A 57,138-nucleotide genomic window follows, 5' to 3' on the forward strand; every position below is an offset into this window, starting at 1 on the left:
CATCAATATCCGCGTTCGCGTCCTGTGCCTGTGTTTCAGTCACAGCACCTGTTGCAACGGCACCGCTCAGGCCATCGGCCACGCGGCGCACTTCGCTCATGATCAGGCCACGATCCGATCCTTCAGGAATCGCCTGATCGGGGATGAGACCGGATACGGTGCTATTGACGATCATCGGCTGCACCAGAAGCCAGACAATCAGAACGCCCAAAGCCGGAACAAGCGCCGTCATGGCAACGTTGTAGCCGTAGTAAGAGGGCAAAGAGTGCAATTCGCGGGCGTCACCTCCCGCGCTTGCCAAGGCACGGGACCGACCCGTGAAATATCCGATCACTGCCAGCGCAAGCAGGATAAGCAATAGCCAGGATAACGCCATGAGAACTCCGTGGGGATGGCAGAGATGGAGTCAAAAAGAACCGGGGCGCGCATAAAACGCCCCGGTTCCGTTCACAAGGGTGATTAGGAGCCGCCGCCCAGAACGGTTTCGCTGGAAACAGCTTCCTGAACTTTTGCCAGTTCCGGATCGGACACCAGACCGTACTCGGCCAGCGGGCCGTCGGGGCCTGCGATCTCGTCAGCGACGAAGAACTCAGCATATTCTTTCAGGCCGGGGATCACGCCGATATGGGCTTTCTTCACGTAGAAGAACAGCGGGCGCGAAACGGGGTATTCACCCGAAGCGATCGTCTCGGTCGAAGGCACGATGCCGGACATGGTCGCGACCTGCAGCTTGTCGGTGTTGTTCTCGTAGAACGCCAGACCAAAGACGCCGATGCCGTCCTTGTTGCTGTCGATGCGGGCCAGGGTCTCGGTGTAATCGCCGTCGATGTCGACCGAAACGCCGTCGGTACGCAGAGCGATACAGGCTTTTTCAGCAGCTTTCTTGTCGTCGCCGTTGGCAGCTTTGTAGACGTCGAAGTCGCCCAGGTGCTCACAACCAGCCAGGATCACCTTGTCTTCGAACACTTCACGGGTGCCGTGCTTGGTGCCGGGGATGAAGGCTGCGATCGGCTGCGCCGGGAACGCGGGGTTTACGTCGGCCCAGGTTTTGTTTGGGTTGTCGACCAGCTGGCCGTCAACAACGATCTGAGCGGACAGGGCTTTGTACCAGTCTTCCGGCGTGAACTCGAACGAGTTGCCGTTGATGTCGGATGCGAAAACGATGCCGTCATAACCGATCTGAACTTCGATGATGTCGGTAACGCCGTTTTCGGCACATGCTTTGATTTCTTTTTCGCGGATGGCGCGCGATGCGTTTGCAACGTCGATGGTGTTTTCGCCAACACCTTCACAGAAACGCTTCAGGCCCGCCGAGGAACCGCCCGACTCAACAACCGGTGTCGGGAAGTCAAAATTTTCACCGAAGGCTTCTGCAACGATCGAAGCGTAAGGCAGAACGGTCGAGGAACCGGCAACCTGTACCTGATCACGAGCGGCGGCCGCAGTGGCCGAGACAGCAGCGATGGCAAGAGCCGAAGCCGACAGTTTTACAAAGGACATTTCAGTCTCCTTGAGAATGTAGTTGGTGATCACCCCCATGATGATCTTGCAGGCACCTCTACGGACCGTGCGTAAGCCTTTTGTGACAGGTTTGTAACAGCTTTATGACAGTCCACAGAAATTCTTACTGACCTGACGCAAAGCAGACATGCAGCGTTCACATAGGTAAACGAAACCGCTTTGATCACTGTTAAATTAAGGGGTCACCGCGGCAGAATAACGGTGAATGTCGCGCCTTTACCCAGATCGCTTTCGACCCGCAGCCGCCCGCGATGGCGGTTGATGATGTGTTTCACGATGGCAAGGCCCAGCCCCGTCCCGCCCAGTTGCCGGGACCTGTGACTGTCGGCACGATAGAATCGCTCGGTCAGGCGCGGCAGATGGACCGCATCAATGCCCGGCCCCTTGTCGATCACCTGCACCCGAACCGCCGGACCCCGCATTGCAGAATCACGTTCCGATGGCAGTACGCGAATCTCGACACTGCCACCGCTGCCACCGTATTTGATGCCGTTTTCGATCAGGTTGGTGAAGACTTGGCGCAGCTGATCGTTATCCCCTATCAGCGAGACAGGATCATCCGGAGCCATCAGCGTCAACTGTACCTCAGCATCCTCGGCCAGAGGGCGCAGAGAGTTCAGCGTCGACTGCAGCAGGCCCGTCAGCTCAAGCTGTTCCTTCGGCCGCACACGCTCTTCGCTTTCGACGCGGTTCAGGGACAGCAAATCCCCCACCAGCCGGTTCATCCGGTTGGCCTCATCGGTCATGATTTGCAGGAAACGGTCGCGGGCAGCTGCATCTTCGCGGGCCGGACCGCGCAGCGTTTCGATAAACCCCATCAAAGCGGTCAGAGGCGTGCGCAACTCGTGGCTGACATTAGCGACGAAATCGCGGCGCATTTGACTGGCCTGTTCAACATGCGTGACGTCCTGAAAGATCGCCAGCATCGCCCCGCCGGACACCGCGCCGACACCGTTAAGATAGCGGCATTCGACCTCGAACGTGGTGTCTTGCGCGCCGTCATTGGACAAGTGCCGTGTCTTGGCCGGACCTTTGGTTCGCAGCGCCTGTTCAATCGCCTCAATCACCTGTGGCTGCCGCAGGATCGTGGCGAAGTGCCTACCGACGATATTTTGAGCCAGAAAGGTCTTTGCGTCGGTATTGGCCGCGATGATTCGCTCGGTCTGATCGACCATCAGGGCGGGCATCGGAATGGCCGACACAAATTCGGCAAGCAGGTCGTCTGACATTGTCTCGATCTTTCCAGACTAGACCACAGGCTTCATCTCATCACGAAACCGGCGCATGTTCTGCTGATAATGCAACGCGCTGAGGGTGATTTTCTGCGCCGCCGCCTCATCCAGTTGCCGCACGACCTTGCCGGGCGCCCCCATGACAAGTGAATTGTCGGGAATTTCCTTGCACTCGGTGATCAAGGCCCCTGCCCCGATCAGGCAATTTTTGCCGATCTTCGCCCCGTTCAGAACAATGGCTCCCATCCCGATCAGCGTGTTTTCCCCGATCGTGCAGCCATGCAGCATCACCTTATGCCCGATGGTGCAGTTCTTACCGATGGTCAGCGGAAAGCCGGCATCGATATGCATGATGCAGTCTTCCTGCACGTTGCTGCCTTCGCCCACGCGAATCTCTTCATGGTCGGCGCGGATTGTGCAACCGAACCAGACCGAGGCGCCCTGCTCTAACACCACTTTCCCGACCAGATTGGCGTCGGGTGCTACCCATGTATCCTCGTGGATTTTCGGCGCGTGTTCCCCCAAGGCGTAGATGGTCATGACAGCCCCTCGAATTCGTTTTGCAGGGTACGCACGTGGTTTTGCAGTTTTGGCTGCTGGATACGGCGCATCCGTTCGGCGCTGACGATGGTTTTCAGCTTTTCCTCGGTCGCATCCAGATCGTCATTGACCAGCACATAGTCGTAATAGCCCCAGTGGCTGATCTCATCCCAGCTTTTCAGCATCCGTTTGGCGATCACGTCCTCGCTGTCTTGCCCGCGCGTTTCCAAACGACGGCGCAGTTCGGGGATCGAGGGTGGCAGAATGAAGATCGACAACGCGTGTTTACCCAGATCCGAGTTGCGAATCTGAACCTCACCCTGCCAATCGACGTCAAACAGCACATCCCGGCCAGCGTTGATGGAATCCCGAACAGGACCGGCGGGTGAGCCATAGAAATTCCCGAACACGTGCGCGTGCTCCAACATCTGCCCGTCAGCGACCTGCTGTTTGAACTCATCCTCGGACAGGAAGTAATACTCGCGCCCATGTTCCTCACCCGGACGGGCCGCGCGGGTGGTGGCCGAGACCGAAAACTCCAGCCCTTCGTCCCAGGCCATCAGCCGACGGGCCAGAGTGGATTTTCCCGCGCCCGAGGGCGAAGACAGGATGATAAGTAGGCCGCGGCGATCTGCCATTTCAGTCGTTCCCATAATCATTCAACATTTTGCACTTGTTCGCGCATCTGGTCTATTACCGCCTTCAACTCAAGCCCCACCGAGGTCAGATCGGCGCTTTGTGCTTTCGAACACAGCGTATTGGCCTCGCGGTTAAACTCCTGCATCAGGAAGTCCAGCTTGCGTCCGACGGCTACGTCCTGCGACAGCAAATCTCGTGCGGCGGTGACATGGGCTTTGAGGCGGTCGATTTCCTCGGTGATATCCGATTTCACGGCAAGCAGCGCCAGTTCCTGCGCTACCCGGTCCGGATCTGCGCCTTGCGCATTGTCCAGCACACGCGCCAGATTTTCCCGCAGCGCCTCGGCGGTTTTGTCCTTGCGTTGCTCGGCCAGCTCCGCCGCCTGTTCGGTCAGTTGAGCCACCTGCGTCAGTTGCCCGTCCAGAATGTCGGCCAGCGCCTTACCCTCGGTTTGGCGCATGTCGACAAAGGCCGCCAAAAGCGGGGCAAATTCATTCGTCAATTGCTCGACCAGCGGCGCGGGGTCATCGACATCGCTGCCGGCCTCCAACATCCCCTTGATGCCAATCAACTCAGCCGCTGTCGGCGGGGCCAGCGTGACACCGCTGGCCGCAGCCATTTCCTGCGTGCGCGCCAGCGCGGTCAGCGCAGCGGTCATGGCTGTTTCATTCAGCGCAAGATCGGGCGCAGTTTCATCGCGGCTCAGCTTTAGCGACAGGGTGACATTGCCGCGGCTCAACGTTTTTGAGATTTGCGCACGCAAGGCAGCTTCGAGCCCGGTCAGCCAGTCGGGCAAGCGCAGGCGCATATCCAGCCCCTTGCCGTTTACACTGCGCAACTCCCACGTCCAGCTATGAGGTCCAAATGCCCCCTTGCCCGAGGCGAAACCGGTCATGGATCTGATCATCTTAGCTGCCCCTGTCTGCTCGCTTGGTGCACCTAATGCTATCGGCAGGCGCAGGGCAAGAGTTTGCTCACTCTGAGCCGATCTCCAGAAGTTAACCATTCGTTAAAGAATTCCTCCAAAATTGACTTAACCCGTGTCAATCTGACCAAAGCCAGTGGCTGGTCGGGCGCAAATGGTCCCGGTATCTGGCATTTTAGGAAAATGACGGTCAATCGACGCTAGGGTGATGAAAATGAAAACCTTTTTCGGAAATGGCTCCGGTTCAAGTTTTGGAAAGATCGTCGCAATGGATCGTTTTGACAGCGGGCGCAGCCTCTCGCCCATCCGACAGGTCGAAGCGTACTGGACTGCGCTTCTGACAGGTGACGGCGTGCCCAAGCGATCGCAGATCGATCCGCGCGGGCTTGAGAATGTTCTGGAATACACCTTCATTCTGGAGCGCATCGCGCCGGGGCTGGCCCGGTTTCGTCTGGCCGGAAGCCATTTGACCAAACTGGCTGGCATGGAAGTTCGCGGAATGCCCCTGACCGCTTTTTTCGAACCCAACGCCCGTGGGCAGATATCGGATGTGCTCGAACAGGTTTTTGCCCAGCCCGCAATTGCCGAGCTTGGCCTGATGTCGGCTGGCAGACTGGGTCGCACCCAATTGCAGGCCCGCATGATACTGCTGCCGTTAAAAAGCGACCTTGGCGATGTGAGCCGCGTGCTGGGCGTGATGGTCTGTGACGGCGCAATCGGCGCAACACCGCGTCGGTTCATCGTCCCCGACACCCGCGTTCGGGCAGTATCGGACGTACAGGCGCCGCAGCAACAGGTGGAACGCGAACTTGCCGGTTTCGCCGAGGAACAGGATGCGTTCAAACGCCCCGGATCACATCTGCGACTGGTTTCGTCCCGCGACGACTGACCCCAACGAAAAAGGCGGACCAAACGGCCCGCCTTTCTTTTGCAATTTGCCCTAAACTCAGCTGACCGCGCGTTTGTTGCCATTGCGGCGCAGATTGGTCAGCTCCTCAGCAACAAGGAATGCCAGTTCCAACGATTGCGACGCGTTCAGACGCGGATCGCAAGCGGTGTGGTAACGATCCGAGAGATCCTCTTCGGTCACAGCCCGCACGCCGCCAGTGCATTCGGTAACGTCCAGACCGGTCATCTCGAAATGTACGCCACCAGGGATGGTGCCCTCGGCCTGATGCACGCCAAAGAAGTCACGCACCTCGCGCAGCACGGAATCGAACGGACGGGTTTTGTAACCGGTCGCCGATTTGATCGTGTTTCCATGCATCGGGTCGCAGACCCAAGTCACCTTGGCGCCTTCTTCCTTAACGGCCTGAACCAGACGCGGCAGGTGCTCACCTGCTTTACCAGCGCCGAAACGTGCGATCAGGGTCAGACGGCCTTCTTCGTTCTCGGGGTTCAGTTTAGACATCAGAACCTTGAGGTCTTCGGCGGTGGTCGTCGGACCACATTTCAGACCAATCGGGTTCAGCACGCCGCGGCAGAATTCCACATGCGCGCCGTCCGGCTGACGGGTGCGGTCGCCGATCCAGATCATGTGGCCGGAACCGGCCAGCCAGTTGCCAGAGGTCGAATCAAGACGGGTCAGCGCCTCTTCGTATTCCAGCAGCAGGCTTTCATGGCTGGTGTAGAACTCAACCGTCGAGAACTCATGCGTGGTGTCCGCCGTGATCCCGGCGGCGTGCATGAAGTCGATCGTGTCCTGAATGCGGTCGGCAATTTCCGAGTATTTGCTGACATCCTGATCGTCGGTGAAACCAAGCGTCCAGGAATGCACCATGCTCATATCCGCAAAACCACCGGTCGAAAACGCGCGCAGCAGGTTCAGTGTTGCGGCGGCCTGGGTGTAAGCCTTTAGCATCTTGCCGGGATTCGGGATACGTGCTTCGGGCGTGAAGGCCAATTCGTTGATGATGTCACCACGGTAGCTGGGCAGTTCCACACCATCCACAACCTCGGTCGGGGCGCTGCGTGGCTTGGCAAATTGGCCGGCCATACGGCCCACTTTCACCACCGGCACCTTGGCGCCATAGGTCAGCACCATCGCCATTTGCAGCATCACCTTGAAGGTGTCACGGATCGCGTCCGCGCTGAATTGTTCGAAGCTTTCAGCACAATCCCCACCCTGCAGCAGGAAGGCCTCGCCGCGACCGGCGGCACCCAGATGTTGCTTGAGACGCCGCGCCTCACCGGCAAAGACCAGCGGGGGATACTGTGAAAGCTGAGCCTCGACCTTGGCCAAAGCGGCCTCGTCGGTATAGTCTGGCATCTGAACCCGGGGCTTGTTGCGCCAGTTCGTTTTTTGCCATTCGGTCATAGCTTTGATCTCCGCTGAAGTAGTCAGGTCGTCTCTATACAAAATGCATTGAAGACTGACCATATCCGATTTGGGCCTCTTGACGCGGGAAACAAGCTTTGATCATGGTGGCTGCCAAATCTGTCGCCGGACGTAACGTCTCGAAGCGCCGAATCAAGGACACCTCGCCATGCAAGAGCAACGCCAAGTTGTCACGGTGGAAGACACTGCGGCCAACCCGCGTAATTTCGTATTTGTCCTATTGGACAAATTCTCGCTGCTGTCATTCGCTTCGGCGTTGGACAGCCTGCGGATTGCTAACCGTATGGCGGACAAAACGCTGTACACCTGGACCCTGATGGGCGAAGGTGGCGAAACGGTCAATTGTTCGGCCGGGACCACGTTCGAATTGGACTCTGATCTGGTCGAGCTTCAACGCGACGATGTTGTGTTGATCTGTGGCGGCGTCGACGTGCAGGCCGCCACCACCAAGAAGGTGCTTAACTGGGTACGGCGCGAGGCGCGGCGGGGCCTGCGCATCGGCGGCCTGTGCACTGCAGCCTATACGCTCGCCAAAGCCGGGCTGCTGGACGGCAAGCGCGCCACGATCCACTGGGAAAACGCGGACAGTTTCGTTGAGGAATTCGATGAGGTTGAACTGACCAAGTCCGTGTTTATCCTCGATGCAAACCGGATGACGACAGCGGGTGGTACATCATCTATTGACCTGATGCTGAAGATCATCGCTGACGATTATGGCGAAGATCTTGCCAACGCGGTGGCGGATCAGATGATCTATTCCTCGATCCGCACTGATCAGGACACCCAACGCCTGTCGACCCCAACCCGGATTGGCGTGCGCCACCCCAAGCTCAGCCAGGTTATCCTGATGATGGAAAAGAACATCGAAGAGCCGATCTCGCCTTCGATTCTGGCCAAGGATGTCGGCATGTCCACTCGACAGCTTGAACGACTGTTCCGCCGATACCTCAGCCGCTCGCCCAAGCGCTATTACATGGAGTTGCGGCTGCACAAGGCGCGCAACTTGCTGATGCAGACGGATATGAGTGTGATCAACGTGGCGCTGGCCTGTGGGTTTGCCAGCCCATCACATTTTTCAAAATGCTACAGGGCGCATTACAACACTACGCCTTATCGGGAACGCGGTGCGCAGGGCGACCGGCTGTCCGGTTAACCGACACTAAGTGCCCGGCGTCATACGATAGACCGCCCCTTGGCCAACTGAAATGAACCAAATCGATCCGTCCGGAGCCTCAACGATGTCGCGCACGCGTTCCGTCTCGGGGCCTTTGATCTGCTCAACTTCGCGCAACGGTGATCCCGCCAACCGCGCGATGTAGTCGAATTTCAGAGAGCCTACAAAGATGTCCCCTTTCCAGTCCGGCCACAGCTTGCCGGAATAGGCCATCAACCCGGACGGAGCTATGGAAGGGTCCCAATAATGCATTGGCTGCTCCATACCCGGCTTCGCTGCGCCCTCACCGATTTTCTCGCCAGAATAATGCACGCCGTACGAAATCACCGGCCAGCCGTAGTTCCGACCGGGCAGAACCAGATTGACCTCATCCCCGCCTCTGGCGCCATGTTCAGAGACCCATAGCTGACCCCGTGCGTCCAGCCCGGCCCCTTGTGGGTTGCGGTGGCCATAAGACCAGATCTCGGGCCGCACGCCGTTTTCTTGAACAAAAGGATTATCCGCAGGCACCGACCCATCGCGGTTTACCCGGACCACCGTCCCCAAATGGTTTGATCGATCCTGTGCGCTGGGCCGGTCGCCGCGATCGCCGATCGTGACGAATAATGTTCCGTCATTCGACTCAACCACGCGCGAACCGAAGTGGCGACCACCCGATCCGCCCGGAGCAGCTTCGAAGATCACACGTAGATTTGTCAGCCTCTTGCCGTTCTCAGACAAGCGCGCCACCGCCAAAGCTGTTCCGGCGCCGCCCTTTTGCGGTTTCGAGAACGTCAGAAAAACTTCTCGACTGCGGTTGAAATCACGGGCGACGGTCACGTCAAGCAAACCTCCCTGCCCTCTTGTCGCGACTTTGGGTACACCCGATACACGCTGTGTTTTGCCATCCTTGACATACAGAAGTTTACCGTCGCGCTCGGTAACCAGAAAACTGCCATCGGGCATAATGCCGATGGCCCAGGGCGTATCCAACCCACCGACCATCTCAGTGACCTCGACCGGCCCTTGCGAGGTCTGCAACCTGTCCGCCCAAACGGTGCTGGTCCAGGCCAGAACCACAATCACAAATGCCCTGAACATCGCTGTCCTCCGTCCTTTTCTGCGACAATAGCGCCCCAACAGCCATCAAAACAAATAGGGCTCCCGGCCTCAAAAACACTTTTTCGTTAGGACTTTTCTTTTCCGGACAGCTTGCCTAGGGTCGTGCCCAGAAAGAAGACCACTTCAGGGAGTAACCTCATGAAAAAGCTGCTTACTGCAACTGCAGCAACCGCTCTGCTGGCCGGCACCGCCATGGCCGAAGACGTCAAACTGGGCATTATGTTCGGTTTCACCGGCCCGATTGAATCGCTGTCGCCCGCGATGGCCGCTGGCGCCGAACTGGCGATGAAAGAAGTCTCCGACTCCGGCAAGCTGCTGGACGGCTCGACCGTAACTCCGGTACGTGCGGACACAGGCTGCGCCGACAACGCGCTGGCCACTGCTAACGCCGAACGTTTGGTAGCCGAAGGTATCAATGGCCTTGTCGGCGGTGACTGCTCGGGCGTCACCGGCGCGATACTGCAAAACGTCGCGGTGCCGAACGGCATGGTGATGATCTCGCCATCGGCAACCTCGCCCGGCCTGTCGGTGATGGAGGACAATGACCTGTTCTTCCGTACCTCGCCGTCTGACGCACGCGAAGGCGAAATCATGGCCGATATCCTTAAAGAGCGCGGCGTGAATTCGATCGCTCTGACCTATACCAACAACGACTACGGCAAGGGTCTGTCCGAGGCGATCAAGTCGTCGTTCGAGGCGCTGGGCGGCGAAGTGACCATCGTGGCCGCGCATGAAGACGGCAAGGCCGACTACTCGGCCGAAGTTGGCGCGCTGGCATCGGCAGGCGGCGATATTCTGGTCGTGGCAGGTTATCTGGACCAAGGCGGTCTGGGCATCATCCAATCGTCGCTGGACAGCGGCGCGTTTGACACGTTTGGCCTGCCGGGCGGCATGATTGGTGACTCGCTGCCCGAAAACGTCGGCCCGGACCTGAATGGTTCCTACGGTCAGGCACCGGGTTCGAAAAGCGAGGCCGCGGATTCGTTCTTTGCCATGGCCGAGGGCGAGGGCTTTGACGGCTCGTCGATCTTTGTGCCTGAATCCTATGACGCCGCAGCGCTGTTCCTGCTGGCCATGCAGGCCGCTGGTTCCAGCAACCCGGCTGACTATGGCAGCAAGATCATGGACGTCGCCAACGAACCGGGTGAGAAGATCTATCCGGGCGAACTGGCTAAAGGCCTGGAACTGCTCGCCGCCGGTCAGGAGATCGACTATGTCGGCGCCTCGGGCGTTGAGTTGATCGGCCCCGGCGAAAGCGCTGGTGCCTATCGCGAGATCGAGGTTATCGACGGTGAGATGAAGACAGTTAATTACCGTTAATCCAGCGTCAATTCAGACCAAACGGAACAGCCCGGGCCTTGTGTCCGGGCTGTTTCAGTGACAAAAGGCTGCACCTCTGTTTTCGGGGAAAAGACAAGGGAAAACCATGATCGTCGTTGAAGACGTGCACAAGCATTTTAGCGGCTTCCACGCGGTGGATGGCGCTTCGCTGGAGATCGAAAAAGGTTCGATCACTGGCCTGATCGGACCAAACGGCGCCGGCAAAACCACCCTGTTCAACGTGATCGCAGGTGTGCTGCCGCCGACCTCTGGCCGCGTCATCATGGATGGCGAGGATATCACAGGACTGCCCCCGCATGAGCTGTTTCACAAGGGCCTATTGCGCACCTTCCAGATCGCGCATGAGTTTTCCTCGATGTCCTGCCGCGAGAACCTGATGATGGTCCCTGGCGCGCAATCGGGTGAGACGCTGTGGAACACATGGTTCGGTCGCAAACGCATCGCCGACGAAGAACGTGCTCTGCGCGCCAAGGCCGATGAGGTGCTTGAGTTCCTCACCATCGAACATCTGGCCGATCACAAGGCCGGTCAGGTCTCGGGCGGTCAGAAGAAACTGCTGGAGCTTGGCCGCACCATGATGATCGACGCCAAGATCGTGTTTCTGGACGAGGTTGGCGCAGGCGTGAACCGTACCCTTCTTATGACCATCGCCGACACCATTCTGCGCTTGAACAAGGAACGCGCCTATACCTTCGTGGTCATCGAGCACGACATGGATTTCATCGGCAAGATCTGCGACCCGGTCATCTGTATGGCCGAGGGCAAGGTTCTGGCCGAAGGTACTCTGGACGAAATCAAGGCCAACGAGCACGTGATCGAGGCCTATCTGGGCACCGGCCTGAAAAACAAAGACAAGCTGGAGACCGGAGCGTGAGCGACAACCCTTACCAGGACGATCACGGCAACAAGGACGCCACGATCACCAATCCCAAGGGCGGCGGGACAATGACCCCCGCGCATAAGACCAGCGGTGAGACGCACTATGTCGGGGGCGGCCCGTTCCTGATCGGTGACACCATGACCGGCGGCTATGGCAAGGGGCCGGATATCCTGCACGACTGCACCATTGCTGTCGACAAGGGCGAGATCGCCGTGATCGTTGGCCCCAACGGTGCCGGTAAATCCACCGCGATGAAGGCCGTGTTTGGAATGCTGGACGTCCGAGCCGGGTCGGTTCGACTGGACGGAGAGGACATCACCAACCTTTCACCGCAGGACCGCGTGATCAAAGGCATGGGTTTCGTGCCGCAGACCTCGAATATCTTTACGTCCATGACGGTCGAGGAAAACCTCGAGATGGGGGCCTTCATCCGCCGCGACGACATCAGCCAGACGATGGAGCAGGTCTATGATTTGTTCCCCATCCTGCGCGACAAGCGCAACCAACCGGCCGGAGAGCTGTCGGGCGGTCAACGCCAGCAGGTTGCCGTCGGCCGCGCGTTGATGACTCAGCCCAAGGTTCTGATGCTGGACGAACCGACCGCCGGTGTCTCGCCCATCGTGATGGATGAGCTGTTCGACCGGATCATCGAAGTCTCGCGCACCGGCCTGCCGATCCTGATGGTCGAACAGAACGCCCGCCAGGCGCTGGAGATTGCGGACAAGGGATATGTGCTGGTTCAGGGGCGGAATGCGTATAGCGGTACGGGCAAGGAACTGCTGGCTGATCCCGAAGTTCGTAAGAGCTTCTTGGGGGGATAAGCTGAAAACCACCTTTCTGAAAATAGTCCTCACGCTCGTTCTTTCGTTGAATCTGATGTTGCAGAGCCCTGCGCAAGCAGCCTCGTTTCCTAGGACTTACTGTGAAATGAGAATGTGTGACGTTAGAGCGATTTGCATGGGAGAAGACTGCCTTGCCACAGACTGTCCAGAAGGAAGCTTTTGGTTGGAAATCTCAATGGACGGTGGTGTAGTGCAAGCTTACGCTGTGCCATCGACCAGAGATTCTAGAGTCCATTTTGGTGACTTTTTGGTTGATAAAAGACTATCCAATGAACGCTCAATTGTGGCGAATAGCATAGTTAAGAACACACTGACGAATGCGACCGTTGAATTGCGGACCGATGGTGAACCAATTGGAATTGCTTTGACAACCCAGTATCTTCCGAATTCTCACTTCATTGAGGTTGTTTACGGCTTCTGCGGAGACGAAAACTAATTAACTTCCTCAACGCCCTTGTAGCGCTCTCCAAGTTCCCTTTGGACTCTCATCACCTCTCGCCGCTTGCTCCACAGGATTAAGGCCAAACTGTGATCGCGTTTGGTGACAACCAGGGCTCAGAAGAAATAAAATCTTTCATTTACAACGTCCTAAAACCTGCGCCGGAGCCATCTGGCAACTCTGTCATCGGCTAAAATTTCGCCACGTTCAGCACGTACTCACGGCGCGCGAACAGCGGGAATCGAAAAAGCGATTCTCAACCCTTTCGGGCAAACGCCCCTTTCAGGAGACATACTATGAAGTATCTGGCAACGCTTGCCGCTATTGTCCTGCCCGCGACCGCGCAGGCCGTATCGCAAATCCCGGCGGAAGGTGATGTTGTTTACGAATGCCAGATTACCGAAATTTGCAATCCCGGTGGATGCAAACTACTCGACCCTGCGCGTCAGGTAACTCTGAAAAAAACTGAAGGTAGCTCCAAAGGCGTGGTTCACGCAGATGGCACAGACCACGAAGTTATGGTGATCCCCAGCTTGGGCGCGCAAGAGTTTCTGCAAATTCAGGCAGGTGGAACTGTCGGCTACACAGTGAAATCCGACACCGGAAGTCTTGAGGTCCGAGCGACTGGCGGGCAGCAACGAAACGAACGCGGTGCCTGTACGTCTGCCAATTAAGGTGATCTAAACACGGGTCGAGAATACGGTTTTCGACCCGCTCCATTCGGGAAATACATCGACGGGTCCCGCTCGCTCGTCTTCGGTCAATGAAACGTGGCGCAATTAAAGAATTTTTCAGGAGAAACCGCCCTTCTGTAAGGGCAGAAACATTGTGTCTTTGCGCTCTGCTATGCCATAAGGCCGCACCCGTCGGAATGGGAAGGTGAGATGGACATACTAAACGCGCTTGTGGCGCTTGCGAACTTTGTGCTGGTGCCTGCGATTGCCTATGGCAGCCAGTTGGCATTGGGGGCGCTGGGGGTCACTCTGATCTACGGCATTCTACGATTTTCCAACTTTGCTCATGGCGACACGATGGCCTTTGGCGCGATGATTGCTGTGCTGGTCACATGGGGGCTGCAAGCCGCCGGGGTCAATTTCGGGCCATTGCCAACAGCTCTGCTCGCCCTGCCCTTTGCCATTCTGGGCTGTATCGTTCTGGTGCTTATCACCGACCGTTTAGTCTATCGCTTTTACCGAGAACAAAAGGCCAAACCGGTCATTCTGGTGATCGTTTCAATGGGCGTGATGTTCATTATGAACGGTCTGGTGCGCTTTATCATCGGGCCGGATGACCAAAGGTTCTCGGACGGAGCGCGGTTCATCGTGTCTGCGCGAGATTTCAAGGAGATGACCGGGCTACGCGAGGGGCTAGCAATCAAGACCTCTCAGGGCATTACCGTAGTCGTGGCTGTTGTCGCCGTGGCACTGCTGTTCTGGTTCCTCAACAAGACCCGCACCGGCAAGTCAATGCGCGCCTATTCCGACAACGAGGATCTGGCGCTGCTGTCCGGCATCAATCCCGAACGCGTGGTGATGATCACATGGATCATTGTTGCCGCGCTGGCGACCACAGCGGGCGTTCTGTATGGCCTCGACAAGAGCTTCAAGCCCTTTGTCTATTTCCAATTGCTGCTGCCGATCTTTGCCTCGGCCATCGTGGGTGGCCTCGGCAGTCCACTGGGTGCCATCGCAGGCGGCTTTATCATAGCCTTTTCTGAGGTGACGATCACCTATGCCTGGAAAAAGGTTCTGACCTATCTGGCGCCGGAAAACCTAGAGCCGTCGGGATTGGTGCAATTCCTGTCCACCGACTACAAATTCGCGGTCAGCTTTGTGATCCTGCTGATCGTACTGCTGTTCAAACCTACGGGTCTGTTTAAGGGGAAAGCGGTATGACCGAGTCTGTCAAAAACACGCTGCTTTTCGCTGTGGTCGGCGGGTTGATCCTGCTGACCGGATTCACCCAAAGCTGGAACGCCGCGATCCTGATCCTGAACATGGGGCTGATCTCGGCCATCATGGCGCTGGGTGTGAACCTTCAATGGGGCTTTGCCGGACTGTTCAACGTCGGTGTTATGGGCTTTGTCGCGCTGGGTGGGTTGGCAGTTGTGTTGGTATCAACCCCAACCACGCCCGGAGCGTGGTCTGCCGGAGGATACGGTATCGTTTTGGCCTTGCTGCTGGGTGCCGCGACCGTTGTGGCCACCGTGCTGGTTGCGCAGAAGATGCCGAAGGGCCGGGTACGGACCCTGTCGATCATCGCTATCCTGATTGCGGGGTTCTTTATCTACCGCGCCGTGCTGGATCCCAACACGGCAGCCGTCGAGGCGATTGAACCTGCGGTCGCCGGCAACCTTGGAGGCCTGAACCTGCCGGTGCTGCTGGCCTGGCCTGCCGGAGGTCTGTTGGCGGCCGGTGCGGCCTGGCTGATCGGTAAAACCGCTCTGGGACTACGCTCGGATTATCTGGCAATTGCAACACTAGGGATTGCCGAGATCATCATCGCGATCCTGAAGAACGAGGATTGGCTGGCTCGTGGCGTCAAGAACGTATACGGCATCCCGCGCCCTGCCCCAGTCGTCGGCTACGAGGTCGACCTGCAAAACGACCCCGGCTTTGTCGCGCGCGCGGAATGGCTGGGGCTGGACCCGGTCACAGCCTCAACCCTATCGGTCAAACTGGGCTATTCGCTGCTGTTCATGATCGTTCTGTTGGTACTGCTGTGGATGGCGCAGAAGGCGTTGCACAGCCCCTGGGGCCGCATGATGCGCGCCATTCGCGACAATGAGGTCGCAGCCGAAGCTATGGGCAAAGACGTCACCCGCCGCCACCTGCAAATCTTCGTTCTGGGCTCAGCCATCTGTGGCATCGCGGGTGCGATGATGACCACGTTGGACGGTCAGTTGACTCCAAGTGCTTATCAACCGCTGCGCTTCACCTTCCTTGTCTGGGTGATGGTTATCGTTGGTGGGTCGGGCAACAACTTCGGCGCGTTATTAGGTGCGTTCGTCATCTGGTTCCTCTGGGTTCAGGTCGAACCCATCGGACTGTGGCTGATGAACCTGATTACAGCGGGTATGCCCGATGGCAGTGCACTCAAATCGCATCTGATCGAAAGCGCCGCGCATATGCGCCTGCTGACCATGGGGCTGATACTTCTGATTGTTCTCAGATTCAGCCCAAGGGGCTTAATCCCAGAGAAATAGATCGTTTTACGGGGAAAATTCGAAACCGCGCCGCATATCCGGCGCGGTTTCTTGATTCAACAACCGAAGCCGAATAGACCAAGTTACCGTCGGCTGCGCTCTGGACCTGCGCCAGTTCGCCTTCAGTTAGAATAGTACATCTTGGCTCAAACCACAGGCCAAATTTCGAGAGTGAGAAGACGACACATGAAAACTTCGTTTATTCCCAAAGTCCTCATGTTGCCGGTAGTCGCCAGTTTGGCTGCCTGCATCCCATCCCCCAAGGATCTGGAAACTGAGCCGGTGAAGGTTCAAACTCCAAAAGGTGTGGTCACCTGCCAATTGTACCGCCAAAACCGGGTTGAATGGGATCGCGCAATTGACTTTCCGGCCACCAAGATGTCGGTTCCTGAGGCGGATGCCTATTGCATTCAAGAAGGCCAGCGCCGCCTGAAGTAGAAATAGGCGCCGCGCGGCACCCATGCACCTACCGGCCCCGAAACAGCCCGCCCAATATACCGCGGACGATACGGCGGCCGGTCGTGCCTTTGAGTTCTTTGATGACGGCTTCGCTCATGGCCGTGGCAAAGGTATCTTTCTTTCGCAACACCCGGGACGAAGACCGTCCAACCCGACCGCCGGAATAGCGGCGTGCCGTGGCAAATTCGCGTTCTGCCACTGTCTTCGTCTCTTCCTGTTCTTCCGCTTTGGCGGCGTCCTGGGCCGCCTTTTCCGCGCGGGTCTGGAGGATTTCGAACGCTGACTTGCGGTCTTTCAGCCTGCCATATTTGGACTGCATCGGAGAGGATGACAGTATCGCCTGACGCTCATCCTCGGTGATTGGACCCAACTGCGAACCGGGCGGACGGATCAGGGTGCGTTCGACAATCCCCGGTACCCCTTTTTTCTGCAACATCGAGGTCACGGCCTCACCCACACCAACCTCACGGATCGCAGCTTCGGTATCGAACGCCGGGTTCTCACGATAGGTTTCCGCCGCCAGACGCAGGTTCTTACGGTCCCGGGCTGTGAACGCACGCAACGCATGCTGCACCCGGTTTCCGAGTTGTCCCAGTATATCCTCGGGGATGTCCGCCGGGTTTTGCGAGATGAAATAAACACCAACCCCTTTGGACCGGATCAGCCGCGCGACCTGCTCGACCTTGTCGACCAGAACCTTGGGGGCATCCTCGAACAGCAGATGCGCCTCATCGAAGAAGAAGACCAGTTTGGGTTTGTCAGGGTCACCGACTTCGGGCAGTTCCTCGAAAAGCTCACTTAACAGCCACAACAGAAACGTCGCATAAAGACGCGGAGCACCCATCAACTTGTCCGAGGCCAGAATGTTCACCATGCCTCGTCCATTTTCGTCGGTCCGCATCAGATCGGTCAGTTCCAGAGCGGGTTCGCCGAACAGGTTCGTCCCACCCTGGTTTTCCAGAACCAGTAACCGCCGTTGAATCGCCCCAATCGAAGCGGTCGAAACGTTGCCATAACGAAGAGACAATTGTGCCCGGTTCTCACCTATCCAGACCAACAGCGCTTGTAGGTCTTTGAGGTCCAGCAACGGCATTCCTTCTTCATCGGCCACTCGGAAAGCGATATTCAGAATACCCTCCTGAGCCTCACTCAGGTCCATAAGGCGCGACAGCAGCAATGGGCCCATCTCGGTCACGGTTGTTCGAACCGGATGGCCTTGCTGGCCGAACAGGTCCCAAAATGTCACCGGACAAGCAGCATAAGCATAATCCTGCAGCCCAATGCGAACTGCACGATCCTGAAACGCCTGATGCAACTTGTGGGTGTCGCTGCCTGCCTTGGCTAAACCGGACAAGTCGCCTTTGACATCGGACAGGAACACCGGAACACCCGCCTCCGAAAACCCTTCGGCTAGAATTTGCAACGTTACGGTTTTGCCCGTGCCCGTCGCGCCAGCAATCAATCCATGCCGGTTGGCATATTTCAGCGTCAATGATTGAGGCTGGCTGTAGTCGTCACCCGCGCCGCCCAGAAAGATGCTTTTATCCATGAATATAAGGCCTTAATTTCCACCGATCTGCCCCCAGCATACAAAGTTAACCTTTAACTGCGATAGTCAATTTCGCCGCCTTCGTTGCGACAAGTGAACGGTGGCAAACTTCCTCCCTGTCGACTGACCGCGCCTTCGGGCGCGGTTTTTTTAAAGGAATGCTTGTTACGATATTAAAAGTTCAGGTTTGCAGTTGACCACTGCGCCCGCCTTTCGTAACGTCTGCCCATAACTAAGTCGGCCAGTCCGACGGGGAGAACATTTTAGAAGGGAGCCGCTCCACCGGCTCCCTTTTTCGTTTGGTAGAAACACCGGGTGACGGCAAAAAACTGATCACTTCCTGCTGTTTGTTCAGCTTAATGCCTGACACCGTGATCCAACGATGATAAAACACAGAAAAAAGCTCAATCACACTTCCGAGGCATTCATGATCAAGAAACTCCTCCCATTCAACGTAGTGGTTGCTGCGCTTATGTGCAGTACCGTACACGCGCAAGAAACGACGCAGGAAGACCAAACCCCGTCAGAAACGCCGCAGACACAAACAGGGTCTGAACTCGACCTGGGTGAAAGCGGTCCGCGTATTGGCGAGCAATATGTAAAGGAAGAAAGCGGAGACTGGAACCTTACCTGCCTCAAAACCGAGGAAGGAAATGACCCCTGTTTGCTGCGACAGGTCCTATTGGGTCCGGAAGGCCAGCCTATGGCCGAAATTTCTTTGAACAAACTGCCAGAAGGCACCACTGCAGTGGCCGGAGCAAGCCTGATCGTCCCGCTTGAGACTATGCTTCAAGCTCAGATCGCAGTATCCATCGACGGAGCTCCGGGCAAGCGATACGATTATCATCATTGCAACCCTGTCGGATGCGTCGCTCAGCTGGGTTTTACCCAGGGCGACATCGACGCCATGAAAGCCGGCACCAATGCCACAATTTCGCTGGTTTCAATACTTGCCCCTACGCAGCTACAACAGGTTGAAATGTCACTGGCTGGTTTCACCGGCGGGTACGACAAACTTGTGCCGCTTCAGAACTGACCTTCGTTGACCAAAAATCGCCGCTGACACCAATCAGCGGCGTTTTTCTGTTTCCAGTACCTGAATATCAAATCCGCTTTAGGGCCAGAACTGCATTCAGCCCACCGAAAGCGAAAGCATTACTCAAAGCCACTTCAACTTTCGCTTCCCGCGCTTCATTGGGTACTACGTCCAACGCGCACTCCGGGTCCGGCTCTTCATAGCCAATTGTCGGGGCAATCACGCCATCGCGCAGCGCCATGATACAGGCCAACAATTCAACCGCACCGGTTCCGCCGATCAGGTGACCATGCATGGATTTGGTGGATGAAATCATCAAATCATCCGCGTGTGGTCCGAACACGTCCGCAACAGCCGCACATTCGGTCTTGTCATTCGCAGCCGTGCCAGTGCCATGGGCGTTGATATATCCAACCTGATCCGCATTTAAACGCGCATCCGAAAGGGCACCCGCCATCGCCCGCGCTGCACCCTGTTTGCTGGGCATGACGATGTCCGACGCGTCCGAGGACATGGCGAAGCCAACTACTTCACACAGAATCTCGGCACCACGTGCCCGGGCGTGTTCGTATTCTTCAAAGACGAAAACGCCTGCGCCTTCTCCTTGGACCATACCGTTGCGGTTCGCGCTGAACGGGCGGCAGGCGTCCTTGGACATGACGCGCAATCCTTCCCAGGCCTTCACGCCACCAAAGCACAGCATGGACTCTGACCCACCGGTGATCATCGCGGGCGCCGCACCGCTTCGCACCATCTGGAACGCCTGTGCCATCGCGTGGTTCGACGAAGCACAGGCCGTTGAAACAGTAAAGCTTGGGCCCTTGAGGTTATGCTCCATCGACACATGACTGGCCGCCGCGTTGTTCATCAACTTCGGTACAACAAAGGGGTGAACGCGGTTCTTGCCGTCCTCGTAGACAGAGCGGTAGTTGTCGTCCCATGTCGAAACACCGCCCCCGGCTGTTCCCAGAACAACCCCGGAACGTGCGGCCAGATCGCCATGGAATTCGATCCCTGACTGATCAATCGCTTCTTTGGCTGCCGTTAGGGTGAATTGGGTGAACCGGTCATAAAGGCTCATCTGTTGGCGGTTGAAACGACCTTCCGCTTCAAACCCCCGAACCTGACCACCGATTTTTATCGAAAGCCGATCCACATCCCGGAATTCAAGCTCTGAAATACCGCAACGCCCTTCGCGCATGGCTTCCAGCGTATCGGGAACGGAATGGCCCAGCGAGTTGATCGTCCCGGCGCCGGTAATAACAACGCGTTTCATCAGCTCTGGTCAGACCTTTTCCGACACGAGCTTTTCGATACCGGCAATGATGGCTGCCACGTTCGAGATATCAAAGTCGCTGGCCTCGGGTTCGTTGGCATTGAACGGGACCGAGATGTCGAACTCTTCCTCAATGGCAAAGATGCTCTCGACAAGGCCGAGGCTGTCGATTCCAAGATCTTCAAGCGTGCTGTCGGGTGTGACATCCGAGGGCTCAAGCACGGCCTGCTCAGCAATGATTGCGATGACGCGGTCGGTGATGCTCATGTCGGTCCTCTGATTATCCCGTTGAGGATGATTTAATCGCTCGGGGGCTGTTTGAAAACAGCCTTTTTCAACGCTTCGACGTCACGGGCAATTCGCGGCAGACGACGTTGCGCTTTGTAGATATTGGTATGGGTATCCATCTTGATGCCTGGATAGCCCATGATCACACGGCCCGCGGGGACGTTAGACAGGATTTTGGTGCCGCCCCCCGCGATTACACCGTCGCCGATGAAGATGTTGTCGACCACACCGGTCTGTCCGCCCAGAACCACATTGTTTCCGATTTCAACCGATCCGGAAACGCCTGTTTGACCGCACAATAGGCAATCCTGCCCGACACGGGTGTTGTGGCCGACATGCACAAGGTTATCCAGCTTTGAGCCGTTGCCGATGCGGGTATTGCGGATGGTACCATTATCAACCGTGCAGTTGGCGCCGACCTCGACGTCGTCTCCGATCTCAACGGCACCCAGAGAGTGAATGCGCAGCCAACTTTGCGCCCGCGCGTCACCTTGATCTCCCATCGTTTTGCGCGCGTTTTCCGCTCCGGACACTTCGGGGGTGACAAAGCTGAACCCGTCGCCGCCGATCCGTGCACCGGGTTGGGCGATGAAGCGGTCTCCGATTTGCGCTCTTGCACCGATGCTGACCATTTCACGCAACATCGTGTGATCGCCCAGAACGGCGTCCATCCCGATCACACAATGCGGGCCAATTACCGCACCTTTGCCAATCCGAACACGTGCACCGATGACGGCCAGCGGACCGATTGAGGCACCCTCTCCGATTTCTGCCGTCGGGTCGATCACGGCGGATGGGTGAACTCCCGGCTCAACGCCCTGCCCGCGATCCAGCATCGCGGTAACCCCCGCCATCGCCATACGAGGCCGGGGTACGAAAATCGCGGCTTCCAACCCCATCTCCTGCCAATCGGCACCTTCCCAAACAACGGCAGCTCGCGCAGACCCGCCGCTCAGTGCCTCGGCATATTTCGGAGACATCGCCATTGCCAGATCAGAGGTATTAGCTTCCGCTGGTTCGGCAGCGCGTTCGATGATCAGGCTGGTATCACCCTGACTTTCCGCCCCAAGGGCGTCGGCAATCTGCTGGATGGTGTATTGCATATCGGGCTTCCCGGTTTAAGGACCTGCCCTGCTGATTACCCCTGAACGTCCGGCAGGGCTACCCCTGCTTTTTGCAGAGCCTCCCAGATTTTCTGATCCCGCTCATATACATCCCGGCGATACTGAACCTTGCCCTTTGGCCCGATAAAGGCCGTTCGATAGATGATGTGAACCGGAACGTGTTTTTCCAAATGCACCGTGGTTTCCTTACCGGTGTTTAGTACACGATGGAAAAACGCCTTTGGGTTTTCTTCTTGTTTGGCCAACAGCGCATACGCAAACTCAAATGGTTGCGCCAAACGGATACAACCGTGCGAAAACGCCCTAACCTCACGTGCGAACAGGCTTTTCTGAGGCGTATCATGTAGATAGATGTTGTACTGGTTGGGGAACATGAACTTCACCAACCCCAGAGCGTTGCTGTTGCCGGGTGGTTGGCGCATTGAAAACGGGAAGTTACGCTTGTTGAAACGGGTAAAATCCACAGCACCGCGGTTAACCTGACGACCGCTGCTATCGGTGATCTGAATATGACCGACGGCGTGTGGGTTCGACTTCAGCTTGGGCAGGTATTCCTTGGTGATAATTGAGCGCGGAACATACCAGCTCGGGTTTATGACCATATGCTCCATCTCGTCCGAGAATTCGGGGCTACGGCGGTCATGCGTGTTCTTGCCGATCACGGCGCGCGTTTCAAGCGTGATCAAACCGTCATCCACGATCTTGGCCGAGAAATCTGTCTGGTTGACCAGAATGTGACGCTCACCACGCTCGCGCGGCAACCAGCGTTCACGCTCAAGCGCAACGTAAACGGATTTAAGCCGATCCGAGGCGCTGCGGTTGAGTTCGGTGATCGTGCCTTGCCCGGCAACGCCGTCAGCCTCTAAGCCATGGTCTGTCTGAAACGCCTGAACGGCGCCCAACAGGGTATCGTCAAAGTCCGGGCTGGCCGTCGGACGAAGATAGCCCATGGAAACCAGACGGTTACGCAACCTAATTACATCAGATCCCGTGTCCCCGTACTCCAACTTGGACACCGGAACCGTGGGTCCCCAGCCCCCTTGGTTGACGAGGTTTTCCAGCACCAGCCTCTGCTTCATCAATGCGCGGTATTGCGTCGATTGCGGAGCGAGCTGGTCGAAGTAGCTGCCGTTTTCCGCTGCGATAAGACCCTTAAGATGATCCTTGGCCGAGGTCCGTTCAACCTTGCGCACCAGACCATCGTCAATTGTTGAAGGGCGCAATGCGCCCGATTGTAGGTTTCTGGCATATTCAACAAAAGCGCGGCTCAGCTGAATCTCGACAGCACCAAGATCGCGCGTCGTGCGAGCGTTCTGCATCTGATCCAACAACGCCTGAGCGCTGTATGACCCCTGCGGCAGACCGTGCATCTCAATGCCCGACAAAGCCCTGATCAACCGCGCCCGTCGCGCCCTATGTTCCGGCGAACCTCCCACCCAAACCGGCGCAAATCCGTTTTCCCGGTAAAATTCCGTAATCCCTGACCCCGAAGGTGCATATTCCGCCACTGCCATCTGAAAAGCACTTGTCGGCCGCGTTTCTGCGCCTGCGATTGATGCTGAAGCCAGAAAACATGCCGTTAAAACAAAACTAGTACGCGTTCGAAAACCTGAGAACATGGGGTGGCCTTGATTATTCTTTGTATTGAGCCGCTGGGATGCGTGCCGATCAACTATGATTGCGCCACGTGCAGCTTGTCTATTCACAAGTGTATCATCGCGGCTCATCTTTGGGTGCGTGATGCGTGTTTGCATCGCCCGGCGGAAATGCGCCGCCAAATGCCTCTGAATTATACACAAACGCATCACCTGCGCAAAAAACTGCCGAAAATTCCCCCTTGAAAAGGTGTCTTTGAAAGACTTCTTGGCTGATTTTCGCGACTGTGTCATAAAACCCGCATCTGGGATGGGAAAAATTAAGAACGCGCGCGTAACATCGTGTGCAGGCAGGAACAGTACGGGACGAAACTGAAATGACGATGAGCAGTACCTCGGGCTTGACCCGGCGTGCCCTTTTGGGCGCATTCGCAGCTACGGCAGTTGTTGCGGCACCGACTTATTCCAATGCGGCAGGATTTCTTCGCGGTGGTGGCGACATCCGGCGTATTCGCATGTATTCCGGACGCACAGGCGAACGCGTCGATATGATCTATTGGGTCGATGGTAAATACATCAAGGATGCCGTGAAAGAGGTTAATCATTTCATGCGCGACTGGCGGACCGACCAAGCCAAAGACATGGATCTGCGCACCATCGACATCATGGCGGCCTCCCACAATCTACTGGATGTGAACGAACCGTATATGCTGCTTTCGGGCTATCGTTCGCCGCAGACCAACGCGATGTTGCGCTCGCGATCGCGCCGGGTAGCCAAGAACTCGCTGCATATGAAAGGCCAGGCCGCCGACTTGCGTCTGTCGTCGCGTTCGGTCTCGCAAATGGCCAAGGCCGCCATTTCCTGTCGTGCCGGAGGTGTGGGCAAATACTCCCGGTCAAACTTTGTCCATATGGATTGCGGTCAAGTCCGCAGCTGGGGCGGCTAAACACCCGGCACAGTTTTGAAACGACGAGCGCCCTTGGGCGCTCTTTGTTTTTTGTGGACACCGGAAAAGGCGCTAAGGCTTGTTGAAAACAACATTCACAACGAGCGTTGCACAAAGCCTAACAAAAAGGGAGAATGGCGCACCTGAGAGGATTCGAACCTCTGGCCTCTGCCTTCGGAGGGCAGCGCTCTATCCAGCTGAGCTACAGGTGCCTTGGCCGTTAGCTAACGTTGTTCCGATCCGGGTGCAACTGCAAATCCACCCGAACCGACTAGCTTTTATGCAAACAGATCATGCGCCAGTTCCAGCGCGTCGATCAGCCTGTCGACCTCTTTTTTGGTGTTGTAAAGACCAAAGCTGGCACGACAGGTTGCTGTCACACCGTAGAAATCCATCAGCGGTCCGGCACAATGGTGGCCAGCGCGCACGGCGACACCTTTCTTGTCCAGAATAGTTGAGACATCATGCGCGTGCCCTGCCCCGTCCAGCGTAAAGCTGAAGATGGCCGCCTTGTCGGCACGGGTGCCTTGCACCTGCACCCAATTCAGGCCGGTCAGGCGCTGCATCGCATAGTCGCGAATTCCGGCCTCGTGCGCGGCGATGTTCTCCATCCCTAGTTCCATCATGTAGTCTAGCGCCACGCCCAGCCCGATGGTCTGTACAATACCGGGGGTTCCAGCCTCGAACTTCATCGGTGGGTCGTTGTAGATCACCTGATCCTTGCTGACCTCTTTGATCATGTCGCCGCCACCGATAAAGGGTCGCATCTCGGCCATGCGTTCCGATTTGATGTAGATCGCACCCGAGCCGGACGGGCCGTACAATTTGTGTCCGGTGATCGCGTAGAAATCGCAACCGATATCCTGAACATCGACCGGCATATGCACGGCACCTTGGCTGCCATCGACCAGCACGGGAACCCCCTTGGCGTGGGCGCCTTGGGTGATAGCTTTGACATCAACCACGGTGCCCAGAACGTTCGAACACTGTGTCACGGCAACCAGCTTGGTCTTGGGGCCAATTGCGTCGATCACGGCCTGCGGGTCCAGACCGCCTTCGGCATCCACGTCGACCCATTTCAGGACAACCCCCTGACGTTCGCGCAGGAAATGCCAGGGTACGATGTTGGCGTGATGCTCCATGACGCTGAGAACGATCTCATCCCCTGCCTGCAAACGCGGCATCGCCCAGCCATAAGCGATGAGATTGATCCCCTCGGTCGTGCCAGAGTTCAGTACGATCTCATCCTCATCCGCCGCACCCAGAAAACGGGCGATGGTGCCGCGGACGGCCTCGTATTTTTCGGTCGCCAGATTGGACAGAAAATGCAGACCACGGTGAACGTTCGAGTATTCCTCGGAATAAGCCCGTGTCACCGCATCGATGACAACCTGAGGCTTTTGCGCAGAAGCCCCATTATCCAAGTAAGTCAGGGGCTTGCCATTCACCTTGCGCGACAGGATCGGAAAGTCTGCACGGATTTTTTCTACGTCATACATAGTCTTCTTATCCCTATACCGGGCCGCTGGGTGTTAACGCGAGGACAAAAGGCACCGCCACAAGAGCAGACAGCAAAATGACCCCGAAGGATTTCCAGAGCGATCCGAATTTATGCGCTTCATTCAGGAAATGGAGCGTGACGTAAAGGCTCAACACCGCCGTTGCGAGGGTAATCACAACGATCAGCAACGGCAGCACCAGCAACGACATCAGAGACAACACCAACCCTGCGATCTGCAGGTATTGCAGCCAGACCGTCAGCAGGAGAATATCGTCAAAGGACCCGACCCCGCCCAGCAAGCGGCCAAACATCAAAAACGCCAAAACGCTCAGCATCATGGCCCCGGCCGAGCGGGCAAGGATCAGCAAAACCGGCTCGGCAGCGGGAACGGGCTGGCCGGGTGGGATCGGCAGCGCATGCGCCATCCCCACTTGAAGCAGGCAACTCAGTACTACCGCAAGGGCAAATCCCAGCCACAAAACTTCACGCCCCGGTCGTAGAGCCAGCAACAAGCGCGCGGTTTGGGCAGGGTTAGTGACGGTCAAGACCGCAAGATTGCCAAGCGACGTTGTGTTCATTCCGCTCGCCTTTGCGTTTGTCTGAGACCGGAAAGCCAGAACCAGAGGAAAACGACCCACCAAGCTGCTCCAATGCAATTCAGCGCAAGTCCTGGCCCGATAAAACCGGCTACCAACCCTCTCAGAAGCATAACTGGGCTAGCTGCCAAGAACGCCCAGAACAAAGCCAATCTAGCACCGTACCAATCGCCTGAGCCGCCAAACATCCGTAAGATCAGATGGCTAATACCTGCCAATAGGTACAGCAGCAGCGGCGCTCCGAGAAGCCAAGCATAGAGTGAGCCCGCAAGCAACGAGTTCAACTCTTGATCCATTAGGTGCGCTGTTCGCGCTTGAAGCGGCATATGACCGATGAAAACCAACGCACAACCAATCATCACGAACGCCAGCACGCGATCTTCGCGAGGCCCCATTTCCAGAAGCCGGCGCACTACGCGCCCCGGCCCCCGGTACGTGGCCACGATATCCGATGTGACAGGCATCAGCTGCGCCGCGCCAGCCAGCCTTCCAGACGGGTCACGATCGCATCGGCCAGTTCGCTGTCTTCGATCTCGTCCACCGCCTCGGCCAGAAAGGCCAGCGTCAGCATGTTGGTGGCATCCTTGACCGGAACCCCGCGCGAGCGCAGGTAGAACAGGGCCGTCTCGTCAATCGCACCCGAGGTCGACCCGTGCGAGCACGCAACGTCATCGGCATAGATCTCAAGCTCGGGCTTGGCGAGGAACTGGCTGTCATCATCCAGCAGCAGCGACTGACTGATCTGATAGCCGTCAGTTTTCTGGGCGCCTTCCTTCACAAGAATCTTGCCCTGGAACACGCCGGTTGCACCGTTGCGCAGAACCTTCTTGAACACCTGACGGCTTTCGCAATTCACCGCGTCATGGGTGATGAAGACGGTATCGTCATGGAGAAAATCACCATCGCCAACACAGGCACCTGCTACATGGGCCACCGCATCGTCACCGGTCAGTTCGACAACCTGTTCGTTGCGGGTCAGAACACCATTTGCGGTCAGGGTGAACGACTTGTAGGTCGATTCCTGACCCAGACGGGTAAACATATGGGTCATCGCCCGACGCTCGTGATCGCGACCCTGCGCGCGCACGTGATGCAGCGTGCCGTTATCGGCGATGTCGATCTCCATGCACTTGTTGAACCGAGACGCTGCCGGGCCGTTTTCCAGAATCGTAACCTCGGCCCCGCTTTCAACACGGACAATGTGATGCAGCATGGCATCCGACGTCTCCGACGCGTGGCGATAGATCAGGCTGATCGGTTTGGATGGCTTGCCGGTGACGTGAATCGCCACGCCATCCTCGGCAAATGCCGTATTCAGTGCAGCCAGAGGCCGTTGCACCGGCGATTGCCCACGCGCCTCAAGAACGCCGTACAATTCCTTGGCCCAGTGGATATCCTTGCAGCAGATATCCTCAATCCGCTCAATGTTGACGCCTTCCAGCTCCAGTTCATCTGATTCTTCGGCGCTGAACACGCCGTCGATGAAGACGATTTTCAACCGGTCGATTTCACCGAACAATATCGCCTCATCCGAGTGGAACAGTGCGGCACGTGGTGCCTCCGGCGAAATCAAAGTGTCGGGGCGCGTGTATTTCCAATACTCGTCGCGCCGTCCGGGCAGACCCATCTCTAAAACACGCGCCAGCGCATCTTCACGCGCGGCACGCGTGCATCCGGCATCGGGCATGGTCAGTGTGGCCAGCCGTTCCTCGGTTGCGGTCTGTTTTGCTTGCGGCAAAGCCATCAGTTCACCTCGGCCAGAATGTCGGCGTAACCGTTATGTTCAACTTCCAACGCCAGTTCAGGGCCACCGGATTTCACGATACGACCATCCGCCATGATGTGGACGACGTCAGGTTTGATGTGGTCCAACAGACGCTGATAGTGGGTGATGACCAGAAAACCCCGGCCCTCGTCCCGCAGCGCGTTGACGCCTTCGGACACCAGCTTCATCGCATCCACGTCGAGGCCCGAGTCGGTCTCGTCCAGAATGCACATCTTGGGTTCCAGCATCGCCATCTGCAAGATTTCGTTGCGCTTTTTCTCACCGCCCGAGAAACCGACATTGACCGGACGCTTGAGCATGTCCGCATCGATCTTCAGCGATTTGGCCTTTTCGCGGACCACTTTCAGGAATTCGGCGGCGGACAATTCCTCTTGCCCGCGGGCCTTGCGCTGCGCATTCACGGCGGTGCGCAGGAAGGTCATGTTGCCGACGCCCGGAATTTCGACCGGATATTGGAACGCCAGAAAGACACCAGCCGCGGCACGCTCTTCCGGCTCCATCTCCAAAAGGTCTTCGCCGTCCAGAGTGGCCGAACCTTCGGTGACCTCATAGCCATCCCGACCCGACAGCACATAGCTAAGCGTCGATTTGCCCGAGCCGTTCGGCCCCATGATCGCGTGCACCTTGCCGGCCTCAACCGTCAGATCCACACCTTTCAGGATCTGCTTGTGTTCTTCTTCAAGTTGCACGTGCAGGTTCTTGATTTCCAGCATGTTTTGTCCTTTTGCGTATCGCAAGGGGCGCCCCGGCCCCGATAAATTCCTATCCCAGCACTTTGCGGATCAGACGCGCGGCAACCCATCCCAGGATTGCCCCGATGCCCACCGCCCAGACCGGGTTGATGAAGTCCATGTAAAAGATGTTGACGTAGGCCATGCCAAGCAGGCCGCCCAAAACCGGCAGTGCATACCCAAGCCAGGTCAGCACATCATCCTTCTGGATGCGATTCCGGGGTGTCTTCGCCATCAACCGACAGAGCCTTCCAGCGAAATTGCCACTAGTTGCTGCGCTTCCATGGCGAACTCCATCGGCAGCGCCTGCAGCACGTCCTTGCAGAACCCGTTGACGACCAGCGCCACGGCTTCTTCCTCGTCCATGCCGCGCTGACGGCAGTAGAACAGCTGATCGTCGTCCACCTTGGACGTCGTCGCCTCATGCTCAACGCGCGATGAGTTGTTTTTGACCTCGATATACGGAACCGTGTGCGCCCCGCATTTATCGCCGATCAGCAAGCTGTCGCACTGGGTATAGTTGCGGCTGTCCTTGGCTTTCGGGTGCATCGAGACCAAACCACGATAGGTATTCTGCGCCTTGCCAGCGCTGATGCCCTTGGACACGATGCGCGACTTGGTGTTCTTGCCCAGATGGACCATCTTGGTGCCGGTGTCAGCCTGCTGCATGTTGTTTGTGATCGCGATCGAGTAGAACTCGCCCTGGCTTTCATTGCCGCGCAGGATGCAGGACGGGTATTTCCAGGTCACAGCCGAGCCGGTTTCCACCTGCGTCCACATCACCTTGGACCGGTCCCCCCGACAATCGGCGCGTTTGGTCACAAAGTTGTAGATGCCGCCCTTGCCTTCTTCGTCTCCGGGGAACCAGTTCTGAACGGTCGAGTATTTCACCTCGGCGTCTTCCTCGACGATGATCTCAACCACAGCAGCGTGCAGTTGCGCCGTGTCACGCTGAGGCGCAGTACAGCCTTCCAGATAGGACACGTAGGAACCCTTGTCGGCGATGATCAGGGTACGCTCGAACTGGCCGGTGTTTTCCGCATTGATACGGAAATAGGTGCTCAGTTCCATCGGGCAGCGGACCCCCGGCGGGATATAGACAAAGGACCCGTCCGAGAACACGGCCGAGTTCAGCGTGGCGTAGAAGTTGTCCGACACAGGAACCACGGTGCCCAGATACTTTTGCACCAGCTCTGGGTGATCCTTGATCGCCTCAGAAATCGAACAGAAGATCACACCGTGCTTGGCCAACTCGTCCTTGAAGGTCGTGCCCACGGAAACCGAGTCGAACACCGCGTCCACAGCAACCTTGCGGCCCTCGGCAGGCACATCTTCGGCACCTTCGACGCCAGCCAGAATCATCTGTTCTTTCAGCGGGATACCCAGCTTTTCGTATGTGGCCAGCAGTTTGGGGTCGACCTCATCCAAAGATTTCGGTTTTTCCTCCATCGATTTCGGACGGGCATAGTAGTACTGGTCCTGAAAGTCGATCGGCGGATAATGCACCATCGCCCACGTCGGCTCTTCCATCTTGGTCCAGCGTTCAAAGGCCGACAGGCGCCATTCGGTCATCCACTCGGGTTCTTCGTTTTTCTCAGAGATCAGGCGGACGATATCCGGGTTTACGCCCTTGGGCGCATATTCCATCTCGATATCGGTATCCCAGCCGTATTTGTAAGTGCCAACCTCGCGAACCGCATCCACGGTTTCCTGATCGACACCTTCTTTTACCTGGGTCTGGTCCAAAGCGGCCATATCCTTCACTCCGTCAGATCACGCGGCACGCGCGCGATGCTTTTTCTCTTTTTCAAGCCACGCTTCGGCGAAGCGCAGCACATCTTCTTCGGTCGTCAGCGGCCCAAGCGACACGCGTATCGCACTGGTAGCCGTGACCTCGTCATATCCCATTGCCGTTAGAACCGCGCTGGCGCGGACCTTACCGCTGGAACAGGCCGAGCCCGCGCTGACCGCAAACCCAGCCAAGTCCATCTGCATCACCTGCGTTTCGCCCTTCCAGCCTGGGGTGGCGAAACACAGTGTATTGGGCAGGCGATCCTGATCTTTCCCGACAAAAATAGTAGATTTAGACCCAGCCTCAAGGGCCTTTTCTAGAATATTTCTAAATTCCCGGACCTGCTCCCACACGCCATTGGCCAGATCCCGAGCTGCCGCCTCTGCTGCAGCCCCGAACCCCGCGATTCCAATGACATTTTCCGTGCCCGAACGACGACCCATTTCCTGGCCTCCGCCCTTGATCTGGGCAGGCAAATCCGTGCCGCGTTTCATCACAACAGCACCGATGCCTTTCGGACCACCCAGTTTGTGGGCTGAGATCAACGCCATCTGGGTATCTATCCAGTTGAACGCGACCGGCAGCTTACCAAACGCCTGAGTCGCATCGGTTACGGCCAGCCCCTTTGGAAGCTTCTGAACAAGTCCAGTTTCCGAGTTAGCCAATTGCAGGGTCGATGCTTCGGGTTCTGACACCTGAACCTGACCGGATTTCGCAACAGGTAAATCCTCAGCAATCCAAGCCCTTACCGCGTCATGCTCAATCGCCGAGCCGTGCAGGTTCCGACCACCCAGTGCCAACGCCGCCCCCTCGGTCGAGCCCGAGGTAAACACGATATCCGCCCGATCGGCACCAAAAGCGGATGCAATTTGCGCCCGCGCGCGTTCAACCACCGCCTTGGCGGCGCGCCCCTCGGCATGGACCGAGGACGGGTTTCCGCACAACTCCATCGCCGCAATCATCGCATCGCGCGCCTCGGGACGCAGAGGAGTTGTCGCGTTATGATCCAGGTAAATGCGAGTCATGGATTCACCTTTTTCAAAACGCGAAACCCTGAATTGCCGGATACATGCTGCATCACATCACTCATCAACAATGGCAAACAGGCTGGGCACGGCAGGACACGGAGCAAGATCGTTTTTGATCACATCCGACAGCCGCGTCTGGTGCAGGAAAACATAGACATGCGCGCTGAGGCTTTCCCACAAACGGTTGGTCAGCGATTGAGCCCGGCTTCCCGACGACGCGCCAGACGCGCCTGCGCCTTTCTGCAAGGCATCAACTGTTTCATCCACGGCTGCTAGAACTTCAACCACGCGAATTTCCGATGCCGGACGCGCCAAACGATATCCCCCACCCGGCCCACGAACTGAAGACACCAGATCAGCGCGGCGGAGTTTGACAAAAAGTTGCTCCAGATACGGCAGCGAAATATCTTGCCGCTCCGAGATTTCCCCCAATGTCACAAGGGTATCCTGAGGTTGAGTAGCGATATCGGCCAATGCAACCATTGCATAACGACCTTTGGTCGAAAGCTTCATTGTCTACTCCTCTTGGCAGATACCGCGCGAAAACATTGACGCCGCCGCCGCCAGTGCGTATCTCCGACAGGCAGCAACTTGCGCAAAGCAACATAATTAGAACCGTTCTAAGGTGCCTGACGATAACCGTCAAGTATATCCCGGCGCCAAGAAGAAAAAGACAGGACCAAAGCACACATGCCCGAGGTGATTTTTCCCGGACCCGAAGGCCGCCTGGAAGGCCGTTACCACCCGCAAAAGGAAAAAGACGCACCGATCGCCATCGTGCTTCACCCGCATCCACAGTTTGGCGGGACCATGAACAACAAGGTGGTCTACAACCTGCATTATGCGTTCTACAACATGGGTTTCACCGTGTTGCGCTTTAACTTCCGTGGCGTCGGTCGCAGCCAAGGCGAATACGATCAAGGCGTGGGTGAGCTAAGCGATGCCGCTTCGGCGCTGGACTACCTGCAGTCAATGAACAGCAACTCAAAACACTGCTGGGTCGCCGGTTTCTCTTTTGGGGCGTGGATCGGGATGCAACTTCTGATGCGCCGCCCCGAAATCACCGGCTTTATCAGCGTGTCGCCGCCGGCCAACATGTACGATTTTTCGTTCCTGGCACCCTGCCCGTCCTCTGGCCTGATCATCAATGGCTCGGCTGACCGTGTAGCGCCACCGACAGACACGACCTCGCTGGTGAACAAACTTCACGAACAAAAAGGTATCACCATCACCCATAATGAAGTGGAAGGCGCCGACCACTTCTTCCAGGACCGTCACATGGACACACTGATCACTGATGTCAGCGACTATGTAAAACGCCGCCTGACCGAGAACACGCGTTAATGTCCGACACCATCACCACCCTCGCAGCGAAGCTGGCCGAGGACACTATGAAAGTGATGGACGAAACCGGAGAAGACCGCTTCTATGTTGAAGTGGGCGATCTCTTGGGGGCGTCCTCTCAGACTTTGGAAGAAGCGTTTCTGACCGAAATCCGCGTCCGTTTGTCCGAGCGCAAAGCCCGCCAGTTTGTGATCAAACGACTTACCGAACACCGCGCGAAAACAAAGGCAATTGAAAAGAAATGAACTCCAGGTTGTCCGCGCAAATCGAATTCCTGAAACGCGCGGACAGCCTGAAATCGGTTGATCGCGCCAACTTCCTGCTGGATCAGTCCCGCCCTGAAAACGCGGCCGAGCATAGCTGGCAACTGGCGCTTTGGGCGCTGGTGATGCAACCCTTGGCCGATACAGATGTCAGCATCGACCGGGTCATCCGGATGTTGTTGTTGCATGATCTGGTCGAGATCATAGTTGGTGACCACCCGATCCACCTGCAAACAGACTGGCAGGCCGTCGAGCGGCTTGAAAACGCCGCCGCAGCCGAGTTGTTTGGCCTGTTGCCCACGGATCAAGCTGCGACCTGCCTTGCCTTGTGGCAGGAGTTCGAGGCCGACCAAAGCCCGGACGCGAAATTCGCCAAATATCTGGATCGTTGCCAGCCGATGTTCCAGGTCCTTTGCGCGCCCAATCCAATGCCAGAACACCGGGCAATCGTGCAGGACAACCTGAACGGTGGGCGCGCGGCCTATCTGAAGACCGAGTTTCCCGAAGCCCATGCCGCCGCCCAGAGCCTGCTGGATGGCAATCAGCCAGCTGAAACCACGTTCTCGACTCGCCTTACCTTTCTTGCAGAGACCGACCAGTTGAAATCGGTTTTCCGCGCCTCGCGCCTGCTCAGCGGTGAACGGTTCGAAAATTCGGCCGAGCATTCGTGGCATATCATGCTGTACGCTTGGATACTGGCGGAACACGCAGCACCAGGCGTTTCGATCGACCGCGCACTGAAAATGCTGTTGCTGCACGATATCGTCGAGATCGACGCCGGAGACCATCCGATCCACGGTCAAGTCGACCACGCCGCGCAAGAAGCCGAAGAACAGGCGGCAGCCGAACGCCTGTTTGGGTTACTGCCGGATGATCAAAAATCAGATTTTATGTCCTTGTGGTACGAATTCGAAGCCGCCGACAGCCCGGACGCCCGCTTTGCAAAGGCCATAGATCGCTTTCAGGCCCCGGTCGGCAATCTTGCCACGGGCGGTGGATCATGGACAGATTACAACGTCACCTACGCCCAGATCGAACAGCGTGTTGGCACCCCGGTACGGCGCGGAGCGCCAGGTCTGTGGGCGTGGCTTCAGCCGCAGCTTGACGCCTTTTTTGCTGCTACAACCAATTCGTAGGCAAAAGAAAAAGAGGCCCAAAGGCCTCTTTCCCCCGTGTTTCAGCAGACGCTCAAACCTTATCACTATCTAACCGTTCAACAAACTTGGCCGCATTTTTGTCGACGGACCCCCCGCCTGCAAGCCACCCGAGCGCTACGATCAATGCCGAAACTAAAACGATATACTTGGCAAACTTCGTCATGAAAAACACTCACATAACAAAAACCTTTAAAAACAAATGCTTTTTATCATGTAGGTTTGCAAAATGACAGTCAGGTTATCCTGACCTTACGACAGCTGTCAGTATCGGCTCTTTCGTTTTCACAAGGCCGGTGGCATCGAGATTTCTCTTGCCCGTGCGGCTGATTTCGTGCTCAACCTCGCAAAACTTTTGTCGAGAACCTCACCGTGCCCCATGCTTATCTGATCCTGTTTCTGGCGGTCATCGCCGAGACCATCGGTACCACGGCCCTGCAGGCCAGCCAGCAGTTCAGCCGCCTCTGGCCGTCTGTTCTGGTCGTTGTCAGCTATGGCATCGCTTTTTATCTTCTGGGTTTGACGCTGAAATTCATGCCGGTTGGCATCGTCTACGCGATCTGGTCCGGCCTTGGCATCGTGTTCATCGCGATCATCGGCTTTATCGTCTTCGGGCAAAGACTGGACTGGCCGGCGGTCCTTGGACTGACGATGATTCTGGCCGGAATTCTGATCATTCACCTGTTTTCCAAGACCGCTGGCCACTGATCACCGGTTAGGGCTGGCCTATTTGGTCAAACCGCGCTATGCGCGCGGCAACTTCCCGTTCAAAGGCTGACCTCTCATGGACCTGCGCAACATCGCAATCATCGCTCACGTGGACCACGGCAAGACGACCCTGGTGGATGAGCTGCTCAAACAATCCGGCGCGTTCCGGGAAAATCAGGCTGTGGCCGAACGCGCCATGGACAGCAATGACCTCGAGCGCGAGCGCGGGATCACCATCCTTGCCAAGGCCACTTCGGTCGAATGGAAAGGCACGCGTATAAACATCGTCGATACCCCCGGCCACGCCGATTTCGGTGGCGAAGTCGAGCGAATCCTCAGCATGGTCGACGGCGTTGTCCTTTTGGTTGACGCAGCCGAAGGCCCGATGCCGCAGACAAAGTTCGTGACCTCGAAGGCGCTAGCTCTGGGCCTGCGTCCCATCGTCGTTCTGAACAAAGTCGACAAGCCCGATGCCGAACCCGACCGGGCGCTGGACGAATGTTTCGACTTGTTCGCCAACCTTGGCGCTGACGACGACCAGCTGGATTTCCCGGCCATGTATGCCTCGGGCCGTTCGGGCTGGGCCGATATGGAGTTGGACGGACCGCGCCAGGACCTGACCGCCCTGTTCGACCTGATCGTCGATCACGTGCCTGCCCCGAAACAGGCCGACATGAAAGACGAGCCCTTCCGGATGCTGGCCACTACGCTGGGCAGCGACCCGTTCATCGGTCGCATCCTGACCGGTCGCGTGGAAAGCGGTACGCTGAAGGCCGGTGACAGCCTCAAAGCGTTGTCGCGCGACGGCACACTGATCGAAAACTTCCGCGCGTCGAAAATCCTGGCCTTCCGCGGTCTGGCCCAACAGCCTATCGACGTCGCCGAAGCGGGTGACATCGTCACCATCGCGGGCATGAGCAAGGCAACAGTGGCCGACTCGCTGGTGTCGCCGCAGGTTGAAGAGGCCCTGCCCGCGCAGCCGATCGATCCGCCGACCATCACCGTGACCTTCGGCATTAACGATTCGCCCTTGGCCGGACGTGACGGCAAAAAAGTGCAGTCGCGTGTGATCCGCGACCGCCTGATGAAAGAGGCTGAATCCAACGTCGCCATCCGCATCACCGACACCCCCGGCGGTGAGGCTTTTGAGGTTGCCGGTCGCGGCGAATTGCAGATGGGCGTTCTGATCGAGAACATGCGCCGCGAAGGGTTCGAACTCAGCATCTCGCGCCCGCAGGTTCTGTTCCGTGACGAGGACGGCCAGCGCATGGAGCCCATCGAAGAGGTCACCATCGACGTGGACGATGAATTCTCGGGCGCCGTGATCGAAAAAATTACAGGTGCACGCAAAGGCGAACTGGCCGAGATGCGCCCCGCCGGCGCTGGCAAAACCCGTATCATCGCACATGTACCCTCTCGTGGTTTGATCGGATATCATGGCGAATTCCTGACGGACACCCGCGGCACCGGCGTGCTGAACCGCGTGTTCCACGGCTGGGCGGCCCACAAAGGCCCGATCCCTGGCCGTCGTGCAGGCGTTCTTATCTCGATGGAGAATGGTCAGGCCGTCGCCTACGCTCTGTGGAACCTGGAAGAGCGTGGCCGCATGTTCGTTGGGCCGCAGGCTGATGTCTATCAGGGTATGGTGATCGGTGAGCATTCGCGGGATAACGACCTTGAGGTTAACCCGCTCAAGGGCAAAAAGCTGACCAACGTACGCGCCAGCGGTTCCGACGACGCGGTCCGGCTGACCCCCCACGTTCAGTTTTCGCTGGAAGAAGCCATCGCGTATATCGACGATGACGAACTGGTCGAAGTAACACCTAACGCAGTACGCCTGCGCAAACGGTTTCTCGATCCGCACGAACGCAAGCGCATGGCAAAATCTGCCTAGAGTTGACTGTGAAATTGTTCACGTTTGTGAAACAATACTTCAACAGAGGCATTTTTACATCCCATTCCAAGCATTGAACGCCAGAACAGCCCGCCAATATGGCGGGCTTTCTTTTTGGTTTCAAGTCACTTTCCCCTTATAGTTGCGCATAATATAAGTCGCTCGCCTTAAGCTCCCCTTGCAATTGCGTCAAAAACTGGATGTAATTAGGGTATAAAGATGGCACGTTTTTTTTTGTAAGCCATGTATCTCCACAGTTGTTGTGAAGAAGTTTGTAACGAGTATTGAAGGAGTGGCGCTATGCGCGTGAAATCCCGTTTATTGTCTATTGTATTTGTTTCGGCAACATTCCCACTGATTACGGCCAGTGCGGCGCTTGCGGAAAGATGTAACACCAAAACAGCTCGTCAGTCAGTATCAACTGATACACTGTGTGGTTGCACAGTCGTTGATACCCGAATGCTGCGCTATATACAGCGGCGTGCTGACTTTGAGGATATTTTGGCAAGGACTCTTGAAAGCTGTCCTGGATTCGCATCTGTTCTGACAGACATTCCAACGGCAACAACAAATTCCTCTGATCGGGATTCTGACGGAAATGGTCAAGGTGAAAACTCTGGCGTTTTCTTCGCCAGTAGCGGAAGCGACGACAACGGCAACGATGGTGGAAACAGTAGCAGTGACAGCGGCGACAACGGCGGCGGCCGCAGCAGCGGTGAAGGCCGCAGCAGTGGTGGTGGCGGCAGCAACGGTGGCGGCGGCAATTCCGGCAGCGGCAACGGCGGCAACAATGGCGGCGGCGGCAATTCTGGCAGCGGCAACGGCGGCAACAACGGCGGCGGGGGCAATTCCGGCAGCGGAAACGGCGGCAACAATGGCGGCGACGGCAATTCCGGCAGCGGCAACGGCGGAAGCAATGGCGGCGGCGGCAATTCCGGTAGCGGCAACGGCGGCAACAATGGCGGCGGTGGCAGCTCCGGTAGTGGCAGTGGCGGAAGCAACAGCGGCGGTGACGGTGGAAACTCGGGCGGTGCCGGTAGTGGCGGCGGTACCGGTGGCGGCAATGCCGGAGGTGCTGGCAGTGGTGGCGTATTCTAATTGAGAACCTGCAGATCAATGCTGCTAAAAATTGATCGGCATAATCTGACCATCTGATTCAGAATCAATACGGCGACTGGTTTGTCGCCCTTGCTATTGTCAAATGATCGGATCCTTGGCCGAGTTTCGGCAAGATAGTTTTAACTACGGCTGTAAACCCCAACCCAACCGCTGGGTTTTCGAGGATTTTGCATTCGGAGGAAAAGGTATCGAGTTGCGGACCATGGTTTGATTTGATTTGTCAGGTTATCCAATACCAAATCACCGGCAGTTGACCGGTAGACAAGTACAGCATGCGCGTTACGCTGCCTGTCCAACACGGTCGCGATCAACAACTTGCTGGGATCCACGCCTGCACGAATCAAATCGCGCTTTTTCAAGAGAGCGAAATCTTCACAATCCCCGCCTTGGGATGTCGGCAGTGCCCATCTCTCCGCAGTACGGTACTGCGACATGTCCGTAACCGTGCGTGTTGTTGCGTTAACCTGGCGGTTGATCCGCTGGACGACCCGCATTTCCTGTTGGCTTGACATAGACGCCGAGGCCTTGGACGAACAAGCCCAGTTGTATTCATGGCAAAGCCCGCGCGCTCCGGTAGGCGGCGCTGACGCTGCCGCTGCCTGGATAAAGCTGCCCTCGCTCGCACCGGCCGCAGTGCCCGCAGCAAAGGCGCTGGTCGCCAACGCAGTTACAACGAATAGTCGTCCCACGGACGTGGCCAACCGCGCATAAACGTCTCTGAAGTCAGTGCTCAACGGTTTCATGCCTGTTCCTCTATTCCAACTATTTCCCGCGATGGCGGTAAAACGGGACCGTAGAGTGCTTTGCATCACTATCAGCGGATGGTGCCGTTTGCGCAATCAGCAGTGACGTTGCAAGCAAAAAAAGGCAGAAATTCGTCCGTCATTTGGACCATTTCTGGCAGAAATATAGGGTTTTTGGTCAAAAAGGGAAAAACGTTATGCAGTCCTTTCACCCAATTTCCACCATAAGTATTTGATAAATTTTACTTGTTTGCAAGAATTTTAGGCCAGAAAGCCTATTATGGCGTCTGACCTTTCTATTGGCTGAAACCCGCCCAGCTAAACAGAAATTGGCGCAAGTTTGCCAATTCGGCTTTATTCCGTGATCTCCACCACAACCAGTTCTCGTTCGCTGGCACCACGCGCGTGATCCAACGCTTGCTGATATTCCGGGGATTCGTAGCACTCCACCGCAGCCTCAACCGAGGGGAACCGGGCCACGACATTGCGCGGCCGCTCTTTGCCTTCAAGCTGAACATAACGCGCTGCGCGGGCGATGAACTCACCCCCGTGCTTGGCAATCGCCGGACCAGCTAGCTCAGCGTACTTTCCATAGGCCTCGTTATCGGTAACGGTGACGTGGGCGATCCAGAGTGCGGGCATGTTATCCTCCCAATACTTGTTCAGCGGCTTTGATCGCCGCATCGGAATTTGAGGCATCACGACCACCGCCCTGCGCCATGTCGGGGCGTCCGCCGCCGCCTTTGCCACCCAGTTCAACAACTGCGGCCCGAACCAGATCAACGGCCGAGACCTTGTCCGTCAGGTCCGTCGTCACACCGGCCGCAACGGCGGCCTTGCCACCGGCATCGGCAATCAACAGCACCGCGCCCGAGCCCAACCGGCTTTTGTGTTCGTCGATCAACGCGGGCAGGTCTTTACCGGAAACGCCGCTCAGCACCTGCGCCAGGAAGGGTACTCCGTTCACATCGCGGGCCTCGGCACCGCCCTGCCCTGAGCCGCCAGCCATCGCCAGATCGCGGCGCAGTTGCGCCACTTCGTTTTGCAAGGCCTTGCGTTCATCCAGCAATGACTTGACCCGGCTAACCACGTCGTCCGGCTGTGCTTTCAATTCTGACGCAATCTGACCAAGCCTTTGATCTTGCGCCGAAAGGTGGCGGAACGCCTCGTCACCGGTCAGCGCTTCGATCCGCCGCACACCGGCACTGCTGGCGCTGTCACCCAGCACGACAAAAGTGCCGATATCCCCGGTCTGACGCACATGCGTCCCGCCACACAGCTCGATCGACCATGTGTCGCCGTCGTGCCCTTTACCGGTCGGGGCCTTGCCCATCGAGACAACGCGAACCGCGTCGCCGTATTTCTCACCGAACAGGGCCTGAGCACCCAGTTCCCGCGCATCGTCCGGCGTCATGATCCGGGTTTCAACGGTCGAGTTCTGGCGGATGAACTCGTTCACCTCGCGTTCGACCTTCTGGATTTCCTTGGGGCTCAGCGCCTTGGAATGGCTGAAGTCGAACCGCAGCCGGTCTGGCGCGTTCAGCGACCCGCGCTGTGCAACGTGATCACCCAGCGTTTCACGCAGCGCCTCGTGCAGCAGGTGAGTGGCCGAGTGGTTGGCGCGGATCGCGGTACGGCGCGCGTGATCGACAGAAAGCTCGACCGAGTCACCCTTCGACAACGTTCCCTGGCTGACCGTTACACGATGCGCATAGACCTTGCCTTCGGCAAACTTACGCGTGTCTTCAACCTGCGCCACGTCCTGCATGTTCTCGAGGCGCCGGACTTCACCGGTATCGCCGACCTGACCACCGGCTTCGCCGTAGAAAGGCGTCTGGTTGACGACAACCCAGCCGGTGCCCCCCTGTTCGATCTTATCGACCAGAGCACCGTCAACTACCAGCGCGGCCACTTGCCCTTCGGCTTTTTCGGTATCGTAGCCAAGGAAATCCGTGGCTCCGGCCTCATCCAGAACGTCGAACCAAACAGCCTGATCCGCAGATTCGCCCGAACCGGCCCATGCGGCGCGCGCCTTGGCTTTTTGTTCGGCCATGGCGGCATCGAAACCATCCGTGTCCACCGTCAGGCCCTTTTCGCGCAGCGCATCCTGCGTCAGGTCCAGCGGGAACCCGTATGTGTCGTACAGTTTGAATGCTGCATCACCAGACAAGGCCGCACCTTCGGACAGGCCCGTGACTTCGTCATCCAGAAGCTTCAGACCTCGATCCAAGGTCTGCTTGAAGCGTGTCTCTTCCAACAGAAGGGTTTCTTCGATCAACGCCTGCGCCTGACCCAGTTCCGAATACTGCGCGCCCATCAGTTGTACTAGCGTTGGCACCAGACGGTGCATCACCGGATCTTTCGCGCCCAACAGGTGTGCGTGGCGCATGGCCCGACGCATGATCCGGCGCAGAACATAGCCGCGCCCATCGTTGCTGGGCATCACCCCGTCCGCAATCAGGAACGAAGTCGAGCGCAAGTGATCCGCGATAACCCGATGGTGGACGTTCTGGTCTCCATATGGATCAACGCCAGTTGCGTCCGCCGACGCCTCGATCAGCGTCTTGAACAAATCGGTATCATAGTTGTCATGGCTGCCCTGCAGCAGCGCGCCGATCCGCTCCAGACCCATGCCGGTGTCGATCGACTGCATGTCGAGTTCGACCATCGAGCCGTCCTCGAACTGTTCGTTCTGCATGAAAACGATGTTCCAGATTTCGATAAACCGGTCGCCATCTTCCTCGGCCGAACCCGGAGGGCCACCCCAGATGTGGTCGCCATGGTCATAGAAAATTTCCGTGCACGGGCCGCAAGGACCGGTCGGACCCATCTGCCAGAAGTTGTCATTGGTTGCGATGCGGATGATCCGGTCTTCGGGAACGCCAACCTTTTTCCAGATCTCAAATGCCTCGTCATCGGTGTGATAGACCGTGGTCAGCAGGCGGCTTTTATCGATGCCGAATTCCTTGGTGATCAACTCCCACGCAAACGGGATCGCGTCCTTCTTGAAATAATCACCGAACGAGAAGTTCCCCAGCATCTCAAAGAATGTGTGATGCCGTGCGGTGTAGCCGACGTTGTCCAGGTCGTTATGTTTGCCACCGGCACGAACGCATTTCTGGGCCGTGGTCGCACGCTGATAGTCGCGGGTTTCTACTCCGGTAAACAGGTTCTTGAACTGCACCATGCCCGAGTTCACGAACATCAGCGTCGGGTCATTGCGCGGGACCAGAGGGCTGGACGCCACCACCTCATGCCCCTGCTTGGCAAAGTAGTTCAGAAAGGTCGATCGGATATCGTTCAGCGTGGGCATAAGCTTCTCTCAGCGCGCAATCATATTGTGTTGAAACGGGTTTATCCCCGTCCCCGCGGATAGTCCACAGCATTGGGGGTGCCGAACGAAACAAGGCGGCCCATTGGACCGCCTTGCCTTTAGAATTCTTCTATAGCCTTAGGCTTCGAGGATATCGTCATCTTCGGCAGCGCCCGGCGGCATGTCAAACTCCAGCCCGTGTGCAGCACGAATCTTGTCTTCAATCTCAAGCGCGGCACGGCTGTTGTCGCGCAGGTACTGCTTGGCGTTCTCACGCCCCTGCCCGATCCGCTCGTCGCCATAGCTGAACCACGAGCCGGATTTCTCAACCACACCGGCCTTAACGCCCAGATCCAGCAGCTCACCCATTTTGCTGATGCCTTCGCCATACATAATGTCGAATTCCACCTGCTTGAACGGCGGCGCCACCTTGTTCTTTACGACCTTGACGCGGGTCTGGTTGCCGACCACTTCATCGCGGTCCTTGATCGCACCGATCCGGCGGATGTCCAGCCGGACCGAGCTGTAGAATTTCAGCGCATTACCACCAGTCGTGGTTTCCGGGCTGCCGAACATTACGCCGATCTTCATCCGAATCTGGTTGATGAAGATGACCATGCAGTTCGAACGGCTGATCGAACCGGTCAGTTTGCGCATCGCCTGGCTCATCAGGCGGGCCTGAACACCGACGTTGCTGTCGCCCATGTCGCCCTCAAGCTCGGATTTCGGCGTCAGCGCCGCCACCGAGTCGACCACGACCATGTTCACCGCACCCGACCGCACTAGCGTGTCGGTAATTTCAAGCGCTTGCTCGCCGGTGTCGGGCTGCGAGATCAGCAGTTCATCCAGATCAACACCCAACTTGCGGGCATATTGCGGGTCCAGCGCATGTTCCGCGTCAACGAACGCACAAACACCGCCGCGTTTCTGCTGTTCTGCAATGCAATGCAGCGTTAGAGTGGTTTTACCCGAGCTTTCAGGCCCGTAAATCTCAACAATCCGGCCCATCGGCAGACCGCCGATCCCCAGCGCAATGTCCAGACCCAGTGAACCGGTCGAGCTGGCATCAATATCCTGCTTGGCATCCTCGCCCAGCTTCATGATCGAGCCCTTGCCGAACTGCCGTTCAATCTGCGCCAACGCGCTGTCGAGCGCCTTTTGCTTGTCTGCGTTTTTCTTGTCGCTCATCGTCAGAAGATCCGCCATTGTCCTGTCGCCTTCCCTTTTGTCACACCCTTGAACGGGCGGCAATCGCTGCTTTGTTCGCCTCTTGTTCCTTATGAGACCAAAAAGAGAACATTTCAACTAAAACTTACAATACTTACTGTTCAGCAATTGTGTTAAAGAGTCGTTTACGCCAATCTGCGACAGTAACAAAGATTGGCAAAGGGCAACTAAATGCTTGTTTTCTATAAGGAACGCCTTGCGTTTCTGGCCGTTCCCAAAACAGGCAGCACAGCATATCACACCGCCCTACGCGACCGCGCCGACTTTGTCGTAACCGGTCCGCCGGATCTGAAACACGCCCCAGTGCGGCGCTATGACCGTTTTTTTCAGAACATCTTTCGGAAAATGTACGACACCGAAATGGAAATCATGGCGGTCGTACGCGAACCGATCGATTGGCTGGGCAGCTGGTACAAGTTCCGCAGCCGGGATGACCGGATCGGGCATCCACATTCCACCCGTGACCTGAGCTTTGATGACTTTGTGCAAGCCTATATGCAAAACCCCCGTCCTGAATTTGCCGATATAGGCAGCCAGAGTCAGTTCTTCCGCACCCGGAGCAACGGCTTTGGCGCCAGCCATGTCTTTAAGTATGAAAACCAGGACAAGATTCTGGATTTCCTGCAAGACCGGCTGAACATGCAGATCGACCTGAAACGGGAGAACGTCTCACCCCATCGCGAACTGCTTCTAACACCCGAGACGGAAACCAAATTTCGCAAACGGCACGCGGCCGAGTTCACCTGCCATGATGCGGCACTTTAGTTGATCTGCTGAAACACCGCCTCAGTCAGTTGGTTCAGCGAGAAGGGCTTGGGCAGGAAGGTGGAATTCGGGATCTCCGGGCCTGAATCGCCGAAAGCTCCCTCGGTGTAGCCGGACATGAAGATCACCCTTGTATCCGGACGCGCCTCCATCGCCTTGCGCACCCAGGTCGGCCCGTCCATGCCTGGCATGACCACATCGGTGACAAAAACGTCGACATTCAGCGCGCCGTCCTCCAGCAGACGCAGCGCCTCTTCCGCCGACTCGGCCTCGAGCACGGTATAGCCTTTCAACCGCAGCGCACGTGTCGCAAAAGCGCGTACCGGAGCCTCGTCTTCGACCAGCAAAACAACGCCTTCGCCCTTACGGGAAGTTTGCGGGTCGGCGGCGGGAATTGCGTCGCGTTGGGCTTCTGGTGAGGCGACAGACACAGGCAGATAAACGATGAATTCCGTCCCGTGCCCCTGAACGCTGTCGACAAAAATGAAACCACCCGTTTGCTTGACGATTCCGTAGACCGTCGACAACCCCAGACCGGTGCCTTCCCCGGTGCGTTTGGTCGTATAGAACGGTTCGAACACCTTTTGCTGCTTTTCCAAGGGTATACCGACGCCGCTATCGATCACCTTAACGGTGACGTACTCGCCGGGCTGAACCGTAGCGCGGTCACGCGTGAGAGGGTCGTTCAGCACCACAACCTCGGTCTCGATCCGCACCTCGCCGCCATGGGGCATAGCATCACGGGCGTTGACCACGAGGTTCATCAGCACCTGTTCCAGCTGCCGTTTATCCGCCCGAACGGGTTTCAACACCGGGTCGTGGCTAAGGATCAGGCGGACTTTCTCGCCCACCAACCGATTCAGCAAGTGGATCAAATCCGAGATCGTATCGCGAAGATCCAGCACCTCAGGCTGCAGCGTCTGTTTTCGCGAAAACGCCAGCAACTGACTAACCAGAGCGGCCGCCCGGTTGGCGTTCTGGTTGATCTGCACAAGGTCCCCATAGTTCGGGTCATTCTGGTCATGCCGCAGCAACAGCAGGTCGCAATGCCCCGAAATGGCCGTTAGAAGGTTGTTGAAATCATGGGCGACGCCGCCAGCCAGTTGCCCGACCGCCTGCATCTTTTGCCCCTGCACGAACTGCGCCTCGAGCGTCTTGAGTTCGGTGGCGTCGTTCAACACCGCAATCAGCTGAACCTGCCCGTCATTCACAACTCGGTTCAGCGTGACCTGAACAAACACTTCTTTGTCCTGCCGGGTCAGACGCAGGAACTCGGACCGCAGCGCCGGTTCCTGAGCCGCCGTGCGCGACAGCCAATCCAAAATCGGATAGCCGAGCCCGTGCATGATCTGGTCGGCATTGGTTTCTCCGGGATCGATATCCCCGATCAGTTTCACCGCCAGACGGTTGGCCTCGAGAATCCTTCCGTCAGGCGCAAGGCGCACGATGGGCACCGGCAACTCGGCAAAGGACGCGCCACTGCTGACATGCCCCACTGCCTCTGTCGGCAGCAAGAGCAGGTCACGCACGGTGCCGGACCGGTTGAGTTCGCACACGGCGGCAGAGACGGCGCCATTTGCCGTCTGGATCTGCACGATTTCGCCTTTTGGGCCAGGGGCGTTGGATAGGACATCTTGCAGCGTATGTGGCCTTTGCCCCAGCAAATGGGCCGCCGCAACGTTGACCCGCAGCAATGTACCGTTGCGACCTTCGGTTAAAACGGGAACGGCAACCTCGTCCCATTGCCCTGGGGTATCCAGATGAAACCGCCAGCAGTACTGACCATTGCCGACATCGAACACAGAAACCGGTACTGTTGATCCAACGGTCACAATGTCTTCGCGCGCTTTGCCGTAAATCTCTGCCTTCGATTGTAGCCGCAACAGAATCGCCGCTGGATTTGCGAACGTGGACTTCAGGCAGTATTCCAACCGCCCGCCCGGGGTGGCATGAAACTTGTTTCGCGCCTCAGTGTTGACGGCCAGAATTTCACCCTGAGTATTTGCGATCACACAAGGAAACAGATCCTGTTCCGCAAAAACCGCCATAGTTTTCACCGCCTGCTGCGCCAGATAATCCACGATCTTTCCCCGCAGCACCACAAGGAAACTCGTTGCCAGCAGCGATACACCCGCCACAACAACTCCGGTGTGCCATAGCCGGGGTACAAGCCCCATAACGGGCGAAAGGCTCAACAGCACGCCGATCAAGACCAGAGGAGCTAGTCGCAAACCGGTCGGGGCATTTTGATAGGACGGATCAGAAAAAACTTCCGTAGTGTCAGTCATAAACAACTCAGGTCAGTGGGCTTTCACGCAGTCAGCCCAAGTAAGGTTAATGCCCGTTTAAAAACTAGCACTCTCCTTTAAGTTGCTATGACCTGTCGCGCTATCGCGTCAAGTGTGATGTGAAGAATCCGTCCGTGCCGTGGGAGACAAGCCACGATTTCCGAAAAACCTCGGTCCAAACCGGATTCTTACGCAGGAAAGCATCGACAACATTTCCGTTTTCGTCGTCCAACATCGAACAAGTCGCATAGGCCAGAATACCACCTGGAGCGATCACCGGTGACAGCTGTGCCAGAATAGCGGCCTGAATACTCGACAATTCCTGCAGGCGGCTTTCGGTCAGCGCCCATTTCCCTGCCGGAGCCCGCCGCCACGATCCGCTGCCTGAACACGGCGCATCCGCAAGGATGATATCGAACGGGGCCCGTTGAGCGATATCTTTCGTTGCCAGAATCTCGACCCGCGCGCCGGCCCTCTCGGCCCGTGCCGGAAGGTCCCGCATCCGTGTAGCGTTCACGTCATGGGCAAAAACCGAGACACCTTTTCGCGCGGCCAGGGCCAGAGACTTACCGCCGCCGCCCGCGCAATAATCCAGCACGCGCATCCCCGGACGCAAATCCAAGGCCGCAACAACAGCCTGACTGGCCGCATCCTGAAGCTCGACCAGCCCGTCCGCATAGGCCCGGCTTTGCGCGATCTTGCGCGCGCCTTCAGTGACCTCCAACGCTGTGTCACAGGCAGGATGAGCGGCGGTGATGATACCGTCGGCGGCCAGCGCCTCGATTGCCTTGGGGACGTCCGCCTTGATCAGATTGACCCGCAAATGCACCGGCGCGCGGCTTTGCAGGGCCTTTGCAACCGAAACCGCCTGATCTCCCAGCGAAGTTTCAAACCGGGGCCAGAGCCAATCGGGGATATCATACTGTTCGGCCTTGGAGGCGAAATCGCACCCGACCTCATTATCAGTCAAAACCTCGGGCGCGTGGCGGGTGCCCGAGAACAATTCCTCCAACGACTCACCAGATGCACGCACGGCACCGATCATCAGGCCACGCCCGGTCTCGGCCCCTCCGAGCGCCGCATAAGATCGTTTGCACCGCAATGCAGTGAACACATGATCGCGGACCGCAGCCCGATCCTTGGACCCGGCGAACCGGCTGCGGCGAGCCCAGTTGGTCAGGGATTTCTCGACAGGCGCGCCCGCAAGAATCTCATCAAGGATTTCTATCGAAGCCTGAATACGTGCGGCCGGGGTCATGATCTCTTCCGATGCTTAAAATTTGACTATTGCCATAGCCAGAAATGCAAAACGGCGCCCTGATCCGGGCGCCGCAAACCTTGAAACCCGGGGTTACATAACCCGGTAGTTCGGACTTTCGCGGGTGATCTGCACGTCATGCACGTGGCTTTCCTTCAGACCCGCACCGGTGATTTTGACAAAGCTGCAGTTCTTGCGCATTTCCTCAACCGTTGCGCACCCGGTGTAGCCCATCGCCGCGCGCAGACCGCCGACCAACTGATGCACCACTGCGCTGGCCGAGCCTTTGTAAGGCACTTGCCCCTCGATCCCTTCGGGCACCAGCTTGTCGTTTGCCGCGTCCTTTTGGAAGTAGCGATCCGCCGAGCCGCGCGCCATGGCGCCGAGGCTGCCCATACCGCGATAAGATTTGAAGGAACGCCCCTGATAAAGGATCACCTCGCCCGGGCTTTCATCGGTGCCCGCAATCATCGAACCGACCATCGCACAGGACGCACCCGCCGCGATCGCCTTGGCGAAATCGCCCGAGAATTTGATCCCGCCGTCCGCGATCACCGGCACATCCCCGGCTGCGGACGCACAATCCATGATCGCGGTCAGCTGAGGTACGCCGACACCAGCAACCATACGCGTGGTGCAGATCGAGCCCGGCCCGATGCCGACCTTGATGGCATCTGCGCCCGCGTCGATCAGCGCCTTGGTGGCATCACCAGTTGCGACGTTGCCCGCGATGATCTGAACTTCATTCGACAGCGATTTAACACGCTTTACCGCATCCAGAACGCCCTGAGAGTGGCCGTGCGCGGTATCAACAACAATGATATCAACGCCGGAATCGACCAACTGCTCGGACCGCTCAAAACCAGCGTCACCAACCGAAGTTGCCGCTGCAACGCGCAGGCGGCCCAGCGGGTCCTTGCAGGCGGTCGGGTTCAGCACGGCCTGTTCCGTATCTTTCAGCGTCAGCAGACCGGTCAGCTTGCCCGCTCCGTCAACAACCAACAATTTTTCGATCCGGCGCGCCTTCATCAGGCTCTTGGCCTCTTCCAGATCGGCCGGCTCCTGCAACATGGCCAGATTGTCAGTGGTCATCATCGCCCGGATCGGCTGGTCATCCGAGGTTGCAAAGCGCATATCCCGGTTGGTCACGATGCCGACCACGCGGCCCTCTTCGTCAACCACGGGAAAGCCGGTGAAGTTGTAGCGATCAACCAGAGCCTTGGCGTCCGCCAGCGTCTGATCCGCGCGTAGTGTAACTGGGTTGTAGACGATACCCGATTCAAAGCGTTTGACCCGACGAACCTCGCGCGACTGCTCTTCGACTGTCAGGTTCTTGTGAATGACGCCAATGCCTCCGGCCTGAGCCATCGCAATGGCCATGCGCGCCTCGGTCACCGTATCCATGGCTGAGCTCAGCAGTGGGATGTTCATGCTGATTGCCCGCGTCACACGCGTGCTTGTATCCGCCGTCGCCGGCAGCACCGACGAGGACGCCGGAACCAAGAGAACATCGTCAAAGGTAAGTGCCTCACGAATCTGCATCTGCTAACCCCATGCAAAAGCCCGTTTGGCGGTGACCCTATTACATGGATTTAAGGCAAGGAAAAGCCCCAGAGCTCAACTAGTTTTCTCCTGCGGGCCGTTACTGCAATAAAAAACGACGCAACCCGTACAAAACGTGCCGCTGAATGCCCTTTCCCTTTGCGCGCAAACCCATATCTTGCCCGGCATACGCGCGAATACAAAAGGCAGGCCAGATATGACCACCGAACCCCTTGTTGTCTTTACTCCCTCGGGCAAACGCGGGCATTTCCCCGTCGGCACCCCGGTTCTAACCGCCGCCCGACAGCTGGGCGTCGATCTGGATTCGGTTTGTGGTGGGCGCGGGATTTGTTCGAAATGTCAGATCACCCCCAGCTATGGTGAGTTTCCCAAGCACGGCGTGACCGTATCCGAGGGTGCGCTGAGCGAATGGAACGCGGTCGAGCAACGCTATGACGACAAGCGCGGGCTGAAGCCGGGCCGTCGTCTGGGCTGTCAGGCCACCGTTCAGGGCGACATCGTGATCGACGTACCGCCCGAAAGCCAGGTGCACCGTCAGGTCGTTCGCAAGGCCGCGGCTGCACGCGCCATCATCATGGACCCGGCGACCCGTCTGTATTTCGTGGTGGTCGAAGAACCCGACATGCACTCGCCCACCGGCGATCTGGAAAGGCTTGAGCGCGCTCTGTGCGCGCAATGGGAGATTGAAGCCGTCACCGCAGACCTGTCACTGATGGCAAAGCTGCAGCCCGTTCTGCGAAAAGGCAAATGGGAGGTCACCGTAGCTGTCCACAAGGGTCACAAGGACACCGTTGGCCGCATCGTGGAAATCTGGCCCGGCCTGCATGAACGCGGACTGTACGGTCTGGCCATTGACCTAGGCTCAACCACTATCGCGGCGCACCTGACCGATCTGGAAACAGGTGAGGTCAAGGCGTCCTCGGGCCTGATGAACCCGCAAATTCGATTCGGCGAAGACCTGATGAGCCGTGTCTCTTACGCGATGATGAACCCCGGCGGTGATCAGGAGATGACCAAGGCCGTGCGCGAAGCGATCAACGATCTGACCGTTTCCATCGCCGAAGAGGCTGGGATCGATTCCGAACTAATCGTCGAGACCGTGTTTGTCTGCAACCCGGTCATGCACCACCTGCTGCTGGGCTTGGATCCCGTTGAGCTGGGTCAGGCTCCGTTTGCGCTGGCGACCTCGGAAAGCGTATCCCTGCCCGCGCGTGAGATGGACCTGTCCAAGATGAACCCGCGCGCGCAGATCTATATTCTGCCCTGTATCGCGGGCCACGTTGGGGCTGACTGTGCCGCGGTGGCACTGTCGGAAGAACCCGGCAAGTCCGAAGACCTCGTGCTGATCGTAGACGTGGGCACCAACGCCGAGATTTTGCTGGGTAACACACAGCGCGTTCTGGCATGTTCCTCGCCCACCGGCCCGGCGTTCGAAGGTGCTCAGATCAGTTCCGGTCAGCGCGCCGCGCCCGGTGCCATTGAACGGATCGAGATCAACCCCGAGACCAAAGAACCCCGTTTCCGCGTGATAGGGTCCGAGAAATGGTCCGACGAGGAAGGCTTTGATCAGGACGTTGCCACAACCGGCATCACCGGCATTTGTGGTTCAGGCATCATCGAGGCTGTGGCCGAAATGCGTATCGCTGGCTTGCTGGACGAAAGCGGCCTGATCGGATCGGCCACACAAACTGGCACCGACCGCTGCGTGCCCGAAGGCCGCACCCACGCCTACCTGATCCACGATGCAAGCGCCGAAGGCGGCCCGCGCATCACCGTGACCCAAGGCGACATCCGCGCTATCCAGTTGGCCAAGTCGGCTCTTTACGCCGGTGCGCGGCTGCTGATGGACGTGATGGAGGTCGACAAGGTCGATCGCGTTGTTCTGGCCGGGGCGTTCGGAGCCCATATCTCGACCAAGCACGCGATGGTTCTGGGCATGATCCCGGACGCGCCGCTGGATAAGGTCTCCAGCGCGGGCAACGCGGCAGGCACCGGCGCCCGGATCGCTCTGTGCAACAACGGAGCCCGGACCGAGATCGAACGCGTTGTGCGCGAGATTACCAAGGTCGAAACCGCTATCGAGCCCAAGTTCCAGGATCATTTCGTCGCCGCCAACGCGATACCGCACAAAACCGATCCATTCCCGGAACTGGCGCAGGTGGTCACCCTGCCCGCGCCCTCGTTCAACACCGGCGGGGATGAGGAAAAATCTGGCCGCCGTCGCCGCAGGAGGTCATAGTCTCCCCAACCACGGGGGCAAATATGACGTCAGCAAACGAAGAACAGGCAGAATACTGGGGCCAGTCTGAGAACGGCGCCAAATGGCTGACCTATGAAAACCAGCTGGACCATGCCTTTGACCCTGTTCTTGATCTGGTTCTGGATCGTGCCCGGCTTGCGCCGGGCATGACCGTTCTGGACATCGGCTGCGGTACCGGCATTAGTACGCTTGCCGCCGCCCGCAAGGTCGGGTCAAACGGTCGCGTTCTGGCGGCTGACATTTCGCAACCCTTTCTGGATAGGGCCGCCACCCGCGCCGCTGATCAGGGCCTTGGCAACCTTAATTTCCAGTTCGCCGATGCGCAGACCTTTGAATTTCCACCTGATCAGATGGATGCCGCAATCTCGCGCTTCGGTGTCATGTTCTTTGAAGATTCAGTTGCAGCTTTTGCCAATATCGCCAAGGCGCTGAAGCCCGGAGGGCAGATGACCTTCGCCGCTTGGGGACCTCTGGACGTCAACCCTTGGTTCAAATTGCCCCATATCGCCGCCGTCAAGCGTCTGGGGCATCCCCCGCGCGTGGACCGATATGCGCCCGGCCCTCTGGCGTTTCACGATCTGGATCACGTGGCCGGTATGATGGCACAAGCCGGGCTGACGGACGTAACGGCCAAAGCAGTGACCCTGAAACTGCCGGGATACGGCGGCGTCGAGGGCTCTGCGGCCCTGTGCGCACGAGTCGGCCCTGCGGCGCGTGTGATCGCACATTTTGAGGGTGATGAAGACGACTTTGAGGCCATTCAGAGCGCTGTCGCCAAAGAGTTCCAGCGCTTTCTGTCCGACACGGGTTTTCACATTCCCGCAGTCATCAACCTGTATCAGGCGCTTCGGTCAGAATAGCCCAGCAGAGCTACGGACCGCACACCTGAAACAGAAAAAATCTTTTTTGATAGCTTAGCCCTAAAGTTCAGGAAGGTTGTTTTTGCGAAACTTGTCGGAAATGAACACAGCATTCCCGAACCGTCGCTGCCCGTTTCGGACCGAACGAAAGAAGAAACTATTGCACTTCTTATAGTTCTGCCGATCCAATTCTTTCCACAGGTTCAGAAGCAGCGTGCAGTCCTCATAATGCGGCGTGGCGGGCCATTCGAACATGATCATGTCGATCCGCTGTTCGGACAGCATCCGCTCTGCGCCCTTGAAGATATTCAGCTCAGACCCCTTCGCATTGATCTTCATGCAAGAAACCCGGTCGATTCCGTTTTCCTCGCAGAACTGGTCTAAAGTGTTTAGCTCGACCTCAATCGAGGTATCTAAGACGGCCTCAGGATGTTGCCCCAGTGCAGAAGCGTTCATCGAAAGCAGAGTGGACGTACCAAGTCTTGCCGTCACGGAAAATTCGGATCTGCCAGTCTGATTGCGCAGAGCCTGCCCGACAACGATCATGTTTTTGAAGGATTGAGACCGGTCAGTGACAAAGACTGCCTGTTGAGGAAGTGGCTCAAGCAGGTATCACTAACAATTCGGAAAACTTCGGATCAAGTGACGCGCATTCGTTCCCCGGTTGACGCCGATATCGAAAACCACACCCGAGTGATCTGCGACCGCAGGCAGCCGCGCCACTGCGCCTACCGGACCACCTTTTTCCACAACACCCTAGCGCGCCGAGACAGATCAATTTTGATGTAAATCAACCATTTGGAGCGGGTAGCGGGAATCGAACCCGCGCGTTCAGCTTGGGAAGCTGACAGGCTACCATTACATCATACCCGCCGCGTAGCGTTGGATAGCACCGCCCGCCGAACGACTTCAAGCGCCTATCCGAGGTGCAGGGCAATTACTCGGTCCGGGCCCGCAAGCTTTCGATCAGAGACTGATCCACATCCAAGGCTTCGCAGGCCGCGTCCAGCGTCCGCCTGTCCAGATGTTGCGGGCTGAGGTCGATATCCTCGGAAAACGCATCAACGATCGCCTGCATTGCGTTGATTCTGGCGTATTTTTTATTGTTCGCCGGAATGACGTGCCAAGGCGCGACTTCGGTTGAAGTCCGCGCCAACATTTCGTCCACGGCCACTTCAGCCTCTGCCCACCGCTCACGGTTGCGGAAATCCTCATAGGTAAGTTTCCACCGTTTCATCGGATTACGCAGACGCTCGGTGAAGCGCTCCATCTGCTCTTCCGGAGAGATGTGGAAGAATAACTTCACGATCCGGGTGCCGTCATCAACCAGCATTCGTTCGAAATCGTTGATTTCGCGATACCCGGCCCGCCAGCGTTCTTCCGGTGTGAACTTTTCAAGCCGCTCGACCAGAACGCGACCGTACCAGCTGCGGTCAAAGGCCGAGATGGCTCCTTCAGGAGGCAACCTCTCCCAGAACCGAAGCAGGTAGTGACGGTTCAGGTAGTAGTTGCGCGGCGCGCCAATTGGCCAGACCTTGAAACTGCGCGGGTCCAGTGCCTGACTGATCCGGCGGATCGTGCCACCCTTGCCTGCCGCGTCCCAGCCTTCAAAGACCAGCACGCCTTTTACGCCATGAAAAAGAAAGGCCTGCTGAATCAGCGCCAGTTGCGCCTGGAGATCGACAAGCTTTTCGAAATAATCCTGCTTACTCAGGCGCTTGCTCAGGTCGGCATCCGCCAACTTCGGAGGGTAATGTTTGCTCATAAAAACACCTGATTTTTGTTGCGAGGGTCATGCTATTGTCGCAAGCCCGATTTTAGCCGGCATTGATCAGGGTCAAAACGACAAAGGCCGGGCACATGGCCCGGCCTTTGATCATACTGTGGCAGAGATCAAGCGCGACGGCGACGTCCACCGCCGCGACGACCACCCGCACCACCGGCGGCAGCGGCCTCTTCAGGCGATTTGTTGAACTTGATCCACGCACCACCATGCGGGTCGTTGTTGGTCAGCAGGTTGGCGGCACGGATGGCCTCCATTTCCTTGCCTGCGCGCGGCAGGGTCGAACCCAGGCCGAACATCTGAACGAATGCTTCGTCGTCCATGCCCTCGGGCAGGATGATGCCAGCGGCAGCCACCGCTTCTTTTTTCTCGGCAATCTTCTTCTGCGTCACCGGCAGAGCCACCGGATTCATGATCGCCGAGGTCATGCCAGCGCCCATTGCCATCGGCAGGAAGGCGTTGTTGATGCCATGGCGGTTCGGCAGACCGAACGAGATGTTGGACGCACCGCAAGTGGTGTTCACGCCCAGCTCTTCACGCAGACGACGGACCAGGGCGAAAACCTGCTGGCCAGCGGTTGCCATGGCGCCGATCGGCATAACAAGCGGGTCAACAACGATGTCATGCGCGGGGATTCCGAAATCTGCAGCACGCTCAACGATCTTCTTGGCTACGTCGAAACGGACATCGGGGTCTTCCGAGATACCGGTGTCGTCATTCGAGATCGCAACAACCGGAACGTTGTATTTCTTGACCAACGGCAGAACCAGTTCCAGACGCTCTTCTTCACCGGTAACCGAGTTCAGCAGCGGACGGCCCTCTGCGGCTGCCAGACCGGCTTCCAAAGCACCCGGAACCGACGAGTCAATGCACAGCGGCACGTCGACCAGACCTTGCACCAGCTCAACGATCTTGGTCATCAGCGGCGGCTCGGTCTCGTTCGGGTTGGGGTTCGAGTTGTACACAACACCCGCGTTGATATCCAGAACGGTTGCGCCTGCTGCGACCTGCGCGACGGCGTCTTTCTCGACGGTCGAGAAATCGCCCGCTTCCAGTTCAGCGGCCAGTTTCTTACGACCAGTTGGGTTAATCCGCTCACCGATCACGCAGAACGGTTCGTCAAAGCCCAGGACGGCAGTTTTTGTTTTTGATTCTACGACTGTACGGGTCATGTCCGATCCTTAGGAGTTTACAGGCTTTGCCGAAGCGCCGCCGTTGTTGATTGCCCAGTTGGCGTTGGTCTTGATACCGCCGAGTGGGAAGAAATGCACGTTGGTGATGTTGAAATCCGGGTTGGCCGCCTTGTGGTTGGCCAGTTCGGTCAAAACATCGGTTGGCTCATAGGGCAGCAGTAGCTTGGACACGTCCATGGCGCGCTTCTGCAGAACCTTCAGCGATGGGCCAACGCCACAGGCGATGGCGAATTTGATAAGGGTCTGCAGCTTGGCCGGACCCGCGATACCGATGTGGATCGGCAAGTCGATGCCCGCTTCTTTCAGGCTGTCGGCCCATGCGATGATCGGCTTGGCGTCGAAGGCGAACTGGGTCGCCAGAGCCATTTCCGCATCAGTGGTTTCCGAGAATTGTTGTTTCCAGCGCAGCGCGTCGTCAACGTTCTTGGTCGAACCGTCAGGATCAATGTCCTTGTTGCCCTCAGGGTGGCCCGCAACGTGCAGACGCTTGAAGCCTGCCTTGTCGAACAGACCGGTCTCCAGCAGTTGCATCGAGCTGTCGAATTCGCCGTGTGGCTTGGCGACACCACCTGCCAGCAGCAGTGCCTGATCTACACCTGCTTCGCCCTGATACATGGAGATCCAGTTCTCCAGCGTCGCCGCATCCTTGATGATACGCGACGGGAAGTGCGGCATGACCGGATAGCCTTCGGCCGCGATCCGCTTGGCGGTCTTGACCATGTCCTCAATCGGGGTGCCCTCGATATGGGCGATGTAGACACGGGTGCCTTCGGGCAGCAGCGCGCGGAAGTCTTCGACTTTCTCGGCGGTACGCGGCATCACCTCGATCGAATAGCCCTGCAAAAAGGCTTCGACGGTCGGGTTCACCGGGGCCTTTTCGGCCGCGTCACGTTTCTTGAAGTTCAGCAAAGCCATAGTGGCCTCCCATTAAAAACTGGGGCTTAAGCCCAACCGTCATTGGCGATCAGTGCCTTGATGCGTTCCTGATCGTATTCAGTTTCCAGACGCACGGCTTCTGCCTCAGCGATCTCGGACGGGTCGCCCTCAACCGCGAAAGGTTCTGCTTTGCGCCATTCGGCCAGATAGGCATCACTGTCTTTGGCGTTCACCTTCATGGCAGCTCGGTCGATCGCTTGCTCGAACCGCTCCTCCAATTGCCGCTTTGCGCCTCGGCGACCTTTGCCGACGATGACTTGGGCGGGAATGTCGCGCCAGTATACGATGGTGACGTCAGGCATTGCCTTTGATTCCTCCTAACCAGATGGGCAGTTTCTAAACTTCTATAAGGGCTCAGGTCGGTCGATTTTCGACACACGGCGTATTTCAAGCGACCTTTTTGCCTACGATGGGATACTGGGCTTGTACTTAATTCTAACGCAAACGCGCACATCAAAATACTCATCACTTTAATGAGCGTCTTGCACGAAACAATTGCCCGACCTATGGTCAGGGTAACTCGAAAATCGGAGGGCGTTACGATGGCGCCCAAGCGTCCCAAAGGTGCGGGCGCGTTCCCCA

Annotated in this window: 55 protein-coding genes and 2 tRNA genes (2 of these 57 cut by a window edge); 21 read left to right on the forward strand and 36 right to left on the reverse strand. The window is 57.5% G+C overall.

Translation table 11 applies throughout. The annotated features are described in order from the left end of the window. From pstC to GOW98_RS05875, 6 genes are all read right to left on the reverse strand, one after another. Nucleotides 1–376, reverse strand: the start of a protein-coding gene (gene pstC / locus GOW98_RS05850; protein ID WP_170330125.1) for a phosphate ABC transporter permease subunit PstC. The gene continues 1,097 nt to the left of window position 1, outside the view; the window shows 376 of its 1,473 coding nt (coding positions 1–376); its start codon is at nt 374–376; its stop codon lies beyond the left edge, outside the window. 83 nt (nt 377–459) lie between these two features. Next, nucleotides 460–1,500, reverse strand: coding sequence for a substrate-binding domain-containing protein (locus GOW98_RS05855; RefSeq protein ID WP_170330126.1), 1,041 nt, complete (start codon nt 1,498–1,500; stop codon nt 460–462). Nucleotides 1,501–1,703: 203 nt separating this feature from the next. After that, a complete protein-coding gene (locus GOW98_RS05860; protein WP_170330127.1) occupies nt 1,704–2,750 on the reverse strand; it encodes a sensor histidine kinase in 1,047 nt (348 codons plus the stop codon). A gap of 18 nt (nt 2,751–2,768) precedes the next feature. Next, on the reverse strand, nt 2,769–3,293 hold the full coding sequence (locus tag GOW98_RS05865; RefSeq protein WP_170330128.1) for a gamma carbonic anhydrase family protein: 525 nt from the start codon (nt 3,291–3,293) through the stop codon (nt 2,769–2,771). Then, a complete protein-coding gene (gene gmk / locus GOW98_RS05870) occupies nt 3,290–3,931 on the reverse strand; it encodes a guanylate kinase (RefSeq protein WP_170330129.1) in 642 nt (213 codons plus the stop codon). The genes GOW98_RS05865 and gmk overlap by 4 nt, the downstream gene beginning before the upstream one ends. A 17-nt stretch (nt 3,932–3,948) precedes the next feature. Further along, entirely contained in the window at nt 3,949–4,839 is an 891-nt protein-coding gene (locus tag GOW98_RS05875; protein ID WP_170330130.1) for a YicC/YloC family endoribonuclease, read from the reverse strand. A 232-nt stretch (nt 4,840–5,071) separates the two neighbouring features. Here GOW98_RS05875 and GOW98_RS05880 point away from each other — a divergent pair, with 232 nt between their 5' ends. Beyond that, nucleotides 5,072–5,746, forward strand: coding sequence for a PAS domain-containing protein (locus tag GOW98_RS05880; RefSeq protein WP_170330131.1), 675 nt, complete (start codon nt 5,072–5,074; stop codon nt 5,744–5,746). A gap of 57 nt (nt 5,747–5,803) precedes the next feature. Here GOW98_RS05880 and GOW98_RS05885 read toward each other — a convergent pair whose 3' ends face one another. Next, complete coding sequence (locus tag GOW98_RS05885) at nt 5,804–7,174, reverse strand: class II 3-deoxy-7-phosphoheptulonate synthase (RefSeq protein ID WP_170330132.1); 1,371 nt, start codon at nt 7,172–7,174, stop codon at nt 5,804–5,806. 169 nt (nt 7,175–7,343) lie between these two features. On the opposite strand from GOW98_RS05885, the gene GOW98_RS05890 reads away from it, so the two are divergent. Then, nucleotides 7,344–8,348: a GlxA family transcriptional regulator gene (locus GOW98_RS05890; RefSeq protein WP_170330133.1), complete on the forward strand. Its 1,005-nt coding sequence runs from the start codon at nt 7,344–7,346 to the stop codon at nt 8,346–8,348. Between the two features lie 6 nt (nt 8,349–8,354). Here the strand turns inward: GOW98_RS05890 and GOW98_RS05895 are convergent, their stop codons facing one another. Beyond that, complete coding sequence (locus GOW98_RS05895; RefSeq protein ID WP_170330134.1) at nt 8,355–9,449, reverse strand: PQQ-dependent sugar dehydrogenase; 1,095 nt, start codon at nt 9,447–9,449, stop codon at nt 8,355–8,357. Nucleotides 9,450–9,608: 159 nt separating this feature from the next. On the opposite strand from GOW98_RS05895, the gene GOW98_RS05900 reads away from it, so the two are divergent. The 7 genes from GOW98_RS05900 (at nt 9,609) to GOW98_RS05930 (ending at nt 16,615) form a co-directional block, all read left to right on the forward strand. Continuing rightward, a complete protein-coding gene (locus GOW98_RS05900; RefSeq protein WP_170330135.1) occupies nt 9,609–10,790 on the forward strand; it encodes an ABC transporter substrate-binding protein in 1,182 nt (393 codons plus the stop codon). A gap of 106 nt (nt 10,791–10,896) precedes the next feature. Then, nucleotides 10,897–11,685 (forward strand): ABC transporter ATP-binding protein, encoded by a 789-nt coding sequence (locus GOW98_RS05905; protein ID WP_170330136.1) that lies wholly within the window; start codon nt 10,897–10,899, stop codon nt 11,683–11,685. Then, nucleotides 11,682–12,512, forward strand: a complete 831-nt coding sequence (locus GOW98_RS05910) for an ABC transporter ATP-binding protein (protein WP_170330137.1) — start codon at nt 11,682–11,684, stop codon at nt 12,510–12,512. The genes GOW98_RS05905 and GOW98_RS05910 overlap by 4 nt, the downstream gene beginning before the upstream one ends. Before the next feature lie 756 nt (nt 12,513–13,268). Continuing rightward, nucleotides 13,269–13,646 (forward strand): hypothetical protein, encoded by a 378-nt coding sequence (locus tag GOW98_RS05915; RefSeq protein ID WP_170330138.1) that lies wholly within the window; start codon nt 13,269–13,271, stop codon nt 13,644–13,646. 210 nt (nt 13,647–13,856) lie between these two features. Further along, nucleotides 13,857–14,867, forward strand: a complete 1,011-nt coding sequence (locus GOW98_RS05920) for a branched-chain amino acid ABC transporter permease (protein WP_170330139.1) — start codon at nt 13,857–13,859, stop codon at nt 14,865–14,867. After that, the gene (locus tag GOW98_RS05925) at nt 14,864–16,177 is read left to right on the forward strand and encodes a branched-chain amino acid ABC transporter permease (RefSeq protein WP_170330140.1); all 1,314 of its coding nucleotides are present in this window, start codon (nt 14,864–14,866) and stop codon (nt 16,175–16,177) included. The genes GOW98_RS05920 and GOW98_RS05925 overlap by 4 nt, the downstream gene beginning before the upstream one ends. A gap of 186 nt (nt 16,178–16,363) precedes the next feature. Further along, nucleotides 16,364–16,615 (forward strand): hypothetical protein, encoded by a 252-nt coding sequence (locus tag GOW98_RS05930; RefSeq protein ID WP_170330141.1) that lies wholly within the window; start codon nt 16,364–16,366, stop codon nt 16,613–16,615. Nucleotides 16,616–16,643: 28 nt separating this feature from the next. On the opposite strand, the gene GOW98_RS05935 is transcribed toward GOW98_RS05930, so the two are convergent. After that, complete coding sequence (locus tag GOW98_RS05935) at nt 16,644–18,185, reverse strand: helicase HerA-like domain-containing protein (RefSeq protein ID WP_170330142.1); 1,542 nt, start codon at nt 18,183–18,185, stop codon at nt 16,644–16,646. A 427-nt stretch (nt 18,186–18,612) separates the two neighbouring features. On the opposite strand from GOW98_RS05935, the gene GOW98_RS05940 reads away from it, so the two are divergent. Next, nucleotides 18,613–19,221 (forward strand): invasion associated locus B family protein, encoded by a 609-nt coding sequence (locus tag GOW98_RS05940; protein ID WP_170330143.1) that lies wholly within the window; start codon nt 18,613–18,615, stop codon nt 19,219–19,221. Between the two features lie 67 nt (nt 19,222–19,288). Here GOW98_RS05940 and GOW98_RS05945 read toward each other — a convergent pair whose 3' ends face one another. From GOW98_RS05945 to GOW98_RS05960, 4 genes are read right to left on the reverse strand one after another with little or no spacing between them, the layout of a single operon-like run. Then, nucleotides 19,289–20,497: a beta-ketoacyl-[acyl-carrier-protein] synthase family protein gene (locus tag GOW98_RS05945; RefSeq protein ID WP_170330144.1), complete on the reverse strand. Its 1,209-nt coding sequence runs from the start codon at nt 20,495–20,497 to the stop codon at nt 19,289–19,291. Between the two features lie 9 nt (nt 20,498–20,506). Next, nucleotides 20,507–20,764 (reverse strand): acyl carrier protein, encoded by a 258-nt coding sequence (locus tag GOW98_RS05950; protein ID WP_170330145.1) that lies wholly within the window; start codon nt 20,762–20,764, stop codon nt 20,507–20,509. A 32-nt stretch (nt 20,765–20,796) separates the two neighbouring features. Further along, nucleotides 20,797–21,888: a UDP-3-O-(3-hydroxymyristoyl)glucosamine N-acyltransferase gene (lpxD, locus tag GOW98_RS05955; protein WP_170330146.1), complete on the reverse strand. Its 1,092-nt coding sequence runs from the start codon at nt 21,886–21,888 to the stop codon at nt 20,797–20,799. 35 nt (nt 21,889–21,923) lie between these two features. Continuing rightward, nucleotides 21,924–23,528, reverse strand: a complete 1,605-nt coding sequence (locus tag GOW98_RS05960) for a L,D-transpeptidase family protein (RefSeq protein ID WP_170330147.1) — start codon at nt 23,526–23,528, stop codon at nt 21,924–21,926. Nucleotides 23,529–23,881: 353 nt separating this feature from the next. Between GOW98_RS05960 and GOW98_RS05965 the strand changes: the two genes are divergently transcribed. Beyond that, a complete protein-coding gene (locus GOW98_RS05965; RefSeq protein ID WP_170330148.1) occupies nt 23,882–24,451 on the forward strand; it encodes a YcbK family protein in 570 nt (189 codons plus the stop codon). A 135-nt stretch (nt 24,452–24,586) separates the two neighbouring features. Here the strand turns inward: GOW98_RS05965 and GOW98_RS05970 are convergent. From GOW98_RS05970 to GOW98_RS06015, 10 genes are all read right to left on the reverse strand, one after another. Continuing rightward, a tRNA-Arg gene (locus tag GOW98_RS05970) sits at nt 24,587–24,663 on the reverse strand. A gap of 66 nt (nt 24,664–24,729) precedes the next feature. Continuing rightward, entirely contained in the window at nt 24,730–25,950 is a 1,221-nt protein-coding gene (locus GOW98_RS05975) for a cysteine desulfurase (protein WP_170330149.1), read from the reverse strand. Between the two features lie 13 nt (nt 25,951–25,963). Next, entirely contained in the window at nt 25,964–26,530 is a 567-nt protein-coding gene (locus GOW98_RS05980) for a YIP1 family protein (protein ID WP_170330150.1), read from the reverse strand. After that, a complete protein-coding gene (locus GOW98_RS05985; RefSeq protein WP_170330151.1) occupies nt 26,527–27,012 on the reverse strand; it encodes a YIP1 family protein in 486 nt (161 codons plus the stop codon). Before GOW98_RS05985 ends, GOW98_RS05980 begins: the two co-directional genes overlap by 4 nt. Next, nucleotides 27,012–28,292 (reverse strand): Fe-S cluster assembly protein SufD, encoded by a 1,281-nt coding sequence (gene sufD, locus GOW98_RS05990; RefSeq protein ID WP_170330152.1) that lies wholly within the window; start codon nt 28,290–28,292, stop codon nt 27,012–27,014. The genes GOW98_RS05985 and sufD overlap by 1 nt, the downstream gene beginning before the upstream one ends. Then, complete coding sequence (gene sufC / locus GOW98_RS05995; protein ID WP_170330153.1) at nt 28,292–29,047, reverse strand: Fe-S cluster assembly ATPase SufC; 756 nt, start codon at nt 29,045–29,047, stop codon at nt 28,292–28,294. The genes sufD and sufC overlap by 1 nt, the downstream gene beginning before the upstream one ends. Before the next feature lie 49 nt (nt 29,048–29,096). Further along, nucleotides 29,097–29,300 carry a hypothetical protein gene (locus tag GOW98_RS06000; RefSeq protein ID WP_170330154.1) on the reverse strand — a complete coding sequence of 68 codons (204 nt, stop codon included), beginning with the start codon at nt 29,298–29,300 and terminating at the stop codon, nt 29,097–29,099. Continuing rightward, complete coding sequence (gene sufB, locus GOW98_RS06005; protein ID WP_170330155.1) at nt 29,300–30,820, reverse strand: Fe-S cluster assembly protein SufB; 1,521 nt, start codon at nt 30,818–30,820, stop codon at nt 29,300–29,302. The genes GOW98_RS06000 and sufB overlap by 1 nt, the downstream gene beginning before the upstream one ends. Nucleotides 30,821–30,838: 18 nt before the next feature. Then, nucleotides 30,839–31,882 (reverse strand): cysteine desulfurase family protein, encoded by a 1,044-nt coding sequence (locus GOW98_RS06010; RefSeq protein ID WP_170330156.1) that lies wholly within the window; start codon nt 31,880–31,882, stop codon nt 30,839–30,841. Nucleotides 31,883–31,939: 57 nt separating this feature from the next. Next, the gene (locus tag GOW98_RS06015; protein WP_170330157.1) at nt 31,940–32,398 is read right to left on the reverse strand and encodes an Rrf2 family transcriptional regulator; all 459 of its coding nucleotides are present in this window, start codon (nt 32,396–32,398) and stop codon (nt 31,940–31,942) included. A gap of 177 nt (nt 32,399–32,575) precedes the next feature. Between GOW98_RS06015 and GOW98_RS06020 the strand changes: the two genes are divergently transcribed. The 6 genes from GOW98_RS06020 (at nt 32,576) to GOW98_RS06045 (ending at nt 38,346) form a co-directional block, all read left to right on the forward strand. Then, nucleotides 32,576–33,229, forward strand: a complete 654-nt coding sequence (locus tag GOW98_RS06020) for an alpha/beta hydrolase (RefSeq protein WP_170330158.1) — start codon at nt 32,576–32,578, stop codon at nt 33,227–33,229. Further along, entirely contained in the window at nt 33,229–33,474 is a 246-nt protein-coding gene (locus GOW98_RS06025; RefSeq protein ID WP_170330159.1) for a hypothetical protein, read from the forward strand. Before GOW98_RS06020 ends, GOW98_RS06025 begins: the two co-directional genes overlap by 1 nt. Before the next feature lie 8 nt (nt 33,475–33,482). Next, nucleotides 33,483–34,628: an HD domain-containing protein gene (locus GOW98_RS06030; RefSeq protein ID WP_367646808.1), complete on the forward strand. Its 1,146-nt coding sequence runs from the start codon at nt 33,483–33,485 to the stop codon at nt 34,626–34,628. A 390-nt stretch (nt 34,629–35,018) separates the two neighbouring features. Continuing rightward, entirely contained in the window at nt 35,019–35,354 is a 336-nt protein-coding gene (locus tag GOW98_RS06035) for a DMT family transporter (RefSeq protein WP_170330161.1), read from the forward strand. 76 nt (nt 35,355–35,430) lie between these two features. Further along, entirely contained in the window at nt 35,431–37,248 is a 1,818-nt protein-coding gene (gene typA, locus GOW98_RS06040) for a translational GTPase TypA (RefSeq protein ID WP_170330162.1), read from the forward strand. A 300-nt stretch (nt 37,249–37,548) separates the two neighbouring features. Beyond that, on the forward strand, nt 37,549–38,346 hold the full coding sequence (locus GOW98_RS06045) for a hypothetical protein (protein ID WP_170329867.1): 798 nt from the start codon (nt 37,549–37,551) through the stop codon (nt 38,344–38,346). Nucleotides 38,347–38,486: 140 nt separating this feature from the next. Here the strand turns inward: GOW98_RS06045 and GOW98_RS06050 are convergent, their stop codons facing one another. The 4 genes from GOW98_RS06050 to recA all read right to left on the reverse strand — a co-directional run bounded on the left by GOW98_RS06050 (nt 38,487) and on the right by recA (nt 43,629). After that, on the reverse strand, nt 38,487–39,176 hold the full coding sequence (locus tag GOW98_RS06050; RefSeq protein WP_367646811.1) for a transglutaminase-like cysteine peptidase: 690 nt from the start codon (nt 39,174–39,176) through the stop codon (nt 38,487–38,489). A gap of 288 nt (nt 39,177–39,464) precedes the next feature. Then, nucleotides 39,465–39,752 carry a DUF1330 domain-containing protein gene (locus GOW98_RS06055; protein ID WP_170330164.1) on the reverse strand — a complete coding sequence of 96 codons (288 nt, stop codon included), beginning with the start codon at nt 39,750–39,752 and terminating at the stop codon, nt 39,465–39,467. A gap of 1 nt (nt 39,753) precedes the next feature. Then, entirely contained in the window at nt 39,754–42,423 is a 2,670-nt protein-coding gene (gene alaS, locus GOW98_RS06060) for an alanine--tRNA ligase (RefSeq protein WP_170330165.1), read from the reverse strand. A gap of 138 nt (nt 42,424–42,561) precedes the next feature. Then, nucleotides 42,562–43,629 (reverse strand): recombinase RecA, encoded by a 1,068-nt coding sequence (gene recA, locus GOW98_RS06065; protein WP_170324960.1) that lies wholly within the window; start codon nt 43,627–43,629, stop codon nt 42,562–42,564. A gap of 192 nt (nt 43,630–43,821) precedes the next feature. Here recA and GOW98_RS06070 point away from each other — a divergent pair, with 192 nt between their 5' ends. After that, nucleotides 43,822–44,415 carry a sulfotransferase family 2 domain-containing protein gene (locus GOW98_RS06070; protein ID WP_170330166.1) on the forward strand — a complete coding sequence of 198 codons (594 nt, stop codon included), beginning with the start codon at nt 43,822–43,824 and terminating at the stop codon, nt 44,413–44,415. Here the strand turns inward: GOW98_RS06070 and GOW98_RS06075 are convergent. The 3 genes from GOW98_RS06075 to guaB form a co-directional block, all read right to left on the reverse strand. Further along, complete coding sequence (locus GOW98_RS06075) at nt 44,412–46,703, reverse strand: hybrid sensor histidine kinase/response regulator (protein ID WP_170330167.1); 2,292 nt, start codon at nt 46,701–46,703, stop codon at nt 44,412–44,414. The two genes, GOW98_RS06070 and GOW98_RS06075, sit on opposite strands and share 4 nt — an antisense overlap. 100 nt (nt 46,704–46,803) lie before the next feature. Continuing rightward, nucleotides 46,804–47,961, reverse strand: coding sequence for an RsmB/NOP family class I SAM-dependent RNA methyltransferase (locus tag GOW98_RS06080; protein ID WP_170330168.1), 1,158 nt, complete (start codon nt 47,959–47,961; stop codon nt 46,804–46,806). 93 nt (nt 47,962–48,054) lie between these two features. Continuing rightward, on the reverse strand, nt 48,055–49,503 hold the full coding sequence (guaB, locus tag GOW98_RS06085) for an IMP dehydrogenase (RefSeq protein ID WP_170330169.1): 1,449 nt from the start codon (nt 49,501–49,503) through the stop codon (nt 48,055–48,057). A gap of 217 nt (nt 49,504–49,720) precedes the next feature. Here guaB and GOW98_RS06090 point away from each other — a divergent pair, with 217 nt between their 5' ends. Further along, nucleotides 49,721–51,763: an ASKHA domain-containing protein gene (locus tag GOW98_RS06090; protein ID WP_170330170.1), complete on the forward strand. Its 2,043-nt coding sequence runs from the start codon at nt 49,721–49,723 to the stop codon at nt 51,761–51,763. 23 nt (nt 51,764–51,786) lie between these two features. After that, entirely contained in the window at nt 51,787–52,644 is an 858-nt protein-coding gene (locus GOW98_RS06095; RefSeq protein WP_170330171.1) for a class I SAM-dependent methyltransferase, read from the forward strand. 60 nt (nt 52,645–52,704) lie between these two features. Here the strand turns inward: GOW98_RS06095 and GOW98_RS06100 are convergent, their stop codons facing one another. The 6 genes from GOW98_RS06100 to GOW98_RS06125 form a co-directional block, all read right to left on the reverse strand. After that, on the reverse strand, nt 52,705–53,253 hold the full coding sequence (locus tag GOW98_RS06100) for an FkbM family methyltransferase (protein WP_302479249.1): 549 nt from the start codon (nt 53,251–53,253) through the stop codon (nt 52,705–52,707). 190 nt (nt 53,254–53,443) lie between these two features. After that, nucleotides 53,444–53,517, reverse strand: a tRNA-Gly gene (locus GOW98_RS06105). A gap of 64 nt (nt 53,518–53,581) precedes the next feature. Beyond that, nucleotides 53,582–54,409, reverse strand: coding sequence for a polyphosphate kinase 2 family protein (locus tag GOW98_RS06110; RefSeq protein ID WP_170330173.1), 828 nt, complete (start codon nt 54,407–54,409; stop codon nt 53,582–53,584). A 128-nt stretch (nt 54,410–54,537) separates the two neighbouring features. After that, nucleotides 54,538–55,599, reverse strand: a complete 1,062-nt coding sequence (locus GOW98_RS06115; RefSeq protein WP_170330174.1) for a methyltetrahydrofolate cobalamin methyltransferase — start codon at nt 55,597–55,599, stop codon at nt 54,538–54,540. A gap of 9 nt (nt 55,600–55,608) precedes the next feature. Next, the gene (locus GOW98_RS06120) at nt 55,609–56,535 is read right to left on the reverse strand and encodes a methylenetetrahydrofolate reductase (RefSeq protein ID WP_170330175.1); all 927 of its coding nucleotides are present in this window, start codon (nt 56,533–56,535) and stop codon (nt 55,609–55,611) included. Between the two features lie 26 nt (nt 56,536–56,561). Next, the gene (locus tag GOW98_RS06125) at nt 56,562–56,858 is read right to left on the reverse strand and encodes a virulence factor (RefSeq protein ID WP_170330176.1); all 297 of its coding nucleotides are present in this window, start codon (nt 56,856–56,858) and stop codon (nt 56,562–56,564) included. A 240-nt stretch (nt 56,859–57,098) separates the two neighbouring features. Here GOW98_RS06125 and GOW98_RS06130 point away from each other — a divergent pair, with 240 nt between their 5' ends. Next, a protein-coding gene (locus tag GOW98_RS06130) for a Ppx/GppA phosphatase family protein (protein WP_170330177.1) crosses the window boundary here: on the forward strand, nt 57,099–57,138 show its 5' end (the start). The gene runs 1,073 nt beyond the window's last position; only the first 40 of its 1,113 coding nucleotides appear in the window; it begins with the start codon at nt 57,099–57,101; its stop codon lies off the right edge, out of view.

The sequence above is a fragment of the Ruegeria arenilitoris genome, from assembly GCF_013032445.1.
GTDB lineage: Bacteria > Pseudomonadota > Alphaproteobacteria > Rhodobacterales > Rhodobacteraceae > Ruegeria > Ruegeria arenilitoris_F.

Bases quoted from the DNA above. Each gene is read 5' to 3' on its own strand.
- GOW98_RS05855 (WP_170330126.1), bottom strand. From the start codon at position 1,500: ATGTCCTTTGTAAAACTGTCGGCTTCGGCTCTTGCCATCGCTGCTGTC.
- GOW98_RS05860 (WP_170330127.1), bottom strand. From the start codon at position 2,750: ATGTCAGACGACCTGCTTGCCGAATTTGTGTCGGCCATTCCGATGCCC.
- GOW98_RS05865 (WP_170330128.1), bottom strand. From the start codon at position 3,293: ATGACCATCTACGCCTTGGGGGAACACGCGCCGAAAATCCACGAGGAT.
- gmk (WP_170330129.1), bottom strand. From the start codon at position 3,931: ATGGCAGATCGCCGCGGCCTACTTATCATCCTGTCTTCGCCCTCGGGC.
- GOW98_RS05875 (WP_170330130.1), bottom strand. From the start codon at position 4,839: ATGATCAGATCCATGACCGGTTTCGCCTCGGGCAAGGGGGCATTTGGA.
- GOW98_RS05880 (WP_170330131.1), top strand. From the start codon at position 5,072: ATGAAAACCTTTTTCGGAAATGGCTCCGGTTCAAGTTTTGGAAAGATC.
- GOW98_RS05885 (WP_170330132.1), bottom strand. From the start codon at position 7,174: ATGACCGAATGGCAAAAAACGAACTGGCGCAACAAGCCCCGGGTTCAG.
- GOW98_RS05890 (WP_170330133.1), top strand. From the start codon at position 7,344: ATGCAAGAGCAACGCCAAGTTGTCACGGTGGAAGACACTGCGGCCAAC.
- GOW98_RS05895 (WP_170330134.1), bottom strand. From the start codon at position 9,449: ATGTTCAGGGCATTTGTGATTGTGGTTCTGGCCTGGACCAGCACCGTT.
- GOW98_RS05900 (WP_170330135.1), top strand. From the start codon at position 9,609: ATGAAAAAGCTGCTTACTGCAACTGCAGCAACCGCTCTGCTGGCCGGC.
- GOW98_RS05905 (WP_170330136.1), top strand. From the start codon at position 10,897: ATGATCGTCGTTGAAGACGTGCACAAGCATTTTAGCGGCTTCCACGCG.
- GOW98_RS05915 (WP_170330138.1), top strand. From the start codon at position 13,269: ATGAAGTATCTGGCAACGCTTGCCGCTATTGTCCTGCCCGCGACCGCG.
- GOW98_RS05920 (WP_170330139.1), top strand. From the start codon at position 13,857: ATGGACATACTAAACGCGCTTGTGGCGCTTGCGAACTTTGTGCTGGTG.
- GOW98_RS05925 (WP_170330140.1), top strand. From the start codon at position 14,864: ATGACCGAGTCTGTCAAAAACACGCTGCTTTTCGCTGTGGTCGGCGGG.
- GOW98_RS05930 (WP_170330141.1), top strand. From the start codon at position 16,364: ATGAAAACTTCGTTTATTCCCAAAGTCCTCATGTTGCCGGTAGTCGCC.
- GOW98_RS05935 (WP_170330142.1), bottom strand. From the start codon at position 18,185: ATGGATAAAAGCATCTTTCTGGGCGGCGCGGGTGACGACTACAGCCAG.
- GOW98_RS05940 (WP_170330143.1), top strand. From the start codon at position 18,613: ATGATCAAGAAACTCCTCCCATTCAACGTAGTGGTTGCTGCGCTTATG.
- GOW98_RS05945 (WP_170330144.1), bottom strand. From the start codon at position 20,497: ATGAAACGCGTTGTTATTACCGGCGCCGGGACGATCAACTCGCTGGGC.
- GOW98_RS05950 (WP_170330145.1), bottom strand. From the start codon at position 20,764: ATGAGCATCACCGACCGCGTCATCGCAATCATTGCTGAGCAGGCCGTG.
- lpxD (WP_170330146.1), bottom strand. From the start codon at position 21,888: ATGCAATACACCATCCAGCAGATTGCCGACGCCCTTGGGGCGGAAAGT.
- GOW98_RS05960 (WP_170330147.1), bottom strand. From the start codon at position 23,528: ATGTTCTCAGGTTTTCGAACGCGTACTAGTTTTGTTTTAACGGCATGT.
- GOW98_RS05965 (WP_170330148.1), top strand. From the start codon at position 23,882: ATGACGATGAGCAGTACCTCGGGCTTGACCCGGCGTGCCCTTTTGGGC.
- GOW98_RS05975 (WP_170330149.1), bottom strand. From the start codon at position 25,950: ATGTATGACGTAGAAAAAATCCGTGCAGACTTTCCGATCCTGTCGCGC.
- GOW98_RS05980 (WP_170330150.1), bottom strand. From the start codon at position 26,530: ATGAACACAACGTCGCTTGGCAATCTTGCGGTCTTGACCGTCACTAAC.
- GOW98_RS05985 (WP_170330151.1), bottom strand. From the start codon at position 27,012: ATGCCTGTCACATCGGATATCGTGGCCACGTACCGGGGGCCGGGGCGC.
- sufD (WP_170330152.1), bottom strand. From the start codon at position 28,292: ATGGCTTTGCCGCAAGCAAAACAGACCGCAACCGAGGAACGGCTGGCC.
- sufC (WP_170330153.1), bottom strand. From the start codon at position 29,047: ATGCTGGAAATCAAGAACCTGCACGTGCAACTTGAAGAAGAACACAAG.
- GOW98_RS06000 (WP_170330154.1), bottom strand. From the start codon at position 29,300: ATGGCGAAGACACCCCGGAATCGCATCCAGAAGGATGATGTGCTGACC.
- sufB (WP_170330155.1), bottom strand. From the start codon at position 30,820: ATGGCCGCTTTGGACCAGACCCAGGTAAAAGAAGGTGTCGATCAGGAA.
- GOW98_RS06010 (WP_170330156.1), bottom strand. From the start codon at position 31,882: ATGACTCGCATTTACCTGGATCATAACGCGACAACTCCTCTGCGTCCC.
- GOW98_RS06015 (WP_170330157.1), bottom strand. From the start codon at position 32,398: ATGAAGCTTTCGACCAAAGGTCGTTATGCAATGGTTGCATTGGCCGAT.
- GOW98_RS06020 (WP_170330158.1), top strand. From the start codon at position 32,576: ATGCCCGAGGTGATTTTTCCCGGACCCGAAGGCCGCCTGGAAGGCCGT.
- GOW98_RS06025 (WP_170330159.1), top strand. From the start codon at position 33,229: ATGTCCGACACCATCACCACCCTCGCAGCGAAGCTGGCCGAGGACACT.
- typA (WP_170330162.1), top strand. From the start codon at position 35,431: ATGGACCTGCGCAACATCGCAATCATCGCTCACGTGGACCACGGCAAG.
- GOW98_RS06045 (WP_170329867.1), top strand. From the start codon at position 37,549: ATGCGCGTGAAATCCCGTTTATTGTCTATTGTATTTGTTTCGGCAACA.
- GOW98_RS06050 (WP_367646811.1), bottom strand. From the start codon at position 39,176: ATGCAAAGCACTCTACGGTCCCGTTTTACCGCCATCGCGGGAAATAGT.
- GOW98_RS06055 (WP_170330164.1), bottom strand. From the start codon at position 39,752: ATGCCCGCACTCTGGATCGCCCACGTCACCGTTACCGATAACGAGGCC.
- alaS (WP_170330165.1), bottom strand. From the start codon at position 42,423: ATGCCCACGCTGAACGATATCCGATCGACCTTTCTGAACTACTTTGCC.
- recA (WP_170324960.1), bottom strand. From the start codon at position 43,629: ATGGCGGATCTTCTGACGATGAGCGACAAGAAAAACGCAGACAAGCAA.
- GOW98_RS06070 (WP_170330166.1), top strand. From the start codon at position 43,822: ATGCTTGTTTTCTATAAGGAACGCCTTGCGTTTCTGGCCGTTCCCAAA.
- GOW98_RS06075 (WP_170330167.1), bottom strand. From the start codon at position 46,703: ATGACTGACACTACGGAAGTTTTTTCTGATCCGTCCTATCAAAATGCC.
- GOW98_RS06080 (WP_170330168.1), bottom strand. From the start codon at position 47,961: ATGACCCCGGCCGCACGTATTCAGGCTTCGATAGAAATCCTTGATGAG.
- guaB (WP_170330169.1), bottom strand. From the start codon at position 49,503: ATGCAGATTCGTGAGGCACTTACCTTTGACGATGTTCTCTTGGTTCCG.
- GOW98_RS06090 (WP_170330170.1), top strand. From the start codon at position 49,721: ATGACCACCGAACCCCTTGTTGTCTTTACTCCCTCGGGCAAACGCGGG.
- GOW98_RS06095 (WP_170330171.1), top strand. From the start codon at position 51,787: ATGACGTCAGCAAACGAAGAACAGGCAGAATACTGGGGCCAGTCTGAG.
- GOW98_RS06110 (WP_170330173.1), bottom strand. From the start codon at position 54,409: ATGAGCAAACATTACCCTCCGAAGTTGGCGGATGCCGACCTGAGCAAG.
- GOW98_RS06115 (WP_170330174.1), bottom strand. From the start codon at position 55,599: ATGACCCGTACAGTCGTAGAATCAAAAACAAAAACTGCCGTCCTGGGC.
- GOW98_RS06120 (WP_170330175.1), bottom strand. From the start codon at position 56,535: ATGGCTTTGCTGAACTTCAAGAAACGTGACGCGGCCGAAAAGGCCCCG.
- GOW98_RS06125 (WP_170330176.1), bottom strand. From the start codon at position 56,858: ATGCCTGACGTCACCATCGTATACTGGCGCGACATTCCCGCCCAAGTC.